Annotated in this window: 49 protein-coding genes and 1 tRNA gene (2 of these 50 cut by a window edge); 30 read left to right on the top strand and 20 right to left on the bottom strand. The window is 67.5% G+C overall.

Annotated elements, in window-relative coordinates:
• From BLT71_RS04910 to BLT71_RS04920, 3 genes are all read right to left on the bottom strand, one after another.
• Nucleotides 1–224: the 5' end (the start) of a DUF6707 family protein gene (locus BLT71_RS04910; protein WP_091718096.1), read on the bottom strand. It extends 838 nt beyond the left edge of the window; 224 of the gene's 1,062 nt are visible here — the first part of the coding sequence; the start codon lies at nt 222–224; its stop codon lies off the left edge, out of view.
• Nucleotides 225–311: 87 nt separating this feature from the next.
• Nucleotides 312–851: an NUDIX hydrolase family protein gene (locus tag BLT71_RS04915; RefSeq protein WP_015935952.1), complete on the bottom strand. Its 540-nt coding sequence runs from the start codon at nt 849–851 to the stop codon at nt 312–314.
• A gap of 9 nt (nt 852–860) precedes the next feature.
• Complete coding sequence (locus BLT71_RS04920; protein WP_091718098.1) at nt 861–1,595, bottom strand: VOC family protein; 735 nt, start codon at nt 1,593–1,595, stop codon at nt 861–863.
• Between the two features lie 151 nt (nt 1,596–1,746).
• Between BLT71_RS04920 and BLT71_RS04925 the strand changes: the two genes are divergently transcribed.
• Together BLT71_RS04925 and BLT71_RS04930 are read left to right on the top strand one after the other, a co-directional pair.
• Nucleotides 1,747–2,355, top strand: coding sequence for a YdeI/OmpD-associated family protein (locus tag BLT71_RS04925; protein ID WP_091718100.1), 609 nt, complete (start codon nt 1,747–1,749; stop codon nt 2,353–2,355).
• Nucleotides 2,356–2,535: 180 nt separating this feature from the next.
• Nucleotides 2,536–4,530 carry a glycoside hydrolase family 32 protein gene (locus BLT71_RS04930; protein ID WP_091718102.1) on the top strand — a complete coding sequence of 665 codons (1,995 nt, stop codon included), beginning with the start codon at nt 2,536–2,538 and terminating at the stop codon, nt 4,528–4,530.
• Here the strand turns inward: BLT71_RS04930 and BLT71_RS04935 are convergent.
• The 4 genes from BLT71_RS04935 to BLT71_RS04950 all read right to left on the bottom strand — a co-directional run bounded on the left by BLT71_RS04935 (nt 4,527) and on the right by BLT71_RS04950 (nt 9,760).
• Nucleotides 4,527–5,720: an ABC transporter ATP-binding protein gene (locus BLT71_RS04935; protein ID WP_172829905.1), complete on the bottom strand. Its 1,194-nt coding sequence runs from the start codon at nt 5,718–5,720 to the stop codon at nt 4,527–4,529. The two genes, BLT71_RS04930 and BLT71_RS04935, sit on opposite strands and share 4 nt — an antisense overlap.
• Nucleotides 5,717–7,309, bottom strand: a complete 1,593-nt coding sequence (locus BLT71_RS04940) for an ABC transporter permease (protein WP_172829906.1) — start codon at nt 7,307–7,309, stop codon at nt 5,717–5,719. The genes BLT71_RS04935 and BLT71_RS04940 overlap by 4 nt, the downstream gene beginning before the upstream one ends.
• Before the next feature lie 4 nt (nt 7,310–7,313).
• Nucleotides 7,314–8,372 carry an iron ABC transporter substrate-binding protein gene (locus BLT71_RS04945; RefSeq protein ID WP_091718108.1) on the bottom strand — a complete coding sequence of 353 codons (1,059 nt, stop codon included), beginning with the start codon at nt 8,370–8,372 and terminating at the stop codon, nt 7,314–7,316.
• 170 nt (nt 8,373–8,542) lie between these two features.
• Nucleotides 8,543–9,760: a glycoside hydrolase family 76 protein gene (locus BLT71_RS04950; protein WP_091718110.1), complete on the bottom strand. Its 1,218-nt coding sequence runs from the start codon at nt 9,758–9,760 to the stop codon at nt 8,543–8,545.
• A 151-nt stretch (nt 9,761–9,911) separates the two neighbouring features.
• On the opposite strand from BLT71_RS04950, the gene BLT71_RS04955 reads away from it, so the two are divergent.
• Entirely contained in the window at nt 9,912–10,715 is an 804-nt protein-coding gene (locus BLT71_RS04955) for an SDR family NAD(P)-dependent oxidoreductase (protein ID WP_091718112.1), read from the top strand.
• Nucleotides 10,712–11,944, top strand: a complete 1,233-nt coding sequence (locus BLT71_RS04960; protein ID WP_091718114.1) for an acyl-CoA dehydrogenase family protein — start codon at nt 10,712–10,714, stop codon at nt 11,942–11,944. Before BLT71_RS04955 ends, BLT71_RS04960 begins: the two co-directional genes overlap by 4 nt.
• Nucleotides 11,945–11,999: 55 nt before the next feature.
• Here BLT71_RS04960 and BLT71_RS04965 read toward each other — a convergent pair whose 3' ends face one another.
• Entirely contained in the window at nt 12,000–12,890 is an 891-nt protein-coding gene (locus BLT71_RS04965; RefSeq protein WP_091718116.1) for a DUF1684 domain-containing protein, read from the bottom strand.
• A 149-nt stretch (nt 12,891–13,039) separates the two neighbouring features.
• Here BLT71_RS04965 and BLT71_RS04970 point away from each other — a divergent pair, with 149 nt between their 5' ends.
• From BLT71_RS04970 to BLT71_RS04980, 3 genes are all read left to right on the top strand, one after another.
• Nucleotides 13,040–13,726 (top strand): NADPH-dependent F420 reductase, encoded by a 687-nt coding sequence (locus BLT71_RS04970; RefSeq protein ID WP_091718118.1) that lies wholly within the window; start codon nt 13,040–13,042, stop codon nt 13,724–13,726.
• Nucleotides 13,727–13,849: 123 nt separating this feature from the next.
• The gene (ppc, locus tag BLT71_RS04975; RefSeq protein WP_091718120.1) at nt 13,850–16,663 is read left to right on the top strand and encodes a phosphoenolpyruvate carboxylase; all 2,814 of its coding nucleotides are present in this window, start codon (nt 13,850–13,852) and stop codon (nt 16,661–16,663) included.
• A gap of 89 nt (nt 16,664–16,752) precedes the next feature.
• The gene (locus BLT71_RS04980; protein WP_091718122.1) at nt 16,753–17,058 is read left to right on the top strand and encodes a hypothetical protein; all 306 of its coding nucleotides are present in this window, start codon (nt 16,753–16,755) and stop codon (nt 17,056–17,058) included.
• Between the two features lie 22 nt (nt 17,059–17,080).
• Here the strand turns inward: BLT71_RS04980 and BLT71_RS04985 are convergent, their stop codons facing one another.
• Together BLT71_RS04985 and BLT71_RS04990 are read right to left on the bottom strand one after the other, a co-directional pair.
• Nucleotides 17,081–17,698 carry a DedA family protein gene (locus tag BLT71_RS04985; RefSeq protein ID WP_091718124.1) on the bottom strand — a complete coding sequence of 206 codons (618 nt, stop codon included), beginning with the start codon at nt 17,696–17,698 and terminating at the stop codon, nt 17,081–17,083.
• A 40-nt stretch (nt 17,699–17,738) separates the two neighbouring features.
• Nucleotides 17,739–18,758, bottom strand: coding sequence for an RluA family pseudouridine synthase (locus tag BLT71_RS04990; protein ID WP_091718126.1), 1,020 nt, complete (start codon nt 18,756–18,758; stop codon nt 17,739–17,741).
• 100 nt (nt 18,759–18,858) lie between these two features.
• Here BLT71_RS04990 and BLT71_RS04995 point away from each other — a divergent pair, with 100 nt between their 5' ends.
• Both BLT71_RS04995 and BLT71_RS05000 read left to right on the top strand, forming a co-directional pair.
• Nucleotides 18,859–19,491, top strand: a complete 633-nt coding sequence (locus BLT71_RS04995) for an ArsR/SmtB family transcription factor (protein ID WP_091718128.1) — start codon at nt 18,859–18,861, stop codon at nt 19,489–19,491.
• Nucleotides 19,484–20,176, top strand: a complete 693-nt coding sequence (locus tag BLT71_RS05000) for an SRPBCC family protein (RefSeq protein ID WP_091718130.1) — start codon at nt 19,484–19,486, stop codon at nt 20,174–20,176. The genes BLT71_RS04995 and BLT71_RS05000 overlap by 8 nt, the downstream gene beginning before the upstream one ends.
• 113 nt (nt 20,177–20,289) lie before the next feature.
• Here BLT71_RS05000 and yczR read toward each other — a convergent pair whose 3' ends face one another.
• Entirely contained in the window at nt 20,290–21,771 is a 1,482-nt protein-coding gene (yczR, locus tag BLT71_RS05005; protein ID WP_091718132.1) for a MocR-like transcription factor YczR, read from the bottom strand.
• Between the two features lie 60 nt (nt 21,772–21,831).
• Here yczR and yczE point away from each other — a divergent pair, with 60 nt between their 5' ends.
• Nucleotides 21,832–22,521, top strand: a complete 690-nt coding sequence (yczE, locus tag BLT71_RS05010) for a membrane protein YczE (RefSeq protein WP_091718133.1) — start codon at nt 21,832–21,834, stop codon at nt 22,519–22,521.
• Here yczE and BLT71_RS05015 read toward each other — a convergent pair.
• The 6 genes from BLT71_RS05015 to BLT71_RS05040 all read right to left on the bottom strand — a co-directional run bounded on the left by BLT71_RS05015 (nt 22,485) and on the right by BLT71_RS05040 (nt 31,977).
• Nucleotides 22,485–23,315 carry an Fpg/Nei family DNA glycosylase gene (locus BLT71_RS05015; protein ID WP_091718135.1) on the bottom strand — a complete coding sequence of 277 codons (831 nt, stop codon included), beginning with the start codon at nt 23,313–23,315 and terminating at the stop codon, nt 22,485–22,487. The genes yczE and BLT71_RS05015 overlap by 37 nt on opposite strands.
• Nucleotides 23,308–28,473, bottom strand: a complete 5,166-nt coding sequence (locus BLT71_RS05020) for an Lhr family ATP-dependent helicase (protein WP_172829907.1) — start codon at nt 28,471–28,473, stop codon at nt 23,308–23,310. The genes BLT71_RS05015 and BLT71_RS05020 overlap by 8 nt, the downstream gene beginning before the upstream one ends.
• Before the next feature lie 94 nt (nt 28,474–28,567).
• Nucleotides 28,568–29,209 (bottom strand): DUF4232 domain-containing protein, encoded by a 642-nt coding sequence (locus BLT71_RS20535; RefSeq protein ID WP_172829908.1) that lies wholly within the window; start codon nt 29,207–29,209, stop codon nt 28,568–28,570.
• Nucleotides 29,210–29,309: 100 nt separating this feature from the next.
• Nucleotides 29,310–30,047, bottom strand: coding sequence for a YcnI family copper-binding membrane protein (locus BLT71_RS05030; RefSeq protein ID WP_091718137.1), 738 nt, complete (start codon nt 30,045–30,047; stop codon nt 29,310–29,312).
• An 84-nt stretch (nt 30,048–30,131) separates the two neighbouring features.
• Nucleotides 30,132–30,758 carry a hypothetical protein gene (locus BLT71_RS05035; protein ID WP_091718139.1) on the bottom strand — a complete coding sequence of 209 codons (627 nt, stop codon included), beginning with the start codon at nt 30,756–30,758 and terminating at the stop codon, nt 30,132–30,134.
• A gap of 151 nt (nt 30,759–30,909) precedes the next feature.
• A complete protein-coding gene (locus tag BLT71_RS05040; RefSeq protein WP_091718141.1) occupies nt 30,910–31,977 on the bottom strand; it encodes an NAD(P)H-dependent flavin oxidoreductase in 1,068 nt (355 codons plus the stop codon).
• Between the two features lie 180 nt (nt 31,978–32,157).
• Here BLT71_RS05040 and BLT71_RS05045 point away from each other — a divergent pair, with 180 nt between their 5' ends.
• Together BLT71_RS05045 and BLT71_RS05050 are read left to right on the top strand one after the other, a co-directional pair.
• Complete coding sequence (locus BLT71_RS05045) at nt 32,158–32,505, top strand: hypothetical protein (RefSeq protein ID WP_091718143.1); 348 nt, start codon at nt 32,158–32,160, stop codon at nt 32,503–32,505.
• Between the two features lie 79 nt (nt 32,506–32,584).
• Entirely contained in the window at nt 32,585–32,917 is a 333-nt protein-coding gene (locus BLT71_RS05050) for a GYD domain-containing protein (protein ID WP_091718145.1), read from the top strand.
• Nucleotides 32,918–32,960: 43 nt separating this feature from the next.
• On the opposite strand, the gene BLT71_RS05055 is transcribed toward BLT71_RS05050, so the two are convergent.
• Nucleotides 32,961–33,554: a TetR family transcriptional regulator gene (locus BLT71_RS05055; RefSeq protein ID WP_091718148.1), complete on the bottom strand. Its 594-nt coding sequence runs from the start codon at nt 33,552–33,554 to the stop codon at nt 32,961–32,963.
• 89 nt (nt 33,555–33,643) lie between these two features.
• Here BLT71_RS05055 and BLT71_RS05060 point away from each other — a divergent pair, with 89 nt between their 5' ends.
• The 3 genes from BLT71_RS05060 (at nt 33,644) to BLT71_RS05070 (ending at nt 36,523) form a co-directional block, all read left to right on the top strand.
• The gene (locus tag BLT71_RS05060) at nt 33,644–34,423 is read left to right on the top strand and encodes an SDR family NAD(P)-dependent oxidoreductase (RefSeq protein WP_091718150.1); all 780 of its coding nucleotides are present in this window, start codon (nt 33,644–33,646) and stop codon (nt 34,421–34,423) included.
• 152 nt (nt 34,424–34,575) lie between these two features.
• Nucleotides 34,576–35,616 carry an LLM class flavin-dependent oxidoreductase gene (locus tag BLT71_RS05065; RefSeq protein ID WP_091718152.1) on the top strand — a complete coding sequence of 347 codons (1,041 nt, stop codon included), beginning with the start codon at nt 34,576–34,578 and terminating at the stop codon, nt 35,614–35,616.
• Nucleotides 35,617–35,641: 25 nt separating this feature from the next.
• A complete protein-coding gene (locus tag BLT71_RS05070; RefSeq protein ID WP_091718154.1) occupies nt 35,642–36,523 on the top strand; it encodes a phosphotransferase in 882 nt (293 codons plus the stop codon).
• 142 nt (nt 36,524–36,665) lie between these two features.
• Here the strand turns inward: BLT71_RS05070 and BLT71_RS05075 are convergent, their stop codons facing one another.
• Nucleotides 36,666–37,685, bottom strand: a complete 1,020-nt coding sequence (locus tag BLT71_RS05075; RefSeq protein ID WP_091718156.1) for a LacI family DNA-binding transcriptional regulator — start codon at nt 37,683–37,685, stop codon at nt 36,666–36,668.
• A 206-nt stretch (nt 37,686–37,891) separates the two neighbouring features.
• On the opposite strand from BLT71_RS05075, the gene BLT71_RS05080 reads away from it, so the two are divergent.
• From BLT71_RS05080 to BLT71_RS05145, 14 genes are all read left to right on the top strand, one after another.
• Entirely contained in the window at nt 37,892–38,734 is an 843-nt protein-coding gene (locus tag BLT71_RS05080; RefSeq protein ID WP_407681234.1) for a sugar phosphate isomerase/epimerase family protein, read from the top strand.
• The gene (locus BLT71_RS05085; RefSeq protein WP_091718160.1) at nt 38,731–39,741 is read left to right on the top strand and encodes a Gfo/Idh/MocA family protein; all 1,011 of its coding nucleotides are present in this window, start codon (nt 38,731–38,733) and stop codon (nt 39,739–39,741) included. The genes BLT71_RS05080 and BLT71_RS05085 overlap by 4 nt, the downstream gene beginning before the upstream one ends.
• 146 nt (nt 39,742–39,887) lie before the next feature.
• Nucleotides 39,888–41,420: an ABC transporter substrate-binding protein gene (locus BLT71_RS05090; RefSeq protein ID WP_091718162.1), complete on the top strand. Its 1,533-nt coding sequence runs from the start codon at nt 39,888–39,890 to the stop codon at nt 41,418–41,420.
• 84 nt (nt 41,421–41,504) lie between these two features.
• Nucleotides 41,505–42,446, top strand: coding sequence for an ABC transporter permease (locus BLT71_RS05095; protein ID WP_091718164.1), 942 nt, complete (start codon nt 41,505–41,507; stop codon nt 42,444–42,446).
• Nucleotides 42,443–44,281, top strand: coding sequence for a dipeptide/oligopeptide/nickel ABC transporter permease/ATP-binding protein (locus BLT71_RS05100; protein WP_091718166.1), 1,839 nt, complete (start codon nt 42,443–42,445; stop codon nt 44,279–44,281). The genes BLT71_RS05095 and BLT71_RS05100 overlap by 4 nt, the downstream gene beginning before the upstream one ends.
• Nucleotides 44,278–45,159, top strand: coding sequence for an ATP-binding cassette domain-containing protein (locus BLT71_RS05105; RefSeq protein ID WP_091718167.1), 882 nt, complete (start codon nt 44,278–44,280; stop codon nt 45,157–45,159). The genes BLT71_RS05100 and BLT71_RS05105 overlap by 4 nt, the downstream gene beginning before the upstream one ends.
• A 47-nt stretch (nt 45,160–45,206) precedes the next feature.
• Nucleotides 45,207–46,067 (top strand): sugar phosphate isomerase/epimerase family protein, encoded by an 861-nt coding sequence (locus BLT71_RS05110; RefSeq protein ID WP_231994448.1) that lies wholly within the window; start codon nt 45,207–45,209, stop codon nt 46,065–46,067.
• Nucleotides 46,068–46,097: 30 nt separating this feature from the next.
• Entirely contained in the window at nt 46,098–47,264 is a 1,167-nt protein-coding gene (locus tag BLT71_RS05115) for a Gfo/Idh/MocA family protein (RefSeq protein ID WP_091718171.1), read from the top strand.
• Nucleotides 47,265–47,347: 83 nt separating this feature from the next.
• Nucleotides 47,348–48,418 (top strand): LacI family DNA-binding transcriptional regulator, encoded by a 1,071-nt coding sequence (locus BLT71_RS05120; RefSeq protein WP_091718173.1) that lies wholly within the window; start codon nt 47,348–47,350, stop codon nt 48,416–48,418.
• Nucleotides 48,419–48,491: 73 nt separating this feature from the next.
• On the top strand, nt 48,492–49,916 hold the full coding sequence (gene uxaC, locus BLT71_RS05125) for a glucuronate isomerase (protein ID WP_091718175.1): 1,425 nt from the start codon (nt 48,492–48,494) through the stop codon (nt 49,914–49,916).
• Nucleotides 49,917–50,005: 89 nt separating this feature from the next.
• Nucleotides 50,006–51,385 carry a mannitol dehydrogenase family protein gene (locus tag BLT71_RS05130; RefSeq protein ID WP_091723820.1) on the top strand — a complete coding sequence of 460 codons (1,380 nt, stop codon included), beginning with the start codon at nt 50,006–50,008 and terminating at the stop codon, nt 51,383–51,385.
• 268 nt (nt 51,386–51,653) lie between these two features.
• On the top strand, nt 51,654–53,063 hold the full coding sequence (gene uidB, locus BLT71_RS05135) for a glucuronide transporter (RefSeq protein WP_091718177.1): 1,410 nt from the start codon (nt 51,654–51,656) through the stop codon (nt 53,061–53,063).
• A gap of 109 nt (nt 53,064–53,172) precedes the next feature.
• On the top strand, nt 53,173–54,402 hold the full coding sequence (gene manD / locus BLT71_RS05140; protein ID WP_056076642.1) for a D-mannonate dehydratase ManD: 1,230 nt from the start codon (nt 53,173–53,175) through the stop codon (nt 54,400–54,402).
• 29 nt (nt 54,403–54,431) lie between these two features.
• A complete protein-coding gene (locus BLT71_RS05145; protein ID WP_091718179.1) occupies nt 54,432–56,711 on the top strand; it encodes a gluconokinase, GntK/IdnK-type in 2,280 nt (759 codons plus the stop codon).
• Between the two features lie 184 nt (nt 56,712–56,895).
• Here the strand turns inward: BLT71_RS05145 and BLT71_RS05150 are convergent.
• A tRNA-Ser gene (locus BLT71_RS05150) sits at nt 56,896–56,985 on the bottom strand.
• Between the two features lie 128 nt (nt 56,986–57,113).
• Between BLT71_RS05150 and BLT71_RS05155 the strand changes: the two genes are divergently transcribed.
• Nucleotides 57,114–57,234: the 5' end (the start) of an HNH endonuclease signature motif containing protein gene (locus BLT71_RS05155; protein ID WP_231994449.1), read on the top strand. The gene runs 1,631 nt beyond the window's last position; 121 of the gene's 1,752 nt are visible here — the first part of the coding sequence; the start codon lies at nt 57,114–57,116; its stop codon lies off the right edge, out of view.

Below are 57,234 nucleotides of genomic sequence, written 5' to 3' on the forward strand. Positions count from 1 at the left end.
TGCGCTGCGTCAACGAGGGTGACCGTGCTGCCGGCGGCGATGCGGAGGGTTCCCCCGCCGGTCAGGCTGGCGAGGACCAGGGCGGGCACGCCAAAGTCATCCCGCTGCAGCTCCAGCTGGTGGATTTCCGCTGTCCGTTCACCGCCGGGCAGGAGGATGTGGCTGCCGGTGGTCAGTGATCCAGCCTGCTGCTCGCGATATTGCCGGGCCGGTGTTTCGGTCATGGGAGTCCTTAAGTTCTCTTGCGGTCCGCCCTACAGTCTACAAAGGCCGGTGCCTGAAACCGGGGACCCCCACGTCCCGGCGGGATGTCAGAAGCCGACGCCCGCGAAAGCCAGTGCCTGGCGGATGAGGCCGCCGCGGCCGCCGCTGAACTCGAGCTGGACGCCCGGGCTGAGGACTTCGTCAGGGGTCATCCAGGTCAGCTCCAGGGCGTCCTGGCGCGGTTCGCATTCGCCGGTGACCGGGATGACGTAGGCCAGGGACACGGCGTGTTGCCGCTCATCGGTGAAACCGGTCTGGGACGGTGCCGGGAAGTATTCGGCCACGGTGAAAGGCACCGGGCTGATGGGCAGCTGCGGGAACGCCAGGGGGCCCAGGTCCTTTTCCATGTGCCGCAGCAGTGCGGCGCGGATGGTTTCGCGGTAGATCACCCGGCCGGACACCAGGGACCGGACCATGGTGCCGTCGTCGTCGGCCTGCAGCAGCGTGCCCACTTCGTTGACGTAGCCCAGCGGGTCCAGCCTGACCGGGACCGCTTCCACATAGACCATGGGCAGCCGGCCCCGCGCCTCAAAGAGGTCTTCTTCGGAGAGCCAGCCGGGATTCGGGTCAGGGGTGCGCACGTTCATGGTTAAGTTCTACCCCATGGGGCGGCGCTCGGAGATCCACACCGTGGCGGGCACGCTGGCGGCGAACACGGTGGCGTCCGGGTTGGCCACGTGCAGGGTGCTGCCGAACGCTTCCTCCGTGACGCTCACCTGGAACCCTGCGGAGGCGAGCCGATCCCGCACCGGTTCCAGTCCGCCGTCGTACTCGAAACCCAGCCCTGAACGGGACGGCCCGGAGGCCGGGCGGACCATCAGGACTCCGCCGTTCTTGGCGGTGAAGTCGGCGGTTTCGTCGTCGTCCGGCACGGGCCGCGGGCGGGCGCCCACGTGGCGCAGCGTCCGGGCGGCGCCGTCGGCGTCCTGGGTGAACCAGACCGCGACGACGGCCAGCGCCTGATCGGCGTCGGCGCACTGGGCGCCGTGCCCGGCAGGGTCCGCGAGGAAGCTGAAACCGTCCGGCCCGGTAATCCGGCAGGCGTCACCGTGGTCCGCGGTGACCAGTTCTGCGGGGGCGCTGCCGTCCTCCGCCGCGGACTCATTCGTGCGCCGGGCGAATTCAGCGAGGTCGCCCACTTCCACCGCAAAGGTGGTGGTGCCGTCCATTGGATCTCCCTCGGGGACGCTGTGCAGGGCCAGCCGCCCGGACGCGGAGTCGAACACGCGGAAGCCGCCGTCCCCTTCGGTCAGGACCAGCCCCAACGCAGTGAGGAACCGTTCCCAGTGGTCGATGCGTGAGGTGAAATGCAGGGGGCGGACGCGAAGCATTTGGGGGTCCTTAAGCTCGGAATCGGGGCTATACGCCCATGATGGCACAGGGCCGCCGGGGCCGCGCCGGCGGACGTGGCTGCTGGGCTGGTGCGTTCGCGGGTGTTGTTGCCGGCCTTGTGATGTCGGAGGGCGGGGGCACAATAGGGCCATGGCTGTTGAACTCGACGAACTGCTGGTGCCTGATGCCGCTGCCTGGCGCGCCTGGCTGGAGGAGAACCACCGGAGCAGCCCGGGGGTGTGGCTGGTGCTGCATAAGAAGGGCGGCGCGGTGACGGAACTCGATTATGCCGCGGCGCTGGACGAGGCTCTGTGCTTTGGCTGGATCGACGGACAGGGCAGGAGGCGTGACGACGAAACGTCCTTCCAGCGCATGACCCGGCGGGGTCCACGGAGCCCCTGGTCCGCACGGAATGTTGGCCACATTGCCCGGCTGGAGGAAGCGGGCAGGATGACCGAGGCCGGCAGGGAGGCCGTGGAGTCTGCGAAAGCGGATGGCCGCTGGGACAAGGCCTACGGCGGTCAGGCCACGGCTGAAGTTCCCGAGGACCTGGCCGCCGCCATTGCCGCGGTTCCGGCAGCGCAGGCGATGTTCGATGTCCTGACCAGGACCAACCGTTTTGCCTTGATCTACCGGACCAACTCGGTGAAGCAGGCGGCCACTCGGGAGCGGAAGATCGCGGGATTCGTTGAGATGCTGGCCCGCGGCGAGGCACCGTATCCACAGAAGAAGCGTCCCGGGGACGCTCCGCAGCCCTAAGCGGGCCACTGACCCATGTCCCTGGAACCGGTGGTGCCAAAACGTTACACCACTGACGTGCGGCGATGGCTGCGCAGTTGGGTTCCGGGCAGCGGACAGGTAAATTTGATGGCTTACTTGCGCTGGTGCCGTTCCCCTAACCGGGGACGGCACTTGCGCGTTCAGCGACGGATTGAAACCATGCCCCGAACATCACCCCGTACTGTCCTCCCTGCGCTCGCCACGGCTGTGAAGCGCCGCCCCGTCCTCTGGGCCGCGGTGGCGGTGGCGGCCGTCGTCGTGCTGGTCCTCTCCCTGGTCCTGGCCGGGCGGGCGCGCACCGGCCCGGAAGCCACGGCCGGGCGGGTGCTGGACGGGGTGGCGGCCGCACAGGAGACGTCGAAGGACCGGTCCGGCGGTTACGCCTCGCTGTGGCTCAAGGGCAAGGACCGGACGCTGTTCGAGCGCGGGGAAGAAGTCCCGGCGGACGGCGCAGAGGATGTCCGGAGCATCGAGTGCGGAGCGGGCTGGCTGGCCGGGGCGCGGGTGGAGGGCAGGGCCTACCTGCGGAGCAGTGTGTCGGACACGGTGTCCGCGGATGCCGGCAGTGTCCGGTTGCCGGATTGCATCAGCGCGGAGGCCCGCGACGCCCTCCTTACGGACTTGGGCAACAGCAGGACTTTCCCCGCTCCCGACGCCGCCGCGCTCGCGGCCCCGGCGAAGGATCCCGGCTACCGGCCCGCCTACCACCTCACCCCGGACCAGCGCTGGATGAATGACCCCCAGCGGCCGTTCCTCAAGGACGGGCTCTGGCACTACTACTACCTCTACAACGCCGACTACCCGGAAGGGAACGGCACCGAGTGGTTCCACGCCACCAGCACAGACCTGGTGCACTGGAAAAACGAGGGCGTGGCCATCGAAAAGTTCCGCAACGGACTGGGCGACATTGAGACAGGCTCCGCGGTGGTGGACACGGAGGGGACTGCAGGGTTCGGCAAGGGCGCCGTGATCGCCGTCCTCACGCAACAGGATGCCGGCGTGCAGCGCCAGTCGCTGTTCTACTCCACGGACAACGGCTACAGCTTCAAGGGCTACGACGGCAATCCCGTCATGGACAACCCCGGCGCCGAGCACTGGCGCGACCCCCGGATCGTGTGGGACGACGCGAACAACCGTTGGCTCATGCTGCTCGCCGAGGGCCACAAGATCGGCTTCTACACCTCGCCGGACCTGAAGAAGTGGACGTACGTTTCCGCGTTCGAGCAGGACGGAATGGGCGTCCTGGAATGCCCGGACTTCTTCCAGATGGACGTGGACGGCGACCCCGCCAAGCGCACCTGGGTCCTCGCTGCAGGCGCCAACGGGGCAGGGGAAGGCCGCACTACCGGCCTGGCGTACTGGACCGGCAGCTTTGACGGGGAGGCCTTCACGCCGGAGGGCGGCCACCAGTGGCTCGACGACGGCGCGGACTTCTACGCCGCCGTCACCTGGGACGATCCCCGCCTGACGGACGGCCAGCGCAAGGCATCACGGCATGCCATCGGCTGGATGAACAACTGGGCCTATGCCCGGGACCTGCCCACGGACGGCTGGTTCGGTACGGCGTCCGTGGTGCGGGACATCCGTTTGGAGTCCGACGGCGGCCAGCCGGCTTTGGTCTCGGCACCCACCCCCGCGCTGCAGTCGCTGGAGGGGGAGGCCAGCGAGGTGCCGGCAGGGAGCCTGGGCGCCGGGAAAGCACTGCCTCTACCGGAAAGCGACGCGTTCAAAGTGGACGTTGAGCTCGAAAAGCCCGCCAACGGAGCGGGGGAAGCCCGGGTCCTCCTGCAAAATGCCGGGAAGACCTACGCCACCGTGGGCTACGACTTCAGGGCAGGCAGGGCGTTCGTGGCCCGCGACGGGGATGCTGTCGCCACCGCCGATTCCAAGGTGGACGCGGCCTACAGCCAGGTCCGGACCGGAGCCGGCGGTTCAGCGGAGGCTGCGCCGGCAGCGGCGGCCGGCAGTGACACGGTGCGCCTGACCGTGTACGTGGACCGGTCCTCGGTAGAGGTTTTCGCGGACGGGGGCCGGCAGACGCTGACGTCCCTGGTGTTCCCGCCGGCCGGTGCAAAAGAGGTCCGGCTTGCGGCGGACGGCGGTGACGTGACGGTGCGGAAGGGCACCGTCACGCCGCTGGCCTCGATCCGCTAGGACTTCCCGGGGGCAGCGCCGCCTGCCGCCGGGCCCTGATCGGCGGGAAACGCCACGCCCTCGCCCACGACGCGGAGGCAAAGTTCCATGCCCGGCCGGGCGATGGAGGCGTTCCAGTGGCGGATGGTGATGATTTCCCCGCCGCCGGGATAGCGGTGGTCGGAGCGCCCGGCCAGTTCGGGCGGGACCGCCAGCTTCAGCCGGACGGTGGTTTCCGGGCCGAAGTAGTCCGTGTCCACCACTACGCCGCGGATGTCGCCGTCCTCGGCGATCCGGATCTGCTCTGGCCGGAGCATGAGCTGGACCGGGCCCTGGGCCGGCGGCCGCCGGACGGGGATGCCGCCCAGCGAGCAGGTGGCAAGCGATCCCTCCATCCAGGCGTCCAGGATGACGGCGTCCCCCAGGAACTCCGCGGTGGCCCGGTCTGCGGGGCGGGTGTACACCACGAACGGGTTGCCGATCTGGGCCAGCTTTCCGCCGCGCATGACGGCCACCTGATCCGCGAAGGACAGTGCTTCGGCCTGGTCGTGCGTGACCAGGATGGTGGTGACCCCGGCCTCGGCGAGGACCTTTGCCACGGCCCGGCGGGTGGCGACGCGAAGCCCGGCGTCGAGCGCGGAAAACGGTTCGTCGAGGAGCATGAGTTCCGGTTCGCGGGCCAGCGCCCGGGCCAGTGCGACGCGCTGCTGCTGGCCGCCGGAGAGCTGGTGGGGCCGGCGCTTGGCCATCGCCGGGTCCAGCGACACCATTTCCAGGAGGTCGCTGACGCGGCCCGCCACGGCACGGCGGCCGCCGGACAGTTTTGCGGTGTCCAGTCCAAAAGCGATGTTCTGCCCCACCGTGAGGTGCGGGAAGAGGGCACCGTCCTGGGCCACGTAGCCGATGTGGCGCTTGTGGGCGGGAACCCAGACGCCGTCGCCGGCCACAGTGGTGCCGTTCAGGGCGATGCGGCCGGCCAGCGGGTGTTCGAACCCGGCGATGAGCCGCAGCAGCGTGGTCTTGCCGGAACCGGAGGGGCCCACAATGGCGGTGGTGCCGCCCTTGGACACGGCCAGGTTGACGCCCTTCAGGACCTCCTGCGGGCCGAAGTTCTTGGTGACATCGGTGATCTGCAGGTGCGGGTTGGTGCTGGCCGCCACCGACGGGGAGACCCGGGGCTCCGGCAACCTCGATGTGGATGGTGCTGTCACTGTCCGGCTACTTTCTTGGACTGTTGGAAGAGGAGGTAGGTCATCGGTGCCGAGAGCAGGATCATCAGCAGCGCGTAGGGGGCGGCGCCGGCGTAGTCGATCTCGCTGCTCTTGCTCCAAAATTCGGTGGCGAGGGTGCGGGTGCCGTTGGGGGACAGCAGCAGCGTGGCCGTCAGCTCATTGGCGATGGCCAGGAACACCAGGGCGGCGCCGCCGGCCGCCGCCGGTGCGGTGAGCCGGAGGGTCACCCGGATGAACGACGCCAGCGGCGGCTTGCCCAGGGACTGCGCGGCCTCGTCCAGTTCCTTGGGCGCCTGGGCGAGCCCGGCGCGGAGGCTGACCAGGGCACGCGGCAGGAACAGCAGCACGTAGGCTGCCACCAGCACGCCGGCGGTCTGGTACACGCCCGGAACCAGCCGGATGCTGACCGTGACGAAGGCCAGGCCCACCACGATGCCCGGCAACGAGCTGGTGATGTAGTTGGACAGTTCCAGGGACTTGCTGAACCAGCCGGGATGCCGGACCGCTAGGTAAGCCATGGGGAAGGCCACCACGATAGTGGCCGCCGCGCCGGCAAGGCCGTAGCCCAGGGTAGCCAGGAGGGCGGGGAGGAACTCGTCGGCTGCCCACGCCGGGGCCCCGCCGAGCGCGGTCCAGCGCAGGACGAAGAACAGCGGGAGTCCCAAAGCCAGTGCCGTCAGTGCCAGCAGGAACAGCTGGGACGGCAGCTGGTAAACGTGCAGGGGCAGCCGCAGCGCCCGGCCCTGGGCGCCCGGCCCGATCCGGGCGTACCGGGCGGTGCCGCGGCTCCGGACTTCGGCCACCAGCAGGAGCAGGCAGAAGAACACCAGGACGCTGGCCAGCATGTTCCCGGCGGCGCCGTTGAAGGTGGACTGGTACTGCACCATGATCGCGGTGGTGAACGTGTCGAACCGGATCATCGCGAAGGCGCCGTATTCGGCCAGCAGGTGCAGCGAAACCAGCAGCGCGCCGCCGGTCATCGCGATGCGGAGTTGGGGGAGCACCACCCGGAAGAACGTGGCCCAGTTGCCCAGGCCCAGGGCGGCGGCGGACTGTTCGATGGCCGGGTCCAGCCGGCTCAGGGACGCCGCTGCCGGGATGTAGACCAGGGGGAAATAGGAGAGCGTGGCGATCAGGACACCGGACCACAGCCCGCCCATCGAGGGCACCGCCGAGACCCAGGCGTAGCTGTTGACGAACGCCGGGATGGCCAGCGGGGCGGCCAGGAGGACCGCCCAGATCCGGTGGCCGCGGAGGCTGGTGCGCTCCACCAGCCACGCACCCGCCACCCCCAGCAGCAGGCAAAGCGGCACCGTGATGATGGTCAGCAGCAGCGTGTTCAGCAGCAGCTCCATCACGCGCGGCCGGAAGATCAGGGCGACGGCGGTGTCCCAGCCGGTTGCCACCGTCATGTAGGCCACGTACCCCAGGGGAACGAGGGAGAACAAGGCGATCAGCACCGCCACGATGGACACTGCGGAAACGCCGAAAGGCGGGCGGGGGCGCTTGCCCCGGCCCGCCGTCGTCGTGCTCCCGCCCGAAGGGGGAGCCGATAGATCGGTGGTCACGGAATTAGAGGAGTCCTGCCTTGGTCATCAGGTCGGTGACCTTCTCGGAGTTGAGCTTCGCGGCGTCCACCGTGGGGGCCTGCAGGTCCTTGATGGGGACAAGCTTGTCGTTGGCGGGAACGTCGGAGGCGATGGCGTACTCGAAGGACGTGCCGGTCTTCAGGACCTCCTGGCCCTTCTTTCCGGTGACGAACTTCAGGAATTCCTGCGCGGCCGCAGCGTTCTTGGAGGACTTCAGCACGCCGCCGCCGGAGACGGACAGGAACGCGCCCGGGTCCTGGTTCTTGAAGTAGTACGGCGTGACGTTCTTGGAGTTCTCGCCGGTCTTCGCCTGGTCGCCGTAGTAGTAGTAGTGGTAGATCAGGGCGGCATCCACTTCACCGGCGTTGACGGCCTTCATGGCGGTGCTGTTGCCCTTGTAGGCCTTGAAGTTCTCCTTCATGCCCTGCAGCCATTCCTCGGTGGCGTCTTCGCCCTTGAGTTCCAGCAATGCCGAGACGATGGCCTGGAAGTCCGCGCCGGTGGGGGAAGCGGCCCACTTGCCCTTCCATTCCGGCTTGGCCAGGTCAAGCATCGACTTGGGGAGCTGGTCCTCGGAGATCTTGGTCTTGTCGTAGACCAGGACGGTGGAGCGGGCAGCGATGCCGGTCCACTTGCCCGTGGAGGGCTGGAATTCCGTGGGGACCTGCTCCAGGGTGGCCTTGTCCACATCGGCGAACAGGTCGGCGTTTTCCACCTGGGTCATTGCCGGGGAGTTTTCCGTGAGGAAGACATCGGCGGGGGAGGCCTGTCCTTCCTGGATGATCTGGTTGGACAGCTCGGTGTCCGACCCCTGGCGCATGGTCACCTTGATGCCGGTCTCGGCGGTGAAGGCGTCAACCCATTCCTTGGTGAGGCTTTCGTGCTGGGCGTTGTACACGGTGATTTCGCCGGATGCCCCGGCGGCGCTGCCGGATGCGGAGGACGTAGCTGCGGGCGTGGTGCTGCCGCCACAGGCGGTCAGGCCGAGGACAGCGGACGCGGCAAGGGAGATGCCGGCCAGGGCGCGGTTGCGGATCTTCATTGAGGAGCTGCTTTCTGGGAAATGTCAGGGGGACCGGTGGTGCCGGTCCGTGTGGGCCGTGGGGAAGGGCCCTCGCAAAACTGTAGGGTAGGCAACCCTAAGCAGCCACAGGGAAAGCGCTTAAGGTGACCAGCATCACAATAATTACGGAAGTATGGCGTGACTTAATTCTAGGGCGCAGTGAGCAGCGCGGCGGCTTCGATCGTCATCCAGGCCTGCAGCTGGGTGGAAAGTTCGACGGCGGCGCCCGCCGGGTAGGTGCGTGCGGCGGGTGTGTTGGCGTGCAGGGAGAAGACGCTGGCGTCCGGCATCGCCCGGGCTGATTCGCCGGGCTCCACGGTGCGGCGGCCGTCCCAGAATGCCTCTGCCGTGTCGGTGACCAGGCGGGCCGCGGTGCGGCGTGTCCCTTCGGGGAGCCGGGCGTCCCTCGCGGCCAGCGCCAGGTATCGGCACAGGATGCCGGTGAAGAGGCCGCCGTCGCCCGTTCCTTCGCAGCGGAGCACGCTGCCCTGTCCCGGTGTGGGGGTGGCGACGGTCAGCAGCCGCTCCACCCCGTCCACCACCGAGGCCGCCCTGGCCAGGTTGGCGTCTCCGCCCAATTCGAGCAGCGCGCCCAGCGCCGGCCCCTGGTTGTAGGTGTAAACGGTGCGCTCCACCAGCACTTCCCCTGCCGTGCCGGCGCGCGCCCCATCGAGGTACAGGTGCTGATCCGCGTCGAACAGCGTGGCGTCCAGCCAGTCGATCAGCGCCTGGGCCTTGGCCGTCTCGCCGGTACGGGCGTAGTACAGCGCCACGGGGCCGTTGGCCGGGGTGTTCTTGAAGTCCCGCTTCTTGCTCCAGAACACGCCGCCGCCCAGGTCATCGGTTCCGGCGGCATCGAACTGCAGGGTCAGGGAACGGCGGACCCGCGCGTTGCGGCCTCGTCCCGGCCGCCGGGTTTCCTCGGCGAGCCGGTCAAGGCGGTGGGTGGCAAGGGCCAGCCAGGCCATGTCGTCGTAGTAGTTGTTGACCACTGTGAAGGCGTTGCGCAGCCGGATGCCCGTCACCAGGCGGGACGCCAGGTGGCCGGCGCTGGGATTGGCGGGGCCGTTAAACCGCGCCGCCGGAGTGGCGCCGCTTCCCAACTCCCGCCGGCCGGTGTCCACCAGGCAGTCGACGTAGTGTGCCTGCCACCAGTAGTGCCAGGGGTTGAGCAGCGCCGTGCCTTCGGCGAGAGTGCGCAGCTTCCCGCGCCAGCCATGCGTCCGCCCGCCGCCCTGCCAGGTCACCGCCGCCAGGTGCGTATTCGGCAGGAACAGCAGCTTGCGGCCGAACAGCGCGGTGACGGACCGTGCTGCATGATTGGCACGCTGCTGCCAGTCGGGAGGGGAGGCATCACTGGACGTCATGGGCCCAGCCTAGCCATGCTGCCGGTCCCGATGCTGCCTGTCCGGACCCGGGGCGTCCGGAGCGTGCAGTGCGGCGGCATTTCAGTTAACATTGACTAACTGATACGTCGCGGTCCGCCTGCGCTTTCGGGGGCCACATCAAGGAGGATGCATGGATGTCAGAGGCAGTGCAGCACTGATCACCGGGGGTGCATCGGGCCTGGGGGCTGCCACGGCCCGGGCGCTGTTCCAGGCCGGAGCGTCGGTGGTGCTGGTGGACCTCCCGTCCTCGGCCGGCGCGGAGCTGGCACAGGAACTGAACGCGTCCGTGGAAACGCACGCATCCGGCCAGTCCGCAGTCTTCGCCCCCGCGGACGTGACCAGCGAGGCTGAGGTGCGGGCCGCCGTCGCCACCGCCTCCGGGCTGGGGCCGCTGCGGATCGTGGTGAACTGCGCGGGCATCGCCACCCCCGGCAAGGTTTTGGGCCGCGACGGCGTGCTGCCGCTCGAAGCGTTCAACCGCGTGGTCCAGGTGAACCTCATCGGGACGTTCAATGTGCTGCGCCTGGCCGCCGAGGCGATGGTGGCCACGGAGCCGGCCAGCACGGAGCTCGGCGGTCCCGAGCGGGGCGTCATCATCAACACCGCCTCCGTGGCCGCCTTCGAAGGGCAGATCGGGCAACCCGCCTATGCCGCCTCCAAGGGTGCGGTGGCGGCCATGACCCTGCCCATCGCCCGTGAACTGGCGCGCTCGTTGGTCCGGGTGGTCACCATCGCGCCCGGCATCTTCGAAACGCCCATGATGGCGGGCCTGCCGCAGGAAGCCCAGGACTCGCTCGGAGCCCAGGTACCGCACCCGTCCAGGCTGGGCAGGCCCGGCGAGTACGCCAACCTTGTCCTGCACATCGTGGACAACGCCATGCTGAACGGCGAGACCATCCGCCTTGACGGCGCCATCCGGATGGGGCCCAAATGAGCGACGCCGGGCGTTCGGCCGCCGCTGGGCTGCCGGACGCAGACTTCTTCGCCGTCGAATCCCAGCTAAGCCAGGCGGAACGGAACAAGCTCGCCGAGCTCCGGGACTTCCTCGCCGCGGAGATCGCCCCTTACGCCGGGGACTGGTGGAACAGTGCCGAGTTCCCTGCCCACATCCTGCCCAAGCTCGCCGCCCTGGAGCTGAGCACCCCCTCCCAGCGCGGCTACAGCCACCTGTTCGCAGGGCTGGTTATCGCCGAAATGACCCGGGTGGACACCTCGATCGCCACGTTCTTCCTGGTGCACCATGACCTGTTCGTCCAGTCCCTGCACGCCTTCGGATCCGAGGGCCAGAAGGAACGGCTCCTCGCCGACGCCTCGGACCTCCGCATCACCGGAGCATTCGCGCTTACGGAGCCCCTGCACGGCTCCGACGTGGCCGGCGGCATGGAAACCACGGCGCGGCGGATCTCCTCCGTCACAGGCGAGGACGACGACGGCGGCGACACCTGGGTGCTCAACGGTGCCAAGCGGTGGATCGGCAACGGGACGTTCTGCGACTACATGCTCGTGTGGGCACGCGACGAAACGGCCGGGCCGGACAGCCCGGCCGGGGCGGTGCGGGGATTCATCGTGGACGCCACGCTGCCGGGCATCACCCGCAGCCGGATCGAGAACAAGATCGCCCTTCGCACGGTGCAGAACGCGGACATCGTCCTCAAGGACGTCAGGGTGGCCGAAGCCGACCGGTTCACGCAGGTCAGCAGCTTTGACGACACCAAGGAGCTCCTGCGCAGTTCACGGATCATGGTGGCCTGGCAGGCCGTGGGGCAGCAGCTTGCGGCATTCGACGTTGCCCGGCAGTACGCCGTGGAGCGGCAGCAGTTCGGCCGGCCGCTGGCCCACTTCCAGCTGATCCAGCAGCAGCTGGTGACCATGCTGGGCAACGCCGTGGCCAGCATGGGGATGCTGGTCCAGCTGGCCAGGCTGCAGGAGGAAGGCTCGGCTGACATGGCCCAGGTGGCGCTGGCCAAGTCTTACGCCAGCGCCAGGATGCGGGAAACCGTGGCGCTGGGCCGCTCCATCCTGGGCGGGAACGGCATCGTCACCGATTACCGGATGGCCAAGATCTTCGCCGACGCCGAGGCCATTTACACCTATGAGGGGTCCTACGAGATCAATACCCTGATTGTGGGGCGGGCCATCACCGGGATTTCGGCGATCGCCTGAGCCCGGCCCCGGGTGGTTGCCCGGGGCTGGGCGCCTGTGGTTGCGCCGGCCGAGACTACGCCGGGTACGGCTGCTTCTCGCCCGCCTCCACCCGGGTATCCAGGCTGTTGTTCCGGACCGGCATGGGGCAGGTTCCGTAGGGCGTGAAGGCGCTGGGATAGTTGATGGCCCGGTTGAAATCGAGGACCACCGTGAAGCTGCCGTCCGGATTCGGCCGCGGCCGGGGCGCCGAGACCTTCCGCCAGTCATCTGTTGTATCGCCGTTCGTCTCGTCATGGAACGTGACTGTCAATGCCCCGAGCTTCTCCTCCTCGGCCTGCAACCGGAACTCGTGGGGACTGCCGGGAAGCCTGAACACCACCTCGCCCACGGTCCGGTGGACGCCGTCCACCAAAGGGTTGGCGGTGCTGATCGGGACATCAACCGGTGCTGGGTACGGCTCAAAGCGGGCCGTCACTTCCCACTCCGGGTTGTAGGGGTAGGTGGGCACGCCGTCGAATTCGGTGAACACCGGCGACTCAGCGTCCCGGGTGCGGATCGCGTACCGGCCTCCGCGCATGGCCAGTTCCACCACCGTCCGGTCGCCGGCGGGGCCGCCGAACTGCACCCACATCAGGGATTCCTCATCGGCGAGGACCGCGGTGATGGTCCCGTCCACCGTTTCGCCCGTCTCCACCAGCGTGAGGCCGTCGGAAGGCACTGCGGTGAGTACCGCCGTCGTGCGTTCCCGTGTGCCGGCGCCTTCCGCGGACCCGTTGCCCTGGGCGGACCACAAACCGGGGACGAGCTCGACGGCGGCAGGGGAGTCCTCCAGCCACTGGAAGGAGGTGAGCGTGAGCCAGCCGTGCCCGGCGGCCAGGGCCTTGTCCCGGTTGGCGCGGAAACGCTGCCAGCGCTCGAGTTTGGCGGTTGGCGCGGTGGTCCCTGCGGGTGTGGTGGTGCTCATGATTCCTTCCCATCTCGTCTGCCCGCTACAACCGGTGCCGGCCCCGGTTCATTCCGGGGCGTCCGCCGCGGATCCTGCCCCTTGCGGCGCCGGCCAGCGAAGGTACGCTCGTGATGCAAGAGGCAGGGATCCGGCGAGCAGGAGAAATCATGAAGATCGCAGTCTTTGGAACCGGCACCGTGGGCCGGACGCTCGCCGCGGCGTTCAGCTCCCTGGGACATGAAGTGGTGTTAGGAACCAGGGATCCTGCGGAGACTGCCCGCCGTACGGAGCCTGGCCCCATGGGCGGGCAGCCATTCAACGAGTGGCAGGCGGCGCACCAAAGCATCCGGCTGGAGACGTTCGCCGCAGCCGCGGAAGAAGGCGACATGGTGGTCAACGCCACCAACGGTGCTGCGTCGCTAGCGGCCCTTGCTGCCGCCGGGGGTGCCAATCTGGCCGGGAAGGTCCTGCTGGACGTGTCCAACCCGCTCGACTTCTCGCAGGGAATGCCGCCGGTCCTGAACCCGGTCAACACCGAAAGTCTGGGGGAGCGGATCCAGCGGTCCTTCCCGGACGCGAGGGTGGTCAAGACCCTCAACACCATGAACGCGGGACTCATGGTTGACCCGGGAAAGCTGGCGGACGGTGACCATTCCGTGTTCGTCTCAGGCGACAACAGCGAGGCCAAAGCCCAAGTCACCGAGCTGCTGCAGGCGCTGGGCCACCGGGACATCATCGACCTTGGCGATATCACGTCCGCCCGCGGGGCGGAGATGGTGCTTCCGCTGTGGCTGCGCCTCTTCGGGGCCCTGGGCACCCCGGATTTCAACTTCAAGGTGGTGCGGGGAGGGTGACACAGTCTGAGACACATTCTGCCTTCGCCGTGCCAAAGGGGTAGCATCTTCTGCTAGTAACGTGGCTCACAGTATCCAGCGCAGTGTACGAGCCAAGTCCGAAACCCTCGAAAGATTGCTTCCATGGCTCACACTGCAGCACACCCCGAATCCGATCTTGCCTCCGAACTCAGGGCAGACGTCCGCCGGGTCTCCACCCTGCTGGGCGAATCCCTGGTCCGCCAGCACGGGCCCGAACTCCTTGACCTCGTGGAGCAGGTCCGCCTCCTCACCAAGGAATCCAAGGAGGCTGCCCGCGGCGGCGCCGACGCCACTGGCCCGTGGAGCGCCCACGACGTCGTCGCCCAGGTCCGCGAACTCCTGGGCTCCCTGCCGATTGAGCAGGCAACGGACCTGGTGCGCGCCTTCGCGTTCTATTTCCACCTGGCCAACGCCGCCGAACAGGTCCACCGCGTCCGTGGCCTGCGCACCCGTGCGGAGAAGGACGGCTGGCTGGCCAAGACGGTAGCCGAGATCGCCGGCCAGGCCGGACCCGAGGTCCTGCAGGAAGTGGTCAACGGACTGGACGTCCGCCCCATCTTCACGGCCCACCCCACCGAGGCCTCCCGCCGCTCCGTGCTGGACAAGATCCGCAAGCTCTCCGACGTCCTGGCCCAGCCCACCATCGAGGGCACCACTGCCCGCCGCCGCCAGGACCGGCAGCTTGCCGAAATCATCGACCAGATGTGGCAGACCGACGAACTCCGCCAGGTCCGGCCCACCCCGGTGGACGAGGCCCGGAACGCCATCTACTACCTGGGCGGCATCCTCACCGACGCCATGCCGGAAATGCTGTCCGAGCTGTCCGAACTCCTCGGCGAACACGGCGTCACCCTGGCCGCGCAGGATGCCCCGGTGAAGTTCGGCTCCTGGATCGGCGGTGACCGCGACGGCAATCCCAACGTGACGGCAGCGGTCACCCGCGAGATCCTCCAGATCCAGAACCAGAACGCCATCCGCATCAGCATCGGCATGATTGACGAACTGATCTCCATCCTCTCCAACTCCACGGCGCTCGCCGGCGCGGACCAGGTGCTGCTGGACTCCATCGAAGCCGACCTGCAGAAGTTGCCCGGCCTGGACAAGCGTGTCCTGGAACTGAATGCCCAGGAGCCCTACCGGCTGAAACTGACCTGCATCAAGGCCAAGCTGATCAACACCGGCAAGCGCGTCGTGGCGAACTCGAACCACGAGCACGGGCGTGACTACAGCAGCACGGACGAACTCCTCGCAGACCTCGATCTGCTGGAGCTGTCGCTCCGCAACCACTCGGCGTCGCTGGCTGCCGACGGTGCCCTCGCCCGGGTCCGCCGCGCCATCGCGTCCTTCGGCCTGCATCTGGCCACCCTCGACATCCGCGAGCACGCCGATCACCACCACGACGCCGTCGGGCAGCTCATGGACCGCATCGGCGGCCCCGGGCTGCACTACGCCGAACTGAGCCGTAAGGAACGCTTTGAGGTACTGGGTTCCGAGCTCGCCTCCCGCCGCCCGCTGTCCGGCCACCCGATCAAGCTCGACGGCGCTGCTGACGGCACGTACGACGTCTTCAGGGAGATCCGCCGGGCCCTGCGCATGTACGGCCCGGACGTCATCGAGACCTACATCATCTCCATGACCCGCGGCGCGGACGACGTCCTGGCTGCCGCCGTGATCGCCCGCGAGGCCGGCCTGGTCAACCTCTTCGGCGAGAAGCCCTACGCCAAGCTGGGGTTCGCGCCGCTGCTGGAAACCGTGGAGGAACTCCGCGCCTCCGCCGAAATCATCGACCAGCTCCTCTCCGACCCCTCCTACCGCGAACTGGTGCGGCTGCGCGGGGACGTCCAGGAAGTCATGCTGGGCTACTCGGACTCCAACAAGGAATCCGGCGTGATGACCAGCCAGTGGGAAATCCACAAGACCCAGCGCAAGCTGCGTGACATCGCCGCAAAGCACGGCGTCCGCGTCCGCCTGTTCCACGGCCGCGGCGGATCCGTGGGCCGCGGCGGCGGACCCACCTACGACGCCATCCTGGCCCAGCCCAACGGCGTCCTGGAAGGCGAAATCAAGTTCACCGAGCAGGGCGAAGTCATCTCTGACAAGTACTCGCTGCCTGAGCTTGCCCGTGAAAACCTGGAGCTCTCGCTGGCCGCCGTGCTCCAGGGCTCCGCGCTGCACCGCGACCCGCGGACCTCCGACGACCAGCGCGAACGCTACGCGCACGTCATGGAAACCATCTCGGACGCCGCCTTCGATCGGTACCGCAGCCTGATCGACCACCCGGACCTGCCGGCGTACTTCATGGCCTCCACCCCGGTGGAGCAGCTCGGGTCGCTGAACATCGGCTCCCGCCCGTCCAAACGCCCCGACTCGGGTGCGGGCCTTGGCGGGCTGCGCGCCATCCCGTGGGTGTTCGGCTGGACCCAGTCCCGGCAGATCGTCCCCGGCTGGTTCGGCGTGGGGTCAGGCCTCAAAGCCGCCCGCGAGGCCGGCAACTCGGAGCAGCTGGTGGAGATGATCGGGCACTGGCACTTCTTCCGCTCCGTGCTCTCCAACGTGGAGATGACGCTTGCCAAGACGGACCTGGACATTGCCGGCTACTACGTGGACACCCTGGTCCCCAAGGAGCTGCACCACATCTTCCGCGCCATCCGTGACGAATACGAACTCACGGTGACCGAGGTGCAGAACCTCACCGGCGAGCACGTGCTCCTGGACGCCCAGCCCACGCTCAAGCGCTCCCTCGAGGTCCGCGATCAGTACCTGGACCCCATCAGCTACCTCCAGGTGGAATTGCTTCGCCGGGTCCGCGCGGAAGCCGGCGAGGGCATGAGCAACGGCGAGATCGACGAACGCCTCCAGCGGGCCATGCTCATCACCGTCAACGGTGTGGCAGCCGGCCTCCGCAACACCGGCTAAACCGCAGTTGCCCTTCCACTTAGGGTCCCTAAAACGCCCGGGTGGGGACCCTAAGTGATGGCGCAACGGGGTTGGGTAGGGTTGAAAGCATGCCTTCGTTCCAGACCCGCCTGAAGATCACCGGGCTCCGGCCGGGCAACGCCCCCGAATCCGTGATGGACGCCGCCGTCGAGGCGTTGGGAACCCGCCACCATGTTGAGTCGCACCAGCTGCAGATTTCCGGCGGCGTGCCCCTGCTCAACCTGCGCTTCCTCGTGGACGCAACCGAATACAGCGGCGAGAACCGGCAGGCGGTGGATTCGGCAGCCATGATGCGCGACGCCGTCGAACGCGTTGCGCTGACAGGTTCCCTGAGCGTGCTGCGGCGCAGCCGGGGCAAGTGGCTGCCCGTCTGACCTTCCCAGGTGGGCGGCGGCCTCAGCCGAGCGGGCCGGGCTCCTCCACGGGGGAGCGGTTGCCGCGGCGGCGGGTCACGATGATTCCGACGACGGCGCCCACCACCAGGCCGAGCACCACACCGATGAGCGAACTCGCCCAGAACGGCAGCTTCGTTGCCGAGCCCGTGAAGTAGCCCAGTCCTACCAGCCAGCAGGCCCACAGCACCGCCCCAAGGCCCGCGCACAGGCTGAAGCCCCGGACCGAAACGTTGGCAATGCCGGCGGCGGCGGAGGTGGCAAGCCGGCCGCCCGGAATGAACCTTGCGCCGATGATGCCCCCGTAGGTGGAGGACCTGCCGGCCTTCGCGAGGGCGACGTGGATGCCCTGATGCACCCGACGGCCCCATTTCCAGCGGTCCAGCACATGGCTCAGGCGGCGGCGGAACAGCTGGAACACCACGATGTCGCCCGTCCACGATGCAAGAGCGGCGAGGGCGAGCACCAGGAGGATATTCGCCCTGCCGTCGGCTGACAGCGCGCCGCCGGTGATGACCACCATTTCTGACGGAATGGGCGGAAAGATGGCGTCGCCAAGGACCACGGGGATGATCCAGAAATAGATGGCCTCCCCCCAGCTGTCTGCGCTGCCAAAGTCCATTGCCACAAGGTACCGCACTTTCGCGGCCGGGCTGCCGGGGTCAGGCCGCAGGATTCCCGAAGTTTTCCGGTGCCGTCCGCGAGCGGGGGCGGACCGTTTCGCTGAGCTCGAGGCCGCTCCGGTACTCCACCGGGCTGCCCGAGATCGGATCCACGAACCGGATGCCGCGGGCCAGCAGCTGCAGGGGTTTGCCGTAGTTATCCGGGGCCTTGTCCAGCAGCTCGGGATAAAAGGCATCGTTGACGATCCCGAGTCCCAGTGAGGCCATGTGGACGCGCAGCTGGTGGGTCTTGCCCGTGTGCGGTTCCAGGCGGTACCTGGCGAGGCGGGTGGGACTGCCCGGCGCCGCGGGCATGCTGCCGTCGGCACCCGGGTAGGTGCCGCCGTCGAGCATTTCCAGCTGCTCAATCCGCGTCTCCGCGTTCGGCTCGCCCTCCACCACCTCGGCCAGCAGGTAGCTGCGGGACTTGGTCATCCGGTTGCGGACCACCACGGGGAAGTCGACGGCGGGATGTCCCGGCGCGGGGTCGGCGGCCGAAACGCACTCGTACTCCTTCTGCACCTGCCGCTTCTCGAACAGCACCTGGTACTTGCCGCGCGTCTGCGGATTGGTGGAGAACAGCAGGACGCCGGCGGTCATGCGGTCCAGCCGGTGCATGGGGATGAGGTCCGGCAGGTCCAGCTGGTTCCGCATCCGCACCAGGGCCGATTCCTGGATGTAGGTGCCGCCGGGGGTGGTGGGGAGGAAGTGTGGCTTGTCGACCACCAGCAGGTGTTCGTCCTGGTGCAGGATGCTGAGGTCCACGGGGATCCGGGTTTCCGGCGGAAGCGTGCGGTAGTACCAGATGAAGGTGTGGTCTTCGAGCCTGGTGTGCCGGCTCAGGGGCACGCCGCCCTCGCCCACGATCTCGCCGGCGTCGAACCTGTCCTCGATGCCCTGCGGATCGATGTGGCCCCAGCGGTGCATCATGTAGTCCATGGCGGTGTTCCACGGGCCCTCTTCAGGGAGGCGGAGGCGGGTCGCGTTCACGCCGTCGCGCACGGGAAGGGGGGATTGCATCACCGGTCCATTCTACCGGCGCGCCCTGGACTGGCCGCCTGCGGTACCGACGACAAAAAAGTTCTTGACAAGAAAAATTGTCGGTTGGCACACTTAACCCATGTTGGACATCGCAGTGATCGAGGACCCCGCGGCGGCCGAAGCCTCGCTGGACCCCATCCGCTCCACCATCCTCCGTGAACTGGCTGAACCTGCCTCCGCCACGCAGCTGGCGGTCCGGGTAGGGCTGCCGCGGCAGAAGGTGAACTACCACCTCAAATCGCTGGAGCGGCACGGCCTGGTGGAACTCGTGGAGGAGCGGCGCAAGGGCAACGTTACCGAGCGTGTCCTCCAGGCCACGGCGGCCTCCTACCTGATCTCACCCACGGCCCTGGCTTCCGTGTCGCCGGATCCGCGGCGCTTTGCCGACAGGTTCTCGGCGTTCTGGCTCCTGGCGCTCGCGGGCCGGATGGTCCAGGAGGTGGGGAAGCTGATCGCCGGAGCTGCGACGGCCCGGCAAAAGCTCGCCACCTTCGCCATCGACGGCGAGATCACCTTCCGCACAGCGGCTGAGCGTGCCGCCTTCGCCGAAGAGCTGGGCGTCGCCGTCACGCAGCTGGTGGATAAGTACCACGACGCCGGCGCCTCATCCCGCGGGCGGCGCCACCGACTGGTGGTGGCTCTGCATCCCGTCCTCAAACCGTCCCCCGAAACCTCACACGAACCCGCAACCAAGGAGCAAGGCCATGACTGACAACCGCAACTTCGAAATCGTCTACGATACCGAACTTCCCGGTACGCCGGAGCGGGTCTGGGAGGCTGTCACGGCAGGGACTCCCGGATGGATGTTCCCCACGGACCAGTGGCCCGCCGTGAAAACCGCTGAGGAGTACCCCGCCCACCTCGTTTCCCGGATGGACGGTCCGGACGGCTGGTTCAACCAGCTGGAGCACGTCCTGGAGCCGCTGGACGGCGGCCGGGCGCGCCTGCACTATGTCCACAGCGGGATCTTCGCGGACAACTGGGACGAGCAGTACGACGGCGCCAGCCGCCACACCGAGTTCTACCTGCACACCCTGGGCCAGTACCTCCAGCACTTCGACGGAAAGCCGGTGGTGTTCACGGACATCCAGGGGCCCGCCGGCTCCCAGGTGCCGGACGGCTTTGCGCGGCTCCGCCGGGCGCTGGGCGTTGAGTCGGCGGTGCAGGGCAGCCCGGTGGAGGTAGAGCTCGACGGCGTGGGCCGGCTTGCGGGCGAGGTGGACTTCTCCAACGAGCACTTCCTCGGCCTGCGCACGGCGGATGCCCTCTACCGGTTCTTCGGCCGCAACGTGTGGGGCGCCCCCGTGGGCATGACGGTGCACGATTTCAGCGGCGCCGGCGATTCGGAGACCACGGCCAAGGCCTGGACCGGATTCCTGGAGCGCGTCTACTCCTAGCCCGGTTGGGCCGTGCCCGCCGCTTCAGAGGCCGAGATCGCTGGAACGCTGTGGGGATGCTGTTCCGCCGCTACGGCGATTTGGCACTGTTCCGGCGATTTCGGCGGTTGCCATCAGGCGATGGCGACGGCGGGGGCCTGGGTCAAAGAGCGCCGCAGCTGGGGTGCGGCGTCGAGCCTGTCCTGGGCGGCCCGCAGGGCCAGTACGGCGGCTTCGAGTTTGCCCGGCGGGAGAGTGAAGGGGAGCCGAAGGTACCGCTCGAAGGCGCCGCCGATCCCAAACCGCGGCCCGGCGGCCAGCCGTATCCCGTGCTCAGGGCCGATCACAGTCAGCGCCGTACTTATGGGGGCAGGCAACCTGCACCATACAGAAAGGCCGCCGGAAGGTGACGCTGTTTGCCAGGCCGGCAGATGCTCCCGCAGCAGTTCCAGCAGCGCGGCGCGGTTGCCCCTGAGGGTGTCCATCAGGGCCGGCAATGGCTCGTCCAGTGCCCGCACCAGGTGGGCTGCGGCCAGCTGCTCCATGACCGGTCCGCCCAGGTCCAGGACACTCCGGGCCGCAGTGAACCGCTGGATCATCGCCTCGGAGGCGCGGATCCAGCCCGTGCGCAGGCCGCCCCAGTGGGATTTGCTGAGCGACCCCACGGAAACCACCGCACTGCTGAAGCTGGCCAGGGGAGTGGACTGGACGCCGTCGAGGTTCAACTCCCGCAGTGTCTCGTCGGCGATCAGTATGGTTCCCGCTGCGGCAGCAGCCGCTACCAGCCGGCGGCGCTGGGCATCGGGCATCATCATGCCTGTGGGGTTGTGGAAGTCGGGAACGAGGTAGGCGATCTTGGGCCGCTGCTGCGCCAGCGCTGCTTCCAGTGCCGGCAGGTCCCAGCCGGACTCGGCGAAACCGACAGGCACGGGTCGGCAGCGCGCGGCACGGATGGCGTCCAGCGCGTTGGGGTAGCTGGGGTGTTCCACCAGGACCTTGTCCTGGCGGTCGGCCAGCGTGCGGATGATGATGGTCAGCGCGTGCTGCGCCCCGGACGTGACCATGATCTGCCCGGGGCCGGTGGGAACGCCGGCCGCCGTATACCTGTCGGCAATGGCTTGGCGAAGCGGCAGGAGCCCCACGGCGTCGTACCCGAATCCCGGCAGCAGCGCCGGCAGTTCCGTCATCGCCGCAGCGAAGGCCCGGTGCACCACCTCGCCGCTGGCCGGCAGCGCCGAATAGGCGAGGTCGATCAGCCCCTCGGGCGCGGCCAGGCCGGGAGCCGTCAGGGCGGGAGAGGCCGATGTTTGCGGGCTGTAGAGCGCCGGGCCGAAGGCGGTCCGCTCCGGGATGCGCGTCCTGCCCCGGCTGCCCTGCCCGCTACTGAGGAAACCCTGCTCACGCAGGGTGGAGTAGGCCGCCGTGACGGTGGTGCGGCTGACACCCAGCGCGCTGCACAGGGCGCGCTCGCTGGGGAGCGCTGTATCGAGCGCTACGCGGCCGTCCAGGATCAGGAGCCGAAGTACGTCCGCCAGTTCCCGGTAGGCGGGGGCGCCGCCGTGGTGCCAGGTGCCGAGCATGCGGCCGAGTGCTGCCGCGCCAAGGGAAGGAGCCATGTAGCCAGTATCTCAAACTGGCTATGTAAATCAATGCCAGTTGGATGGGAGGGTTGACCAATGATGTTCCGCAGACTCGTTCAGCTTTTCACCGGCCTTGCCATGTACGGCATTTCCCTGGCTCTGTTCATTCGCGCCGGGCTGGGCCTGGACCCTTGGGACGTGTTCCACCAGGGCGTAGCCAACCGGGCCGGGCTGAGTATCGGCGTCGTGGTCATCATTGTCAGTTTCCTGGTGCTCCTGCTGTGGATTCCGCTGCGCCAGCGGCCCGGCTTCGGCACCCTCTGCAACGCCATCCTGGTGGGTGTCTTCGCCGACGTCGGCTTGGCGCTGATTCCGTCCCTGTCGAACCTTGCCGGACAGGTGGGCCTGCTGGCCGGCGCCATCCTCCTGAACGGCATCGCATCGGCGTGCTACATCGGTGCCAGGTTCGGCCCGGGGGCCCGTGACGGACTGATGACCGGACTCGCGCGCCGCACAGGGTGGTCAGTCCGGTTGTCACGAACCCTCATCGAGGTAGTGGTCCTCGGGGCAGGCTGGCTGCTGGGCGGCTCAGTTGGCGTGGGAACGGTGCTCTATGCGCTGGCGATCGGCCCGCTGGTCCAGCTGCTGCTGCCCTGGTTCATGGTTCCGGCCGGCACTCCGAAAGTGGCCCGGGGGACGCCTTCGGACGTGAAACCGGATGGCGGCCCGGAAGCCGCCGGTGAAACCAGCTATTCCGGGACGGGCTGGCACTTGGGGCAAAAGTAGATGTCGCGTTCCTCTTCGCCGTTCAGTTTCCCCAGCAGTCCGCGCCGCACCGGCGTACCGCACTTGAGGCACGGGTGCTGGTCCCGGCGGTACACCCAGTAGCCGGGCCTCCCGGCCATCCTGCCCACCGGCATGCCGCGGGCGTTGAGGATGGTGACGCGGCGGCCCGGGCCCAGGTTTGCTTCCAGGAGCTGCTTGGCGTCGGTCATCAGGGTGCGCAGGTCCGCCACCCCGGACACGGGTGTGGCCGGATGTATGCCGGAGAGGAAGCAGGCCTCGCAGCGGTAGATGTTCCCGATGCCGGCGAGGTTGCTCTGGTCCAGGATGGCCACGCCGATGGGAACCTCCGGCCGTGCCAGGAGCCGGCGTTCGGCTTCGTCCAGGTCCCAGTCCGGGCCCAGGAGGTCCGGACCAAGGAACCCGACGATGGAGTCCTCGTTCGCTGTCGCCACCACGTCCAGGATGCCCAGGGAGAAGCCGACGGCGTCCGCGGCGGCAGTGCGCAGCACGCACCGCGCGGTGAAGCCGGGTTTCCGCCACCTGCCACCGGGCGGGTAGACCTGCCATGTGCCTTCCATCTTCAGATGGGAGTGAATGGTGAGGGCTTTCTCCCCTGGCCCCTTCACCCGCATGAGCAGGTGCTTGCCCCGCGGCACAACCTCAGTCACCGTCCATCCGGTGAGGTTCAGTGTGGCGAAGCGCGGTACCCGGAAGTCCGAGGCGGTCAGTGTCTGGCCCGCCAGCGCCTCGTGCAGTTGCCGGGCGGCCCGCCAGACGGAATCTCCCTCAGGCACGGATCCTCAGACCTTTAGGGGTGGAGTAGGCGCCGGCAGCGCTGAGGGCAGCGGCAATGGGAGTGTCCAGAATCCCCTGGCCGTTCACTTTTTCCATAATCAGTTTGTCCACGGCTCCGCGGGTGACTACTCCCACCAGTGCTGCGCCGGCAGCATCAAGGACGGCGGGGTCGTCGGAGAACGCCAGCAGTGTCTTGCCTCCCCGCTCCACGTACAGAATCAGGGCGCCGTCCACCAGCACCACCAGGGCTCCGGCTTTGCGGCCCGGCCGGTGTCCGGTGCCGGCATCGTCCCGCAGGGCCGGCCAGGGGAGGGCAGCGCCGTAGGGATTCGCGGGATCCGTGGCGGCCAGGGCAAGGGCCACGGGTTCAGGTTTGGCGATCTGGCTATCCTCCGCGTACGAGCGCAGCCGGTCCACCGTGGCGGGCACAGCGAACTGCGCCGCACCGAGGTGTTCGATGAAGTACCCGCGGCGGCACCGGCCGGCTTCCTCGAGCCTTGCCAGGACCTTGTACATCAGGCCGAAGCCGCCCAGGATCTGCTCCGCCATGACCGAACCGCGGGTCACCACCCCATACCTGTCCAGCAGGAGCTCGGCCGTAGCCCGGGCATGGATGGTGGCATCCAGTTCCGGCTGCGGAAGGGCGGACCAGCGCCCGGCAGCCATTGGGGGAGTGGCGGCTGCACCCTGGGAACCGTACCGCCCGCCGGCCAGGCCCGCCGAGCCCATCAGCCCGGTGCCGTGGGAGCGGCCCAGCCTGTTCAGCCGTGGAGCCCTGGACCGGGGAGCCTTCGCCACCTGCCGGTGTGCCGTATGGCCGCCCGCGATCAGCGACCGGACGGGCGCGAAGGTGTCACCGGTGATCCGGCCCGCCCAGGCGAGATCCCAGAGGGCGGACACCACTTCCTGGTCGCTGAGCACCGAGTCCATGCCCCCTGCCACCTCCGTGAGCTGGCGGAAGAAGTACCCGCCGCCGTTGTTCCGGAGATGGTCGAGGAGCCGCAGGCCGGCATCGCCCGGTTCGTAGTCCGGTGCAGGGTTCAGCGTCAGTTCCGCTGAGTCGGCCAGGTGCAGGCTGATCCAGCCGTCATTTCCGGGCAGGGCACCGGCTCCGGACCAGAGGACTTCGCCGGCCGCCATAAGCTCGTCCAGCATGGCGGGCTGGTAGTTGGACACCCTGCCGGCCAGGATCAGGGGTTCCCAGGCCGACGCCGGGATGGGGACGCCGGACAGCTGGTCGATTGCCGTGACGATGCCGTCCAGCCCCCGGAGTGCCGGCTGCCCCCGCCCGCCGCCGGGGATCCGGACGTTTTGCCAGGCAGGGAGGAATCGCCCGTAAGCGGCGGCGTCCACGGGCTCCACTTCGGCGCGCAGTGCGGCCAGGGACCGCCGCCGGAGCTTCCGCAGCACCTCGGCGTCACACCATTCGCTGACGGCCGCGTGCACGGTTTCGCGCAGGATCTCTCCCTGCCGTCCGTCCCCGTCCGGCAGCCCGTCGTCGTCCGTGCCGGTTGGCGCGGACTCCGGCCCGGCTGCGGCGGGTGTTGCGTGCGGCCGGAATTCGCCTTCCACCACGCGGCCGTCGTCGGCAAGGCGTTTCAGGGCGGTGACCACCACAGCGACGCCCAGTCCCAGCCGGGCGGCGGCTTCAGCAGCGGTGAAAGGCCCGTGGGTGCGGGCGTAGCGGGACACGAGGTCGCCCAGCGGGTCCGCCACAGGCTCGATGAACGCCAACGGCACCCCCATGGGCAACGGAACACCGATGGCATCACGAAGGCGGGCCGCGTCCTCCACGGCAGCGAACCGTTCGGCGCCGCCCACGTTGACCTTGATGGCGCGGTTGGCCCGTTGCAGCGCCACGAGGTGGGCGGTGGCTTCCTCGACAGTGGCGGAGGCGATGTGGATCGGCGTGGTTTCAGCAGGCTCAGGCACAGGGCCGTCGGCAAAATCGGCGTCGGCCTGGGCTGCAGGGGTCCCGGCGGCCCCAGCTACCGGGGTATCGCCGGGCTCCCCGCCCGTTGCAGGCTCAGCCCCTGCTGCCGGCTCCAACCGGGCGGCGGCCTCATCCGGGTCCAGCGGGCCAAGGAGCCGCAGGAGGTCGGCCACGCCCTCAAGTCCCCGCACCCGGCGGTCCGGCACCAGCCGCTGCAGTTCAAGTTCGGTGGCGTCGATGACCTTGGCGTCCAGGAGCTCGCGCAGCTCCACCCGGCCCAAAAGCTCGTTCAGGAGTGTGGAGTCCAAAGCCAGCGCGGCGGCGCGCCGCTCCGCCAGAGGGGAATCGCCCTCGTACAGGAACTGGGCGACGTAGCCGAAGAGCAGGGACTTGGCGAACGGCGACGGCTGCTGCGTGGTGGTCTGCACCACCCGCAGTTCGCGGCGTTCAACGGCGGCAGCAATGTCCTTCAGCGCCGGCAGGTCGTAGACGTCCTGAAGGCATTCCCGGACCGTCTCCAGGACGATGGGGAACGTGGGGTATTTCCGTGCCACATCCAGCAGCTGGGCGGACCGCTGCCGCTGCTGCCACAGCGGCTGCCGCTTGCCGGGGGTCTGTCGCGGCAGCAACAAAGCACGGGCCGCGCACTCGCGGAACCGTGACGCAAACAGGGCACTGCCGCCCACCTCGGCCGTGACGATTTGCTCCAGTTCCTCCGGGTCGAAAAGGAACAGCTCGGCGCCCGGGGGCTCGTCCTCCATCATCGGCACCCGCAGCACAATGCCGTCATCGGCCGCCATGGCAGAGCCATCCAGGCCGTACCGCTGGTGGAGCCGCTGGCCCACGGCCAGGGCCCACGGCGCATGGACCGGCATGCCGAAGGGGCTGTGCAGGATCACGCGCCAGTCGCCCAGTTCGTCGTGGAACCGTTCCACCACCAGGGTGGTGTCACTGGGGACCACCTCCGTGGCCTGCTTCTGTTCGGAGAGGTACTGGATGAGGTTGTTGGCGGCGAAGGCGTCCAGCCCGCTGGCCTGGCAGCGTTCGGCGGCTGGTCCGGCGTCGGAGGCTGACAGCTCGCGCACGAAGGCGCCGAGGGCGCGGCCCAGGTCCACCGGCCGGCCCAGTGAATCACCCTTCCAGAAGGGCAGCTTGCCGGGCTGGCCAAAGGCAGGGGAGACCAGCACTCGGTCGTGCGTGATGTCCTCGATCTTCCAGCTGGTGGCACCGAGCGCGAAGACGTCACCCACGCGGGATTCGTACACCATCTCCTCGTCCAGCTCGCCCACGCGCCGGCCACCCTTGGGGGCCGGAGCCGGTTTGCCGTCCTCCGACGGGGAAGCCGAGCCCTCCATTTCCGTGCCGATGATGTAGACGCCGAACAGGCCGCGGTCCGGGATGGTTCCGCCGGAGGTGACGGCGAGCCGCTGGGCGCCGGGCCTGCCTTCGATGGTCCCTTCGTTGCGGTCCCAGATGATCCGTGGCCGGAGTTCGGCGAATTCGTCTGAAGGGTAGCGGCCCGCCAGAAGGTCCAGGGTGGCCTCGAACGCGGAGCGGGGGAGCGAAGCGAAAGGGGCCGACCGGCGGACCGTTGCGAACCATTCCTCGACGTCGATGCTGCCCAGGGCAGTGGCGGCCACCGTCTGCTGCGCCAGGATGTCCAGCGGGTTGGCTGGGATGCTGAGGCGTTCGATTTTTCCGTCCAGCATGCGTTCCACGGTGATGGCCGTGTGCACCAGGTCCGCCCGGTGCTTGGGGAACAGGACGCCCTGCGAAATTTCGCCTACCTGGTGCCCGGCACGCCCCACACGCTGGAGGCCGCTGGCCACCGATGGCGGCGACTCCACCTGGACCACCAGGTCAACCGCGCCCATGTCGATGCCGAGTTCCAGGGATGACGTGGCCACCACGCACCGCAGCCGCCCGGATTTGAGGTCGTCCTCAATGAGCGCGCGCTGGTCCTTGGACACCGAGCCATGGTGAGCGCGGGCCAGCACCGGATCGGCCCCTGCGGAGCTTCCGGCCTGCGCCATCATGTGGGCGGGAGTGGCAGTAGAGGCAGGAACGCCCGACGCCGGCGCGGAGCCACCGCCCGGTGCGCCGAACACCCCCGCGCCTTCCTCCAGGGGGCCGTCCCAGCCGCCGCCGGCGGCCATGAGCTGGCGTTCGGCATAGATTTCGTTGAGGCGGGCTGTCAGCCGTTCCGACAGCCTGCGGGAGTTGGCGAAGACGATGGTGGACTGGTTGGCCAGCACCAGGTCGACGATCTTTTCCTCCACATGCGGCCAGATGGACGCCTGCGGCTGCAGCCCGGAGGCCGGGCCGGAGTCGAACGCGCCGGCTGCGCCCTGGAGATCGGACATGTCCTCCACCGGTACCGAGACCGTAAGGTCCCAGTTCTTCTTCGACGGCGGGGCCACGATTTCGACCGGAGCTGTCCCGGCAAGGAATTGGGCCACAAGTTCCTTGGGCTCCACAGTGGCGGAAAGTCCGATCCGCTGTGCGGGTTTGGGCAGCAGCGCGTCCAGGCGCTCAAGCGAAACGGCCAGATGGGCCCCGCGTTTCGTACCGGCAACCGCGTGGACTTCATCGATGATGATGGTGTCCACCTCGGTGAGAGTCTCCCTGGCCCGGGACGTGAGCATGAGGAACAGGGACTCGGGCGTGGTGATGAGGATGTCCGGCGGGTTGCTCAGCAGCGCCCGGCGGTCCGCCGTGGTGGTGTCTCCGGACCGGACGCCCACGGTGATCAGCGGGGCGGGCAGACCCAGCCGCTTTGCCGTCTGCGTGATGCCGATCAGCGGGGAACGCAGGTTCCGTTCGACGTCCACGCCGAGGGCCTTAAGCGGCGAAATGTACAGCACCTTGGTTTTCCGCTTGGGCGCCCGGGGCCGGCGGGCTTTTGCCGGGGCCTTGGTTCCTTTTGCGCCGGCCACGGCGGCGGGTAGGGCTGCTTCCGCCGGGGCTTCAGTGTCTGCGGCGGGCGCAGCGGAGAGGAGCCGGTCCAGTGCCCACAGGAATGCGGCGAGGGTTTTACCGGATCCGGTGGGTGCCACCACCAGGGCATGCGAGCCCGACGAAATGGCGTTCCAGGCGCCGTCCTGGGCGGGGGTGGGTTCGGTGAAAGCGCCCATGAACCAGTCGCGGGTGGGCCGGGTGAACTGGCCCATTGGCGCTGTGGCCACGGCGCCCCGGCCGTCCGTGGAGGGCTCTTCCTGGTTCATGCCTCCATCATGCCCCACCCCACCGACACAGCGGACGGAGCCCGGTCCGGCAGATGCCGGGCCGCCTGCTTTTTGGTGTCCTGCGGGCCCGGCGTCAGGCGGGCTGGAAAGCGCCGATGGTCAGCAGTTTGATGTCTGCGTTGCTGCAGGCGGTGGTGGGCTGGGCCAGGAAAAGGGACTCGGTGTCTTCCGGCGGGTAGATCCGGTAGCCAGCCGCGTCAACAGGTGAGCAGTCAGTGTAATTGCCCGCTTGCGTGTACCGCAGCTGGGCCCAGCCCGTCTGGCCGGGTGCCAGCAGGACGTCCGTAACAGGCACGGATTCGTCCCGGGTGGCCGCCGCGCCAATGGGGCCGCCTGCCGCGTCAGCCGCGAGGGACACTCCGGGGAAGCCCTTGAGGATGCAGGGCTCGCTGCCGGTGTTGGTGAGGTTGAGCTTCATGTAAACGCTCCCCGCGGCGCCGCCGCCGGACGCGTCGGTCGCGGCGGACAGCCCTGCCGCCTTGCACAGTCCGGGCCCTGCCGGCGCGGTGGTGGCAGGGGCTGCGGACGACGGCGGCGCGGCCGTTGTGGCCGGGGGTGCGGACTGCGAGGGGCTGGCGGAGCCCGTCCCCGGCCCGGCCGGGGTGGTGGTCGTTTGGCTTTGCGGCTGGCCGAGACCGCACGATGCAAGCAGCAGGACGGCCGCCACGCCAGCCGTCGACAAGGTTATCCCCTGGAGTGTTTTCTGAGACCTCATGCCACCACCTTCGCGGCAGTCCGGGGCGGCGTCAACGATGCCACGTGGTCCCACGGCAATTTGATGCCCGGATCGTGATGATCCGGGCATCAAGCCGGGACTACTTGGTGCTGTCGGCTGCCTTCCGGCGCGCACCGTTCCGGAGCAGTGCGAGCCCGCCGAGTACCAGTCCGGCCACGCCGGCGCCGAGGCCGGCCCAGCTGCGGGCATCGGCGCCGCTGTCCGTCACGGACGCTGCCTGTTCCGTGTGGGTTGCCGCAGCTGCGGTGGTGCCGTGCCCGTCCGACGATGCGGCCTCGGTGATGGTGATGGAGGGGGCCGGCGCCTTCAGTGAGTGCGGGTCCTGGCCGTCCTTGGCGATTTCCGACCAGTCCGTCTGGCCAACCTCGCATGTCTGCATCGTGGGGAAGTTCAGCGTGGTTCCTGCGGCATCGGGAAGCTTGACGGACAGGACCAGCGTGTCACGGAGTTCGTGCGCCAGGGGCGTTTTGGCCGTGTAGACGATCTGGCTGGTCCGCTTGGTGATGGAGCTGCCGTCGGCGAGTTTTTTCGGCTCTGCGAGCTGTTCGGTCACCTTTTCCGCGGTCCAGTTGGGGTTCACGGTGGGCTGGGCGTCGTTGAGCTCCGTTGGCAGGGTGATGGCCACTTTGGTGGTGGCGGATTCCTCGCAGCCGTGGGGGATGGCGAAAGTCAGCAGCGCGTAGGAATTGGCTGAGGTCTTGTCCGGGGTCACGCCCACATGGGCGGACGCGGCGCCGGCGCCGGCCAGGATCAGCGCGGCGGTGCCTCCGGCTGCAGCGGCTGTGGTCAGGGTACGGCGAAGGGTCAGGGAATTCATGGGGTTGCCTTTCTGGCGCACGCCGTTCGCGGCGTGCAAAGTTTTTTGGGAAGGCCCGGGCCGGCGTGCAGTGCGGGGGGCGGGTCAGAAGGAAAGCGCGACGGCGGAAGGCGGGCCGCGTCGGCTGTCCTGCCGCAGGTTCCGCCAGGGGCGGAGGGGCGCGGCGGCCGGGGGAAGGGCTGCGGGCATGGGCGCAGCGTCGTTGAATGCCAGGGGTGCGGGAATGCCGGCGAGGGGCCGCAGCCAGCCTGCCAGCGCCCAGAGCGCTGCTTCGCCCTTGGCCAGAAGCAGTGCACATCCAAGGGTTGCCAGCGCGTGCGCGGCCAGCATGAGGGAACCCGATGACGGGTCAGCTGGTCCCATGTGCCCGGACAAATCCAGCAGGTCCGGCGGGAGCGACGGCACGCCGTGCTGGTGGCCCGCATAGGCTGCCACGGGAACTGGCGGCTGTGAGGGCACGCTGAACGTGGCGAACAGTTCGTGCAGCGCCAGCTGCCCGCCGCCCATCAGCCCGGCCATGGCCGGGAAGGAGAGCTTGAGCCTGGTGGCAGCGGTGCTGGCGAGACCCGTGAGAGCCAGGATGGCCAGGAGGATCCCGGGAACGGGCAGTTGCCCGCCGCCGGCCACGTGGGCGCCCGCCGCCAGGGTCAGGATGCCAGTTGCAAGTGCCGAGGCGCGCAGGAGGTGGAAAGGTGTGCGGTGTGCCGGCACTGACTCTCCCCTCCCGGTGCGGTGGCGCGTACTGCGGCAGGAAAAACTAGCTGCTCCTGCCCGCCCGATTCTACCGGGGAACCGGGGACGTTACGGTGCCGGCCTGACGGTATGTGGGAACCCGCAGCGGTCAGCTGGAGGGGGAAGCGTGTCAGGCCCCGGCCAGCAGCTCCGCCAGGACGTCCGCAGCGCTCTGGTGCCGGATGAGCCGCGCAGACTGCCCTGCCCACAGGGACATGAGGTCCGTATTTCCGGCAGCGGCGGCCGTTGGGCGGAACCGGCCGGTCAGCCAGTTCTGGACGGGGAACGGGGCGATGGCCGGCGGCGCCAGCTCCGAGGTGACCCGGTTGGGGATTCCGCGTGCCAGCCGGCCGCTCAGCGCGCGGGTCAGGACCGTAGTGCCCGCGGCCGGGCTGTGCAGCAACTCCCGGTAGGCCGGCGCGGCGGCCGATTCACTGGTGGCCAGGAAGGCCGTGCCAACCTGGACACCATCAGCGCCCAGGGCCAGGGCGGCGGAAAACCCGCGGCGGTCAGCAATGCCGCCCGCCGCGATGACGGGGATGCTGACCGCATCGGCCACCTGGGGGACCAGGGAGAACGTGCCCACCAGGGATTCCTCGGCGGGGCGCAGGAAGGACACACGGTGGCCGCCGGACTCCATGCCACTGGCCACCACGGCATCCACGCCGCCCGCCTCAAGGGCCAGGGCCTCCTCCACGGTGGTGGCGGTGCCGGCCACTTTGATGCCGCGCCGGTGCGCTTCTTCCACGATTTCCGGTGCGGGGACGCCAAAGACGAAGCTGACGACGGCGGGGGCAGCCTCCAGGGTTGCCTCCACCTGCTCGCCGTAATCGGCCATGAAGCGCGCCGGCATGTCCGGCAGTTCGAGGCCAAGCTCCTCGAAATAGGGCTGGAGGGCGCGGACATAGCTGTCGAACTCGGTCCGGGGCAGCTCAGTGGTTTCGCTGCCGGTGGGCACCCACAGATTAAGGGCGAACGGCTTGGCCGTGGCGGCACGAAGCTCCGCCGCCGTCTGAAGGATCGCGGCGCCGTCGTACCCGTACAGGCCGTACGAACCCAGCCCGCCGCCGTCGGACACCGCTGCCGCGAGCGCCACGGAAGACACACCGCCGAAGGGGCCAAGCACCACCGGTACCTCAATGCCGAGTACGTCCGTGAGCCTGTTGCGGCGTGAAGCGGCGTGGTCCTGCTGGGGCATGGCATTCTCCTGACGGATCCGGTGGTTTGCTGCTGCTGCGACCAGTCTTGCAGGGCCGGGCTGTGCTCCCAAGTCCCGGCCCGCTCCCGCTGCGTTCGCGTGGAGGGAAGGGCCGGTCACACCCGCGCCGCCCGGCGATAGACTGCCTTTCATCAGCGCAGGCGATCTAAGGAGAAGTTCATGGACTACACCGGAAGCCAGTCAGAAAAGGTTGTTCCGGCTGGTGAACTTGGCCGCAGCCACATCGGCCAGACCATCACCTTCCAGCCCAACGAGTTCACCGTGGTGTTTGGAAAGCTTGCCGGGATCGCGCGGACGGAAGCCATGGTTTACCTGTCACTGCAGGGCGTCGGAAACGGCACGCACCTGAAGGACGAGTACGACCTCCCGGCCACGCATGACGTGTATGTGCCGGTGGATGTCATCAGCAACGCGGAATCCACCATCAAGGACCTCTTCGGCAAAGTCCAGGAGAACCTTCGCGGCGGCGGCCACAGGGGCGGCGAGGACCGCACCGACAAGCTGTAGCCGTACTTACGGACGGTGGCTCTATCCAGCTGGAGCCACCGTCCGGCCACTGTTCAGCAGCGGGCGATAGGAGCGGGCAATGCCCCTTTATCTCTCAAAATTCAGTTACACCCCCGAGACGTGGTCACGGCTGACGCGGAATCCGGAAGACCGGCGGAAAGCAGCCCAGGCCTATATCGAATCCGTGGGCGGCAAGCTCCATGGTTTTTGGTACGGCTTCGGCGCCCATGACGGCTACAACCTGTGGGAGGCCCCGGACAACGTTTCCATGGCCGCGGTGGCACTGGCCATCAGCGGAGGAGGTGCGCTGAGCTCCTTCGAAACCACAGTGCTGCTCACGGTGGAGGAAACCATGGAAGCCCTCAAAGTGGCCGCGGAGATTTCCTACCGGCCGCCTGGTAACCCGACCTGACGCCACGCTGGCCCGCGGTCCCGGAGTTTTGCCGTTCACGGCCTTACGCCTGCGGAAGAAGGACCACTCCAGTGGCGGCCTGAAGGTACGGGGCCGGATCGGGGTCGTCACCGGCGGCCCACTCGAGCCATGCCTGGAACGTGGCACCGATAAAGGCCGCGCACGCATACCGTGCCGTAGCGGCAGGAACCCCAGCCGCCTCGAGGTGCGCGAGGGTTCGCCCGCGCTGGGAGCCGAGGGCTTCGTAGCTTCGGTTGAGCAGTTCCCGGTGCGCACCGATCAGGCGGAGGCGCGCCCGGGTGACCGCCAGGTCGGGCAGGGCGGCGGCGCCGGCAATCACCGCCCGGCGCAGTCCGTCCAACGGATCGTCACCTGCCGACGGCAGGGGGCCTGCTCCCAGCGCCAGCATCGACGCTTCGATGGCGGGTTCGGTGCCGCCCCACACCAGGTCCGCTTTGGTGGCGAAGTAGCGGTACAGGCTTTTCCGGCCTATGCCGGCAGCCCGGGCGATGTCCTCCATGGAGGTTTCCTCGTACCCGTTCCGGGCGAAGAGTTCCACGGCCACCCGTGCCACGGCCTCGGGATCGATGGTGGCAGGGCGTCCCGTGGACTTGGTTGCTGGCTCTACCGTCGGCATGCCAACAGTATTCACCCTGGACACCCTTCCATAATGACACTCTGTGTCATAAGCTGGCGGCAACAGCCTGATCAATCGAAAGGAACACCATGGGCAACGACGCCGCATGGCAGGAAAATGCCACTCCCGGCCGCTTCTCCAGCAGGACCGTGATCGTCACCGGGGCCGGTTCAGGCATCGGCCAGGCCACCGCACTGCGGATTGCCAGGGAGGGCGGACGGGTCATTGCCGCGGACATCAGCAAGCAGCGGCTGGACGACCTTGTGGCAGAGAACGCCGGCCTGGACTTGGTCCCGGTTGCCGGGGACATTTCCACCGAAGAGACAGTGGCCGCCGTCATTGCCGCTGCCGGCGGACGGGTGGACGCACTGGCCAACATCGCGGGGATCATGGACAACTTCGCCCCCATCCACGAGGTGGACGACGAACTCTGGGACCGGGTGTTCCGCATCAACGTCACCGCGCTGATGCGCCTCACCCGGGCAGTGGTTCCGCTGATGCTGGAGTCAGGCGCGGGATCTGTGGTCAACGTCGCCTCCGAGGCCGGCCTGCGTGGATCCGCGGCCGGCGCCGCCTACACAGCCTCGAAGCATGCCGTGGTGGGCCTGACCAAGAACTCCGCCGTCATGTACGGCCCCCGCGGGCTCCGCTTCAACGCGGTTGCACCGGGCGCCACCATCACCAACATCGAAGCCAACTGGGGCTCGGAACTGGCAGCAGGCCGGCTGGGCCCGCTGATGCAGGCCAACATCCCCGCACCCGCCACCGCTGCGCAGCTGGCCGCATCCATCACGTTCCTGCTGAGCGAGGACGGCACCAATGTCAACGGCGCCATCCTCGCGTCCGACGGCGGCTGGTCGGCGCTGTAAGGCAGCACTGTAAGGCGGCGCGGACCCAGGTGCCCGGGCACCAAAGGGGAAGCGTACGACGGCGGGGAGTCCCGTCGTCGTACTTCCTCTTTTGTAGGTGAGTTGGCCGCCCCTCGCGGAATAGAACCCAGAACTTGAATGTTCAACTAAGTATGGACTTCGGCATCTTTACCTTCGGTGAGCTCTCGCGCAATGACACAACCGGACAGGTGCTATCGCCACAGCAACGGCTGGCGGAAATCATCCAGCTGGCCAAGCTGGCGGACCAGGCAGGCCTCAGCTTCCTGGGCCTGGGCGAACATCACCGCCATGACTTCGCCCTGTCGGCGCCCGAGATGGTGCTGGCCGCCATTGCCCGGGAAACCACCAACCTTCGGCTGGGCACCGCCGTTACCGTCCTCTCGACGCAGGATCCCGTGCGGCTCTTCGAGCAGTTCGCCACCCTGGACCTGCTGTCCGGGGGCCGCGCGGAGATCATCGCCGGGCGCGGCGCGTTCATCGAGTCCTACCCGCTGTTCGGCTACGACACCGCCGACTATGACGCGCTCTTCGATGAGAAGCTGCGGATGCTCCTCGAACTGCGGGACAACGCCAGCCTCACCTGGCGGGGCACGCTGACCCAGACCATCCCCGGCATGGATATTGCGCCGCGGCCCCTGCAGGAGAAACTGCCGGTCTGGGTGGGGGTCGGCGGAACACCGGCGAGCTTCGCCCGCGCCGGCCGGCTGGGCCTGCCGCTGTTCGTTGCCCTGCTGTCAGGCCCCGAACGGTTCCGCCGCCTGGTGGAGCTTTACCGGCACACGGCGGCGGAATCCGGACATGACGCCGCCGCGCTTCCGGTGGGCGCTGGCGGGCACTTCTACGTGGCTCCCACTTCGCAGCAGGCCCGCGACACTTTCTATCCCTATTACCGCGCCTACTTCGAACAGAACATGCCGCGTCCCGTGGACCACTTTCCCCGGTCCACCTTCGATGACTGGTCCGAGCCGGGCGGCGGGCTGCTGGTGGGAAGCACGCAGCAGGTGGTCGAAAAGATCCTCGCCATCCACGAGGCCCTGGGCACCAGCCGCTACATGGCACAGATCGGGCTCGGCGGCCTGCCCTTTGCCGAGACGGCCCGGTCCATCGAGCTCCTCGCCACTGAAATCATGCCCGCGGTCAATCGGGAGCTCGGGCCCTCAGCTGCTGCTTAACGCCAAGGATTGCTAGGCTCCCCGGATGGGTCAAGGGCTGCGGGCAGGGCAAGTTGACGGTCGCTGGGACGGCGGGCTGCTGCGCGCCGAACAGTCCGCCCTCGTTGCATCGTGGCTGCGTTCCCCGAAGCTCCTTGCAGATTTTTCCTGGGCGCTCGCGGACACGAAGGTCCTCCGCGTCCAGGGGCCCGACGGGCAGTTCATCGTTAAGGCCGGGGGACCGGATAACCACCACCTCGGCCGCGAGCTGGCGGCCCATCGGGCCTACACGGGCCCGCTGGTGGAGTGCGGGCGGGCAGGCCGCCTGCTCCTCGCGGATTCCGGCGCCAACCTGCTGGTCATGGAGTACCTTGAGGGCCACCTGGTTGAGGGCACGCAAGCCGAGCAGGAACCAGGCACCTACGCCCAGGCCGGTGAGCTGCTGAGGCTGTTCCATAACCAGGGGCGCCGCATCGATGGCCGCTATGAACTCCAGGCCACAGCGAAGTCACTGGCGTGGCTGGACCGTGCGCACCGGATTGATCCCGCCGTCGAGCGGGAAGCCCGGGGGCGCCTGGCGGAATACCGGCCGGAACCCGTCACGGTGGTTCCCACCCACGGGGACTGGCAGCCGCGGAACTGGCTCATCCATTCCGGCGAAGTCCGGGTCATCGACTTTGGCCGGTTCGAGTTCCGACCGGCTGCTACGGACCTGTGCAGGCTGGCGGTGCAGCAGTGGCGGCAACAGCCTGCCTTGGAACAAGCCTTCCTGGAGGGCTACGGTACGGATCCCCGATCGGACGTCGTGTGGCGCATCGACCTGCTCCGGGAAGCCGTCGGAACCGCGGTGTGGGCTTTCCAGGTGGGGGACGAAGAGTTCGAACACCAGGGCCACCGGATGCTCACGGAGGCGCTGGCGCGGTGGTGAGCGGCGGCAGCAGCCCGGCCTCATTTCCGACACGCTTTGGAGATTCCGACTCGCATATTCGATGTCGCACCGGAGATACGGGGTGCGCCATCGAGTATGCGCAGCGAAACCGGGTATGCGCAGTGAAACAAGGACGCTGCCGTCACTGTGCCGGCGCCGCAGCGGTGGAGGCGCGCACTGTCAGGTGTGTGGGCATCACCGAGCGGGTGCGCGTGCCGCCGCCGCGAAGGGGATCCAGCTGTGCCAGCAGCATGGTCACCGCCACCCTGCCAGCCTGCTCGATGGGGGAGGACATGGTGGTCAGGGGCGGATTGCAGAAATCGGCACCGAAGATGTCATCGCAGCCCACGATGCTCATGTCCTCAGGTACCCGGACGCCCCGTTCGCGCAGCCGCTGCAGCATGCCGATGGCGATCAGGTCATTGAACACGATGCAGGCCGTCGCACCGCTGTGGACTGCCGTGTCCGCTGCCGCGGCGCCGGACTGGGTCTTCGGGGCGAACGGCCCCAGCCTGACCACGTCGATGCCGCGCTCCTTGCCAGCTTCGGCCAGGGCATCCCACCGGCGGGCGTTCGACTGGGACGAGACAGGGCCGGAGATGTACGCCACCCGGGTGTGGCCGAGTGAGATCAGATGGTCCAGGGCCTGGCCGGTGGCTGCGGGGGTGTCGATGATAACCGCGGGAACGCCGGGCACATCCCGGTTGATGGCCACCAGCGGCATGGCTGCGGAGGCTGCCAGCAGGGCCTCGTCCGTCAAGCGGGAAGCACCCACAATCAGGCCATCGGCACTCTTGCGGAGCTGCTGGATGGCGCTGGCCTCCACCTCATCAGATTCTTCCGTATCAACCAGGAGCTGCGTGTACCCGGCAGCTTTGAGCTGGAGCTGGGTTCCGCGGATGAGGTCGAAGTAGAAGGGGTTGGTGATGTCCGGGACCAGGACGCCCACGGCGCCGGTCTTTCCCGAGCTCAGGGCCTTGGCCTGCGAGTTCGGCGTGTAGTTGAGCTCGACGGCGGCGGCCTGGATCCGCTCGCGCGTCCGGATATTGACCCGCTCCGGCGTGGACAGTGCCCGCGACACCGTGGACGGGGCTACGCCGCACACGGCAGCGATGTCGTGGATGGTCGCGGGGCGGCCCACGGAAACTGGCGGCAGTGCCATGGCGTTCCTCTCTGAACGGACTGGCGTGAGCGCGGTTGTGACCGGAGACACTGCGCTGAAAGCCCTAGGATGTCACGGATCGCACATTGTGGCAACCGGTTGTCAGTGAATTGCAACGCGGCTAATGTTGCAGGGGAGATGTGACACCAGCCACGGCATGCCCCCGGCCAATGACGTCGCCGGCATGCCAGCACCAAGGAGAAACCGTGAGCGAAACTGCAACCTGGCCCCTGTCCGGATTCGGCGACGAAATCGATCCCGATCCGCACGTGCAGGCCGCCGTGCTGCTGGCACTGGGTGCCAGCCACATCGAGGTCCGGAGCGCGTGGGGGACGAACGTCTCCGAACTCACGGCCGAGCAGGTGCGGGAGCTGAAGGGCATTCTCGACGGGCGTGGACTGAAGGTTTCGGCCGTCGCCAGCCCCATCGGCAAAGTGGACGTCAGCCTTCCCGTGGAGCATGAGGTGGAGCGCCTGCGCCAGATCATTTCCGTCGCCAAGGGCCTGGACACCCGCTACGTCCGGATTTTCTCCTTCTACCGCGCCGAGGCCCAAAGCGCCGAGGACATCCGCGACGACGTCCTGGTCCGCATGGCCGCACTGGCAGCGGAAGCCGAGGCGGCCGGCGTCGTGCTCCTGCATGAGAACGAAAAGGACATCTACGGCGACACCCCCGAGCGCGTCCTGGACATCATGGAAACCGTTGCCTCCCCCGCGCTCCGCGTCGCGTGGGACAACGCCAACTTCGTGCAGGTGGGCGTCAGGCCGTACACCGCGGGCTACGCCATGCTCCGCCCCTACCTCGAATACTTCCAGGTCAAGGACGCGCTGTTCAGCACCGGCGAGGTGGTCCCCTCCGGCCACGGCGACGGCGAACTGGACGCCACGGTAGCCGCCCTCAAGGCGGACGGTTTCAGCGGTTTCGCCTCCCTTGAGCCACACCTCGCCAGTGCCCACGAACTGGGCGGCTTTTCCGGCCCGGTGGCGTTCGGCATCGCTGCCCGCGCCTTCGCCGCGCTCGCCGATAAGCACGGGGTTTCGTTCTCGTGACGGCCAGGGCGGCCGTCATCGGGTGCGGCGACGTTTCCTCCGTCCACTTCGAGGCCATTGCCAAGCTCGACGACGCCGTGCTGGCCGGGGTATGCGACCCCGACCCCCAGCGGCTCGCCGCAGCCGTGGAGACTTTCGGCGTCCCGGGCTTCAGTGACCACCTCAGCCTGATCGAGCAGATCCGGCCTGACGTGGTGCACATCTGCACGCCGCACAATCAGCATGCCTCCATTGCGGCGGACTGCCTGGAAAGAGGCGTGAACGTCATCGTGGAGAAGCCGCTGGCCCACACGCTGGCAGAGGGCCGGCGTCTGGTGGCAGCAGCCGAAGCGAACCACGCAAAAATCGCTGTCTGTTTCCAGAACCGGTACAACGCCACGTCCCAGGCAATGCACCAGCTTCTGGCAACCGGTGACCTTGGGGCTGTGGTGGGTGCCTCAGCCACAGTCATGTGGCAGCGCACGGCGGACTACTACCGCAACCGGCCCTGGCGCGGAACCTGGGAAGGCGGCGGCGGCGGCCTCCTCATGAATCAGGCCATCCACACCCTGGACTTGCTGCAATGGCTGGCGGGGGATATCACGGCCGTCAGCGGAAACGCATCCACCCGCTTCCTGGGCGGCGACATCGAGGTGGAGGACACTGCGGAATTCGTGGCGGAGCATGCCAGCGGTGCCCGCAGCGCCTTCTACGCCACCCTGGCGAACCCGTACAACGCCCCGGTGACCCTGGACGTCGTCACCGAAAAGGCTGTCCTGAACCTGCGGGGCGACCTGACGGTGACGTATGCCGACGGGCGCGTGGACGTGGTGCCCGAACGCAGGAGCGCCTCCGGCGGGCGCGACTACTGGGGTGTGTCGCACGAGCTGCTGATCGCCGATTTCTACGCCCGCCTCGGTGAGGCAGAACCGTTCTGGATCAGCCCTGCCGAAGCGGAGAAATCGCTGCGGATCATTAAGGACATCTACCGCCAGAGCTACCCCGACAGGGTTGAAAGCGTTTCCTGACGACCCGCTACAAAACGATAGTGCAACTTTTCTGACAACCGGTTGCCAAAGATGGCAACGATGCGTACTGTGGGTTTCACAAGCGGTGTGGCGCACGCCACACGCCTTCACCAAGAGCACTACTCCACTCATCCAAGGAGCCAACGATGAAGTTCGGTCCCAAGGCGGCAGGCGCCGCTATTTTCCTCAGCGCAGCACTCGCGCTGACCGGTTGCGGTGGCGGCGGTTCCGCCACCGGCTCCGGGAACGGTGGCGCAGCCACCACGTCGCTCACCATCGCCGAACTCGGAGACCTGCCGTCATTCGACCCGGTAGACGCCCACATCGGCCACACCATGCCGTACTACCAGGCCGTATACGACACACTGCTGATCCGCGAAGCGGACGGCACCATCAGCCCCATGCTGGCTGCCGAGAAGTCCTGGAACGCGGACAACACCGTCCTGACGCTGAAGCTTCGCACCGACGCCAAGTTTACGGACGGAACGCCCGTGGACGCCGCCGCCGTCAAGGCCAACCTGGACCACTTCCAGCAGGCCAAGGGCCGCGACGTATACCAGGTGGCCTCCATGGCATCGGTTGCCGTGGTTGACCCCAGCACGGTTGCCATCACGCTCAGCACCCCGGACCCGGCCTTCGAGTACTACCTCACGCAGGCCGCAGGCTTCGTCGCCAGCCCCAAGGCCATCGGCACCCCCGGCATCAAGACCGACCCCGTGGGCAGCGGCCCCTACAAGCTGGACACTGCCAGCAGCGTCAAGGGCTCGCAGTACGTCTACACCAAGAACCCGGACTACTGGAACAAGGACCTGCAGAAGTTCGAAAAGGTCACCATCAAGTCACTCCCGGACATCACCGCCCGGACCAACGCCCTGGTCTCCGGCCAGATCGACGGCGCCCTCCTGGACCCGAAGACGGGCAAGCAGGCCGAGGGTGCAGGCCTGGTGCTTACCAAGAGTGAAGTGGACTGGCACGGCATCCTGCTTTACGACCGTGACGGCAAGATCAACCCGGAAATGGCCAACGTGAAGGTCCGCCAGGCCATCAACTACGCCTTTGACCGCAAGACCATCCTGGACCAGCAGTTCCTGGGCCAGGGCACCCCCACCAGCCAGGTCTTCGGCCCGGACAGCGGTGCGTTCGTGGCGGACCTGGACAACAGGTACTCCTACGATCCTGCCAAGGCCAAGCAGCTCCTGGCGGAAGCAGGCTACCCCGATGGCTTCACCCTGAAGATCCCCACCATGGCAGGCTTTGAGGCACTGAACGCCGTGTACTCCCAGCAGCTGTCCGATATCGGCATCAAGGTCCAGCTCGAGTCGGTCCCGCAGGCCAACTACGTGGGCGACATGGCTGCCGGCAAGTTCGCCGCCGCCACCTTCCAGCTCTACCAGGGCGAGCCGTGGGTGGCCATCAACCAGATGATCTCCACCTCGGCCCTGTACAACCCGTTCAAGTCCACCAACCCGGAGATCGCCGCTTTGGTGGAAGAGGTTCACGTGGGTGGTGAAAACAGCTCCGAACTGGCCAAGAAGGTGAACACCTACGTCACCGAGAACGCCTGGTTCGCGCCGCTGTTCCGGCTGAACCAGATGTACTACACCAGCAAGAAGATCACCGTGGAACCGCAGCTGCAGCAGGCTGTCCCGTCCATCTACAACTACGCTCCGGCGAAGTAGCAATCCGGTGTGGGGCCGGTCCGCCGGCCCCACACCGCCCTAAGACTTAATCACCACAACGGCCAACGCCCAACGGAGCGCATTATGGTTCAGTTCATCATCCGGAAGATTGCTGCGGGGCTTGTCGTCCTGTGTGCGATTTCCTTCCTGACCTACTTCCTGCTGTATTTCTCCAGCAGCAACATTGCCCGCAACATCCTGGGGGAGTACGCAAGCCAGGAGCAGGTGGCTCAGAAGGAAACGGAGCTGGGCCTGGACCAGCCGCTGCCCGTACGGTTCCTGGACTGGGCCGGACACTCCATCACCGGCGACTTCGGCCGCTCATGGTTCACCGGCGAACCCGTGGCCACCGCCATCGCCACCCGGCTTCCGATCACCCTTACCCTGGTGATCGCCGCCATCCTGCTCATCGCCGTCCTCGCCACAGTGCTGGGCATGGCCGCAGCCGTCAAGCGCGGCTGGATCGACAGGGTGGTCCAGACCGGTGCCATCGTCGGCGACGCCATTCCCGGGTTCGTCCTGGCCATCATCCTGGTCACGCTGTTCGCCATCCAGCTCAAGCTCTTTCCGGCCACGTCCAGCATCGCTCCGGACGCCGGAGCTTCAGCATGGGCCGCTTCCCTGACGCTTCCCGCCATCGCGCTGGTCATCAACGGCGTCACCGGCGGCGCCCAGCAGGTCCGTAGCGCCGTCATCAAGCAGCTCGAGCGGGACTACGTCCGCACGTTGCGCAGCCGTGGCATCCCGGAACGCGAAATCCTGTTCAAGCACGTCCTCCGGAGCGCCGCGCCCACCGGGCTGACAGTCCTCAGCCTGCAGTTCATCGGCATGCTGGGCGGCGTGGTGATCATCGAGCAGATCTTCGCCCTGCCCGGCATCGGCAACCTCGCCGTCCTGTCCACCACCATGGGCGACATCCCCCTGGTCATGGGCGTCGTCCTCTATACCGTCGTCATCGTCATCATCGTCAACCTGCTGGTGGACCTCATCAACGGCTGGCTGAACCCCAAGGTGCGTGTCTCATGAGCCAGCTTGTCGAGCTCACCGGCCAGACCGGCGTCGTTGTCCGGTCCCACGTCATCCACAAAGTCCTCCGCAACCCCATGGGCCTGATTGCGCTGGCCATCCTGGGGGTCCTCGTCACCATGGCTGTCCTCGCCGACGTCCTGGCACCCTTCGACGAAAACTTCGCGGATATCGCCTCCACCCTCGCCGCCCCGGACGCCAACCACCTGCTGGGCACTGACAGCGTCGGCCGCGACGTCTGGAGCCGCCTCGCCTTCGGCGCCCGCACCACGCTGCTCTCGGCACTGCTTTGCGCCGCCGTCGCCATCGGCATCGGCCTCCCCGCAGGCCTGGTGGCCGGCTACTACGGTGGAAAATTCGACGGCATCGCCGGCTGGTTCGTCAACATCCTCATGAGCCTGCCCGGCATCATCGTCCTGCTCACGGTGCGGGCCGCCTTCGGCCCCTCCGTGTGGATCTCGATGATTGCCTTCGGCATCCTCCTCAGCCCCGGCTATTTCCGGCTCACCCGGACTTCTGTCCAGTCGGTGCGCAACGAGCTGTACGTCGACGCCGCCCGCGTTGCCGGCCTCAGCGACCGCAGCATCATCAGCCGCCACATATTCTCCGTGGTCCGCGCGCCCATCATCATCCAGACCGCCATGGTCTGCGGCGTTGCCATCAGCGTCCAGTCCGGCCTCGAATTCCTCGGCCTCGGCGACCCCACCGTTGCCACCTGGGGCGTCATGCTCAGCGAGGGCTTCAAGAACGTCTACCTGACCCCCACGCTCCTGCTCTGGCCGGCGGTGGCCATCGGCCTCGCGGTCGGTGCCCTGGTCCTGCTGGGCAACGCGGTCCGCGACGCGCTGGAGGACGGCGAGAAGATCAAGCAGCGGAAGCGCAAGGCCGCAGCTTCGGCTTCTGCCACGGAACGCACGACGCCGGCACCCGCCAAGGTGCGCCAGGCACGCGGCGCCGTGGCCGCCGTCGAAAGCGGCACCGAACATCACCTGGTGAAGGTCACCAACCTCGGCGTGGGCTACCCGCAGGCGGACGGTTCCATCAAGAAAGTGGTGGACGACGTCTCCTTCCACGTGGACCGCGGCGAGATCCTCGGCATCGTAGGCGAATCCGGTTCCGGCAAGTCCCAGACCGCCTTTTCCATCCTGGGACTGCTGCCCGGCACCGCCCGGATCGTGGCAGGCTCCATCCAGTTCGACGGCAATTACACCGTTGCCCCGGGCGAGGAAAAGGTCAGCCAGGAGCGGCTCACCAAACTGCGCGGCAAGCGGATTTCCTACATTCCGCAGGAGCCCATGTCCAACCTGGATCCCGCCTTCACCATCGGCTACCAGCTGGTGACGCCCATGGTGCGCGTGCTCGGCATCTCCAAGGCCGAGGCCACCAAGCGCGCCATGAAACTGCTCTCCGACGTCGGCATCGCCAACCCGGAGCGGACCTTCCAGGCCTACCCGCACGAAGTCTCCGGCGGCATGGCCCAGCGCGTGCTGATCGCCGGGGCCATCAGCTGCGAACCGGACCTGATCATCGCCGACGAACCCACCACCGCCCTCGACGTGACCGTCCAGGCAGACGTCCTGGACCTCATCCGGGACCTGCAGCGCCGCCTTAACGTGGGCGTCATCCTGGTAACGCACAACTTCGGCGTCGTCTCGGACCTCTGCGACCGCGTGGTGGTCATGCAAAACGGCCGCCTCGTGGAGGAAGGTCCCGTCCGGACCATCCTGCGCGAACCGAAAGACCCGTACACGCAGATGCTGCTGTCCTCCATGCTCGAAGGCAAGGAACCCATGACCATGCTCGTCTCCGCGCCCGCCAAGGAGGCCGTCAAATGACCAGCACCGATGCCGCGTTCAAGGATTTGCTCCGGGTGGAAAAACTCGCTGTGGAGTACCCCGGGAAGGGGTTCCGCGCCAAGCCGTTCCGTGCCCTGTCGGACATCAACATCAGCATCGGCCAGGGTGAGACCCTTGGCCTGGTGGGGGAGTCCGGCTCGGGCAAGACCACGCTGGGCCGTGCAGTCCTCGGCCTGGCGCCGGTCACAGGGGGGAAGGTCATCTTCGAGGGCAACGACATCAGCCAGGCCACCCGCAAGGAGCGGCGGAAACTCAGCCGGGACCTGCAGGTGGTCTTCCAGGACCCCTACACGTCCCTGAACCCCGCCCTGGAAATCGGCGACATCCTGGCCGAACCGCTCAGCGTGCAGGGCAAGTCACCGGCGGAGGCCAAGAAACGGGTCCGCGAACTCCTGGACCAGGTGGGGCTCCCCGCCGACGCCATCAGCCGCCTGCCCCGCGAGTTCAGCGGCGGCCAGCGCCAGCGCGTGGCCATCGCCCGCGCACTCGCCCTCTCACCCAAGCTGATCGTCTGCGACGAACCGGTCAGCGCCCTGGACCTGTCCACCCAGGCGGTGGTGCTGGACCTGTTCCTGCAGATCCAACGTGATACCGGTGTGTCCTACCTTTTCGTCTCGCATGACCTGGACGTGGTCCGGCACATCAGCCACCGCGTAGCCGTGATGTACCGCGGCGGGATCGTGGAGCAGGGCCCCGCCGACGTCGTGACCCGGAACCCCGAGCACCCCTACACCCAGCGGCTGCTGCTCGCGTCCCCGGTCCCGGACCCGGACCGCCAGGAACAGCGCCGAGCCGACAGGCACCGCCTGCTCGAACAGCAGCGGCAGCAGAACGAACAGGCAGCCGTCCTCGCCTGAGCGGGGATTCGGTTGCAGGCTAACGAGAAGAACAACGGAGGAATGACGTGGCCAAAATAGGCGTACAAGCCATGATGCTCAAGGACAGCTTCGCGGACATCGGAGCGTTCGAGACACTGCGCAAGGTCAGCGCAATCGGCTACAACGCGGTGGAGATCTCACAGATCCCCATGACGCCGGAGAACGTGGCCGAACTGGACCGGTCCCGCAGCGAACTCGGCATGGACATCGCGGCGCTGTCCGTCAATGTCGAAGGCCGGAAGGGCATGCCCGTGGAGTCGCTGGCGGAGAACTTCGACAAGATCGTGGACGACGCCAAGCGCCTGGACACCTCGCTGCTGCGGATCGGCATGTTGCCCTTTCCCGCCATGAAGTCCATCGAGGCTGTGGTGGACTTTGCCAGGCAAGCGAACGGGTATGCGGAACGGCTCCAAGAGCACGGCATCAGCCTGTACTACCACAACCACCACATCGAGTTCGCGAAGTTTGACGGCAAGTACATGCTGGACATCATCGCGGACAACTCCCCGGCCATGGGCATGGAAATCGACGTCCACTGGGTGCAGCGCGGCGGCCTTGACCCGGTCCGCACGCTGGAAAAGTACGCCGGCCGCACGGCCATGGTGCACTTGAAGGACTACCGGATCGGACAGATGCCGGAATCATCGTTCGGGCTGCTGGAAAAGGGTGATTTCCCCGGCTTCATGGCCGAATTCAAGAATGTGGTGCAGTTCGCCGAGGTGGGCGAGGGCAACCTGGACTTCCCCTCCATCGTTCCCGCCGCCGTCGACGCCGGTGCCCAGTACCTGCTGGTGGAACAGGACGAGCTGTACGGCCGCACCGTATGGGATGCCCTTCAGACCTCCTATGACAACCTGGCCGCCATGGGCCACGCGGACCTCTTCTAATTTTCGAACGAACAAACGGAGTACAACCACATGAGCAAGAAAGTACGCCTCGGCATCATCGGCCTGGGCCAGCAGGGCGGCGCCTACGCCAAGTTCATCGCGGACGGCCTGGTCCCCAACATTGAAATCGGCGCGATCTGCGACACTGATCCCGCCAAGAAGGATCTCGCCGCGTCAACCTACCCGGACGTCCCCTTCCACGACGACTACATCGCCATGCTCGACAGCGGCGACGTGGACGCCGTCGTCACCTGCGTCCCGCACTACCTCCACCCCGAAATGGGCATCGCGGCGCTGCAGCGCAACATCCACGCCCTGGTGGAAAAACCTGCCGGCGTCTACACCAAGCAGGTCAAGGAACTGAACGAGTTCGCGGCGTCAAAGCCGGAACTCTCCTTCGCCATCATGTTCAACCAGCGCAACAACCCGCTGTACCGCAAGATCAAGGAAATTGTGGACAACGGAGAGATCGGCGCCATCCGCCGGACCAACTGGATCATCACCACCTGGTGGCGTCCGCAGGGCTATTACAACTCCAGCGCCTGGCGGGCCACCTGGGGCGGCGAGGGCGGCGGCGTCCTGGTCAACCAGGCCCCGCACCAGCTGGACCTGTGGCAGTGGATCTGCGGTGTGCCCAAGTCCGTCTACGCCAAGGTGGCCTACGGCTTCCGCCGGGACATCGCCGTCGAGGATGAGGTCACAGCGGTGGTCGACTATGGCGACGGCGCCACCGGCGTCTTTGTCACCGCCACGCACGACCTCACCGGCACCGACCGCTTCGAGATCCTGGGCGACCAGGGCAAGATCGTGGTCGAAGGCTCCAAGACCGCCACCGTCACGCGCCTGAACAAGCCCGAGCGGGAACTCAGCGACGGCATGGGCATGGAAGATGTCCGCAAGCTCTTCATGGGCCAGCTGAAGCCCGAGGAGTACTACACCACCGAGGTCATCGAGTTCGAGTCCGTCTGGGGCGGCCAGCACGCCGGCGTCCTGGAGAACTTCGCCGCCAACATCCTGGACGGCACGCCACTGCTGGCCCCGGGCTCCGACGGCATCAACGGCGTCCGCCTGGCCAACGCCATCCACCTCTCCAGCTGGACCGGCACCGAAGTGGGCCTGGACTTCGATGAGGACGTGTTCCTGGCCGAGCTGAACAAGCGGATCGCCGCCGAAGGCCAGTTCCCCGAGCGGAGCTGACCTGCCTCGATGGCCAGTGGTTACCCTGCAACAAGAGGGCAACCGCTGGCCATTTCCGGTCCTTCCCTCGCTAGGATGGGGCAGTGAGCGAATCCAGGACGCAGGACCTATCCGATTCATCCGCCGAAGCCCGGAAACCGGTCCGCAGCGGCAAATCGAGCGCCACCATCTACGACATTGCCAAGCTGGCCGGCGTGAACCCCTCCACAGTTTCCCGCGCGCTCAGCAAGCCTGGCCGCGTCAGCGCAAAGACCCAAAAGCTGATCGAGGACGCCGCCGCCCAGCTCGAGTACCGGGTCAACCCGTTCGCCCGCGCCCTGCCCACCGGCCGCACCAATACCCTGGCCCTGATCGTCGCTGACATCACCAACCCCACGTTCTTCGGCATCATCCGCGGGGCCGAGTCCACGGCCACAGCCCGCGACTACACCCTGATGCTCGCAGAGTCCGCCGAATCCGCAGACACCGAACTGACGGCCGCGCGCCGCATGCTGACCACGGTGGACGGCCTCATCCTGGCCAGCCCCCGCATGGACGATGCCCGTATCCGCGAACTCGCCCAGGAGAAGCCCGTGGTGGTCATCAACCGCCAGGTGGACGGCGTCCCTTCGGTGGTGCCGGATGTAAACAAGGGCATCGGCGAGGCCGTGCGGAACCTCGCCGCCAACGGCCACCGGAAGGTCGCCTACGTTGCCGGGCCGCTGCAGTCCTGGATGACCACCCGCCGCTGGGAAGGCGTCAAGGCTGCCTGCGAGTGGTCCCACCTGGAGTGCGTCCAGCTCCCGTCGCACAAGCCAACGGTCGACGGCGGCAGGCAGGTTGCGCGCGACGTCGTCGCCAGCGGCGCAACGGCAGTGATGACATACAACGACCTCCTCGCCATCGGCCTAATGCAGGAGCTGCAGGCCGCGGGCGTGCAGGTTCCGGACCGGATCAGCATTGTGGGCTTCGACGATATTTTCGGCGCGGACTTCACCACCCCGGCGCTGACCACCATCAGGTCGCCGATGACGGCCTGCGGTACCGAGGCGGCAACCCTGCTGCTGGAGGTGCTGCACGGCGCGGAGGAAGTGTCCCCGGCCCTGCAGGTGGAAACCGAACTGGTCCTGCGCGGTTCCAGCGGCCGGCTCCTGGCGGCGGACCACCCCGCCTGACACCCTGCGCCATCGAATGGCAATTTTTGGCAACCGGTTGACAAAAGCCCGTTGCCAAAACGATCATTGATCTATGTCACAGTCCATTGCTTCCCACCCCGACCGGCTCCTGCCCGCTGACCCCGGAACGCGGAGCATTGCCCGCGGCCTGCTGGAACGCGTCCAGGACCTGCCCATCATTTCCCCCCACGGCCACGTTGACGCCGCCGTCATCGAGCACAACACCGCCTTCCCTGACCCGGCAGCGCTGCTGGTCAGCCCTGACCACTACGTCACGCGCCTGATCCACGCCAGCGGTGTAGACCAGGACCTGTTGCGGCCCCAGACGGGCGCCCACGGCGACCCCAACGCGGTGCCGGATGCCCGCACCGTATGGCGCGAGTTCTGCAAGGCCTGGCCGCTGTTCGAGGGCACTGCCTCCGGTTATTGGCTGCGTACCCAGTTCCAGAGCGTGTTCGGACTCCAGGAAGAGCCGGACGCCGGGGACCCCGATTCCAGCTACGACGCCATCTCCGCGCGCCTCCAGGAGCCCGGCTTCCGGCCCCGCGAGCTCTTCAAGGACTTCAACATCGAGGTGCTCGCCACCACCGATGACCCGCTTGACACCCTGTCCAGCCACCAGGCCATCGCCGCGGATCCGTCCTTCCACGGCCGCGTCCTGCCCACGTTTCGGCCGGACCAGTACCTGAACATCGCGCACCCGCAGTGGCGGGACAACGTGGAACGCCTCATCGCGGCCGCGGGCGACGGCGGCACGGACTACGGCGCCTACATCACCGCCCTCGAGAACCGCCGCCGCTACTTCGTGGACAACGGCGCCGTCTCCGCGGACCACGGCGTCCGCACGCCGCGAACCCTCAAGCTCAGCGATTCCGACGCGTCCCGCCTGTTCGATGTTGCCCGCTCCGGCAAGGCCACGGCCCAGGACCGCGAGGACTTTGAAGCGCACATGATGTACCAGATGGCCCGGATGTCCGTTGAGGACGGGCTGGTGATGACCATTCACCCCGGCTCGTACCGTAACCACCACGAACCCACGTTCAATGCTTACGGCGCAGACAGCGGCCACGACATCCCCTTCGCCATCGACTACACCGAGGCGGTCCGGCCATTGCTGCAGGATTTCGGCACCGCCAAGGACTTCCACCTGGTGCTGTTCACCATGGACGAGACGGTCTTCTCCCGGGAACTGGCACCCCTGGCCGGGTTCTACCCGTCCGTGTTCCTCGGCGCACCGTGGTGGTTCCTCGATGCCCCGGACGCCATGCTCCGCTTCCGCTCCGCCGTCACCGAGACGGCCGGGTTCTCCCGCTCGTCCGGTTTCATCGATGACACGCGCGCCTTCTGCTCCATTCCCGCCCGGCATGACGCCTCGCGCCGGATCGAGGCCTCCTTCCTGGCCCGCCTGGTGGCCGAGCATCGGGTCACTGAGGAGCGCGCCCACGAGCTCATCGTCGACATCGTTGACGGCTCCCCACGAAGGGTCTTCAAGCTGTGACTATCGAAAAGACTGCCGCCGGACCGTCCGACGCCGGCGCTACCCATCGCGGGGCCGCGGCACCTGCCGTCCCGCAGCTCAGCCGGGCCTTGCGGCCCGCGCCCAAGGCACCTGTCCGGATCGTCCACCTGGGGCTTGGCGCCTTCCACCGTTCGCACCAGGCCTGGTACACGCAGCACGCCGGGGATGCCGCCGAGTGGGGGATCGCAGCGTTCACCGGACGCCGCCCGGACGCGGCGGAGGCCCTGTCACAGCAGGATGGCCTGTACACGGTGGTCGAGCGGGGGGACTCCGGTGACACCTTCGAGGTCGTTGGCAGCATCGTCGAAGCGGTGAACGGGGCCGACGCCGGCCGCCTCGCCGCGCTGATCGCCGCCGCCGGCACCGCCGTCGTCACGCTGACCATCACCGAGGCCGCCTATGGACTCGGTGCCGACGGCCAGCTGGACCGGAAAGCCCCGGGCGTCGCCGCAGACCTCCAGGAACTCGCAGCCGGGCCCGCCGGCCGGCCGGCCACTCCGGTGGGCCGCCTGGTCCGGGCACTCGCCGCCCGCAAGGCTGCCGGCGCCGGACCGCTCGCCGTCGTCTGCTGCGACAACCTCTCCAACAACGGCACCGTGGCCCGCACCGCGGTAGTGGGCATGGCGGAGGCCTGGGATCCGGAGCTGGCTGCCTGGATAGCTGAGAACACCAGCTTCGTCAGCACTTCAGTGGACCGCATCACGCCGCGGACCACGGATGCCGACGTCGAGTCCGTCAAGGCCGCATGCGGCTACTTCGATAACTCACCGGTGGTGGCCGAGCCGTTCCGCAACTGGGTGCTCAGCGGTGACTTTCCGGCCGGACGCCCGCGCTGGGAGGACGCCGGGGCCGTCTTCGTCGACGAGATCGAACCGTACGAGAACCGCAAGCTCTGGCTGCTCAATGGCGCCCACTCGCTGCTGGCCTACGCCGGCCAGCTCCGCGGGCACGCAACCGTTGCCGAAGCCCTGGCAGACCCGGTGTGCCTGGCCGCCGTCGAACGTTTCTGGAACGAAGCGGAGGCCAACCTCACGGGCGCGGCAGCCCACGGTGCAGATCTCCAAATTCCGGCCTACCGGGAGCAGCTCCTGGCGCGGTTTCGCAATGCGCGGATTGCGCATCACCTCACCCAGATCGCCATGGACGGCAGCACCAAGCTGCGGATGCGTGCCGTTCCCGTCCTGACGGCAGAGCGCGACGGCGGGAGGTCCGGTGAGGGCGCGGCCGCCATAATCGCGGCGTGGGTTGCGTTCTGCATCGACGCAACAGAAGGCGGCCGGACTGTCCAGGACCCGCTGTCAGATGACATTGCGGCTGCCTGCGCGCTGGCCGGAGCAGACCGGGTGCGTGCCCTGTTGGCCCTGCTGAGCGTCCCGCTCTCACGGGATGGCGCCGTAGTGGAACTGGTAGCCGGACTCGCAGGAAGCTTCGCCCGCCAAGGGGCATAGGTCGCCCTCGGCCTGCCCGTCGGTCCGACGGCCGCGCCCACCTGCCTTAGGGAACTGCCCGGACGCACCGCGCGTCCGGGCAGTTTTGCGTGCGCTGGCCCGCGTCATTTCCGCGATGCGAAATGGATCAGGAAACCCGTAGCGCGCAGCAAATTCTGCAGGGCAAAAACCAGATGGCAACCGCTTGCCATTTGCTTGCCAAGTGACTAGGATTACAACCAGACTTATTCAATGTGCTGCCTCGCGGCAGTGGGTAAAGGAGCCCCTCGTGAAGAAGCTGAACCGGCTCAGCATCGTCGGCTATGGCGCCGGCGATGCCGCCAACAACCTGGCATTCACCACTGCCACCATGTTCCTGCTGGTCTACTACACGGATGTTGCCGGGATTTCGGCGGCAGCCGCAGGAACGCTGCTGCTGGCCGTCAGGATCTTCGATGCCTTCGCGGACGTCTTCGCCGGACGGATCGTGGACAGGACCTTCAGCAAGCGGTTCGGCAAGTTCCGCCCGTTCATTATGTTCGGTTCCATCCCGCTGCTCCTGCTCAGCGTTGCCACGTTCTCCGTGCCGCAGATCGGCGAAACCGGCACCCTCCTCTACGCCTACGTCACCTACGCCGCCCTGGGCCTGGCCTACAGCCTGGTGAACATCCCCTACGGCTCGTTGGCCGGCGCCATGACGCAGGATCCGGGGGAGCGGGCCAAGCTCGGTTCCGCCCGCATGATCGGCGCGGCGCTGGTGGGCTCGTCCCTGGGTATCTTCGTCGCCCCGCTGATCAAGCCCGGCGCCAACCTGCAGGCAACTTTCACCGGCATCACCCTCGCTTTCGTGGTGATAGGTGCCGCGCTGTACTTCTTCACCGTCTTCACGGCCAAGGAGCGCGTCCACCGTTCGGTCCCCAACGTATCCCTCAAGCAGAGCGTGGACACCCTCAAAAGCAACAAACCGCTACTGATGCTGTGCCTGAGCTCCTTCCTGTTCCTCACCGGTTACCTGGCCCTGACCTCGGTCCAGCTGTACTACCTGCGCGACGTGCTGGGCCGGCTGGACCTGTACCCGGTCCTCTCCATCGTGCAGCTGGTCCTCACCTTCGTGCTGGCGGCCATCATGCCGCGGCTGGTCCGCACCATCGGCAAGAAGAACGTCTACATCTACGCCTCGGTTGTCACGATCGTTGGCGGCATCATCATCTTCCTCGCCCCGGCCAGCCAGACCTGGATCGGCTTCGGCGGCCTCGTTGTCAGCCTGGTAGGCGTCATGGCCGTCAACATCGTGGTGTGGGCCCTTGAAGCGGACACCGTGGAGTACGGCGAATGGAAGACCGGTGTCCGCACCGAGGGCATCACCTACGCGCTCTTCTCCTTCACCCGCAAGACCGGGCAGGCGGTGGGCGGCGCCCTCGCGGCCTACGCTTTGGCCCTGGGCGGCTATAAATCCGGGGCTGCCCAGACCGCCGAGGCCGCGTTCGGAATCCAGGTTGCAGCGGGCGCAATCCCGGCCGTCCTCACCCTCCTGGCCGTGCTGGTGATGTCCCGCTACAAGCTCACCGACGACATGCATGCAGGCATTCTTCGGGACATCAAGGCCCGCCGCGCGGAGCCAGAAGGCACATCGGATGCCGGCTCCGTCCAGCAGGCTGCAGCCCCCGCCGCAGCGGCGCCCGCAGCGCACAGAAGCTAGCCCCGCCGCACCGGCACCAGCCCCATCAGTACCAGTTCGCCAAACCCGGCCCACCAACCCAGGGCCACCAGACCAGCCCGCAGGCCAGCCCCGCTCGAAAGGACCAGCTGTGAAAATCATTGCCGCCGAAGTGTTCGTCACCAGCCCGTCGCGTAACTTCGTGACCCTCCGGATCACCACCGAGGACGGTGTGACAGGCATTGGTGACGCCACCCTGAACGGCCGTGAACTCGCCGTCGCCGCGTACCTGAAAGAGCACGTGGCCCAGTTGCTGATCGGCAAGGACCCGCACCGGATCGAAGACACCTGGCAGTTCCTGTACAGGTCCTCCTACTGGCGTCGGGGCCCCGTGACCATGGCGGCCATCGCCGCCGTGGACATGGCGCTGTGGGACATCAAGGGCAAGGTGGCCGGCATGCCGGTCTACCAGCTCCTGGGTGGTGCGTCGCGCAACGGGCTGCGTGCCTACGGCCACGCCTCTGGCGCGGACATTCCATCCCTGTTTGACTCCGTGCGCGAGCACCTGGAGTTGGGTTACAAGTCCATCCGGATCCAGACCGCCGTCCCGGGCATCAAGGCCGTGTACGGTGTCGCCGCCCAGGCGCAGGCCTCCGGCGAACGCTACGACTACGAGCCCGCCGGCCGCGGCGCGTTCCCCGTGGAGGAGGACTGGGACACCCGCGCGTACCTGCGCCACCTGCCCAGTGTGTTCGAGGCCGTCCGGAACGAGTTTGGCCCGGAAATCCCGCTGCTGCATGACGGCCACCACCGGATGACGCCCATCCAGGCCGCGAAGCTTGGTAAGGCCCTGGAACCGTACGATCTGTTCTGGCTCGAGGACTGCACCCCTGCCGAGAACCAGGAAGCCCTGCGCCTGGTTCGCCAGCACACCACCACGCCGCTGGCCATCGGTGAAATCTTCAACACCGTGTACGACTACCAGACCATCATCAAGGAACAGCTGATCGACTACGTCCGCGCAGCCTCCACCCACTTCGGCGGTATCTCCCCGCTGAAGAAGGTGATGGACTTCGCCGCCCAGTACCAGATCAAGTCCGGCTTCCACGGCCCCACCGATATCTCCCCGGTGGGCTTCGCCGCCCAGCTGCACGTGGGCCTGGCCATCCACAACTACGGCATCCAGGAGTACATGCAGCACTCGGACAAGACCAACGAGGTCTTCCACCAGTCCATGACCTTCAAGGACGGCTACCTGCACCCGGGCGACGAGCCGGGCATCGGCGTCGAGTTCAACGAGGAAGCCGCCGCGGCATTCCCCTACCAGCAGGCCTACCTGCCGTACAACCGCCTGGTTGACGGCACCGTGCATGACTGGTGAACGCGGGCATGACTGGTGAGGCAGCAGCAATGACTAAGCATCGCATTATCGTCATGGGTGTTTCCGGTTGCGGAAAGACCACCATCGGCGACCTCGTGGCCCGCGAGCTGGGCGTCCCGTTCCTCGACGGCGACTCGCTCCACCCCGTGGAGAACGTCGCCAAGATGGCCGCGGGAACCCCGCTCACGGACGACGACCGCTGGCCCTGGCTGGCCACGGTGGGTTCGGAGCTGGCCAAGGCCGGCGACGGGGGACTGGTCCTGGCCTGCTCCGCACTGCGCCGCAGCTACCGCGACGCCATCCGAGAGCAGGCGCCGGACACGGTGTTCCTGCACCTGCACGGCAGCAAGGATGTCCTCGCCCGCCGGCTCGAAGGCCGTTCCGGGCACTTCATGCCCACCACGCTGCTGGACTCCCAGCTCGCCACGCTGGAACCGCTGGAAGCGGACGAAGCCGGCTTCGTCGTCGACATCTCAGCACCCGTTGACGAAGTGGTGGCATCGGCACTCGCCAACATTGCCGCCGTCGTACGTCCTTCCTCCGGTAGCGCAGGCACGCGGCCGCGGCAGTTCGACGTCGACCTGGCGGCCGCGCCGTTCAATCTCGACGGCGACGCGGTGGCCTGGGTGGAAGAAACCATCAGCTCGATGACGCTCGAGGAAAAGATCGGGCAGCTTTTCATCAATCACAACAACGGCTACGCGCCCGAGTACCTCGACGGTGTGCTGGAGAACTACCACGTGGGCGGCATGCGATACCGCCCGGGGCCATCCGCCGCCGTGCAGGAGCACATCCGGTACGCGCAGTCGAAGTCCCGCGTGCCGCTGCTGATCGCCTCCAACCCGGAAATGGGCGGGGCAGGAAGTTGCGACGATGGCACGTTCGTTTCCACGCACCTCCAGGCTGGCTCCCACCCGGACAAGAACATTGCGCGCCAGATGGGCCAGGTGGCCGGCGTCGAGACTGCGGCCCTGGGCTGCAACTGGGCGTTCGCGCCGATCGTGGACATCCATTACAACTGGCGGAACACGGTCATCTCCACGCGCTCGTTCGGCAACACCCCGGAGATCGTGGTGGAGCGGGCGAAGGAGTACTTCGACGGGATCGGCGAATCGCCCACCGTCTGCGCCATGAAACACTTCCCGGGCGACGGCGTGGACGAACGCGACCAGCACGTGGTCACGTCCTACAACACGTTCTCCTACGAGGAGTGGGACCGGACATACGGGCACGTGTACCGCGAGATGATCGGGCACGGCGTGCAGTCCATCATGGTGGGCCACATTGGAGCGCCGGAGGTGTCGCGGCACTTCCGTCCGGGGCTGTCCGATGCCGAAATCCTGCCCGCGACGCTTGCGCCGGAACTGCTGCAGGACCTGTTGCGCGGCGAACTCGGCTTCAACGGGCTTGTCCTCACCGATGCCTCGCTGATGGTGGGCCTCACCCAGGCGCAGAAGCGCAAGGACCTGGTGCCGGCAACCATCGCGGCCGGCTGCGACATGTTCCTGTTCTTCCGGAACCCTGCGGAGGACTTCCAGTTCATGCTGGACGGCTACAAGTCCGGCGTGATCACGGAGCAGCGGCTGCAGGACGCGCTGCGGCGGATCCTTGGGCTGAAGGCCTCGCTGGGGCTGCACCGCAAATCCTTGGAGGAGCTGGTGCCGCCGGCTTCGGCACTCTCGGTCATAGGTTCTGACACGCACCGTGCCATCGCCGCCGAGGTGGCCGACAAGACCGTCACGCTGGTCAAGGACACCGCCGGGAACCTGCCCATCACGCCCGAAACGCATCCCCGGATCCGGCTCTACGGCATCTCCGGCGGGGCCGATTTCACCCGGGCCGATCCGCTGGCGTACCTGGAAACGGTCAAGGAGGAGCTGGTCGCCGCCGGCTTCGAGGTGGACCTGTTCCGGACTGCCGAGCAGCGCGAGGCCACGGGGGAGACCGGGGTGAACTTTATGTCCGTCCTGGCTGAAGAGGCCACCGCCGACTACGCGGACCGGTATGACGCTGCCTTCGTGTTCGCCAACGTCAAGGGCTTCGCGCAGGAGGCAGCTATCAGGATCAAATGGTCCTCACCGATGGCGGCCGAAATTCCGTGGTACGCCACGGAGGTCCCCACGGTGTTCGTCTCGTTGAACCAGCCGAACCACCTCATTGACGTGCCGATGGTGAAGACCGCCATCCATGCGCACGCCGGCTCGCGTGAGGCCATCAGGGCTGCCGTGGCGAAGATCCAGGGCAAATCCGAATTCCAAGGCACGTTCAACGACAACGTGTTCTGCGATTCCTTCGACACCCGGCTGTAACAGCCGCCGGGCTCAGAGCGCCGGGCGCGGGGAGACCCCCTGCGTCCGGTGCTTTGTTTTGTGTCCGCTGGGCAGCCAGGTGGGCCCCGCGGCGGGCTATGTTCAGGCCGACAAATTGGGGGCTGCGGTGAATCCAGAAACGCAGAAGGCCCCCGTTCCTCGAGAGGAACGGGGGCCTTCTAAGTGGCGGTGACGGTGGGATTTGAACCCACGTTGGCTTTTACACCAAACAACATTTCGAGTGTTGCACCTTCGGCCGCTCGGACACGTCACCAACCTCAATAGGGTACCGGAGCAAGGCTCACATCCCCAAAACGACGCCTTGGCGAACGCTCGGAGAAGGGCCGTCGACGGTCTAACGGGTTCACTGTGAATGTCAGACCCTCGCGCGATGATGCCTTTATGGGAAACGCAGTGGTTGGGGCAGCGGCGATGGAGGGTCTTCGGGCCACTGTCGCCGGCCTCGACGCGTTGTTTCTGGGTGAGTTCGAGCTGGACCGGGATGCCCCTGACACCGTGGCCC

Origin of the sequence: Pseudarthrobacter equi (assembly GCF_900105535.1) — a bacterium.
Classification (GTDB): domain Bacteria; phylum Actinomycetota; class Actinomycetes; order Actinomycetales; family Micrococcaceae; genus Arthrobacter; species Arthrobacter equi.

What these genes read in the sequence shown, in the direction of transcription:
- BLT71_RS04915 (WP_015935952.1), bottom strand. Translation starts at nt 851, where the DNA reads ATGAACGTGCGCACCCCTGACCCGAATCCCGGCTGGCTCTCCGAAGAA.
- BLT71_RS04920 (WP_091718098.1), bottom strand. Translation starts at nt 1,595, where the DNA reads ATGCTTCGCGTCCGCCCCCTGCATTTCACCTCACGCATCGACCACTGG.
- BLT71_RS04925 (WP_091718100.1), top strand. Translation starts at nt 1,747, where the DNA reads ATGGCTGTTGAACTCGACGAACTGCTGGTGCCTGATGCCGCTGCCTGG.
- BLT71_RS04930 (WP_091718102.1), top strand. Translation starts at nt 2,536, where the DNA reads ATGCCCCGAACATCACCCCGTACTGTCCTCCCTGCGCTCGCCACGGCT.
- BLT71_RS04945 (WP_091718108.1), bottom strand. Translation starts at nt 8,372, where the DNA reads ATGAAGATCCGCAACCGCGCCCTGGCCGGCATCTCCCTTGCCGCGTCC.
- BLT71_RS04950 (WP_091718110.1), bottom strand. Translation starts at nt 9,760, where the DNA reads ATGACGTCCAGTGATGCCTCCCCTCCCGACTGGCAGCAGCGTGCCAAT.
- BLT71_RS04955 (WP_091718112.1), top strand. Translation starts at nt 9,912, where the DNA reads ATGGATGTCAGAGGCAGTGCAGCACTGATCACCGGGGGTGCATCGGGC.
- BLT71_RS04960 (WP_091718114.1), top strand. Translation starts at nt 10,712, where the DNA reads ATGAGCGACGCCGGGCGTTCGGCCGCCGCTGGGCTGCCGGACGCAGAC.
- BLT71_RS04965 (WP_091718116.1), bottom strand. Translation starts at nt 12,890, where the DNA reads ATGAGCACCACCACACCCGCAGGGACCACCGCGCCAACCGCCAAACTC.
- BLT71_RS04970 (WP_091718118.1), top strand. Translation starts at nt 13,040, where the DNA reads ATGAAGATCGCAGTCTTTGGAACCGGCACCGTGGGCCGGACGCTCGCC.
- ppc (WP_091718120.1), top strand. Translation starts at nt 13,850, where the DNA reads ATGGCTCACACTGCAGCACACCCCGAATCCGATCTTGCCTCCGAACTC.
- BLT71_RS04980 (WP_091718122.1), top strand. Translation starts at nt 16,753, where the DNA reads ATGCCTTCGTTCCAGACCCGCCTGAAGATCACCGGGCTCCGGCCGGGC.
- BLT71_RS04985 (WP_091718124.1), bottom strand. Translation starts at nt 17,698, where the DNA reads ATGGACTTTGGCAGCGCAGACAGCTGGGGGGAGGCCATCTATTTCTGG.
- BLT71_RS04990 (WP_091718126.1), bottom strand. Translation starts at nt 18,758, where the DNA reads ATGCAATCCCCCCTTCCCGTGCGCGACGGCGTGAACGCGACCCGCCTC.
- BLT71_RS04995 (WP_091718128.1), top strand. Translation starts at nt 18,859, where the DNA reads ATGTTGGACATCGCAGTGATCGAGGACCCCGCGGCGGCCGAAGCCTCG.
- BLT71_RS05000 (WP_091718130.1), top strand. Translation starts at nt 19,484, where the DNA reads ATGACTGACAACCGCAACTTCGAAATCGTCTACGATACCGAACTTCCC.
- yczR (WP_091718132.1), bottom strand. Translation starts at nt 21,771, where the DNA reads ATGGCTCCTTCCCTTGGCGCGGCAGCACTCGGCCGCATGCTCGGCACC.
- yczE (WP_091718133.1), top strand. Translation starts at nt 21,832, where the DNA reads ATGATGTTCCGCAGACTCGTTCAGCTTTTCACCGGCCTTGCCATGTAC.
- BLT71_RS05020 (WP_172829907.1), bottom strand. Translation starts at nt 28,473, where the DNA reads ATGAACCAGGAAGAGCCCTCCACGGACGGCCGGGGCGCCGTGGCCACA.
- BLT71_RS20535 (WP_172829908.1), bottom strand. Translation starts at nt 29,209, where the DNA reads ATGAGGTCTCAGAAAACACTCCAGGGGATAACCTTGTCGACGGCTGGC.
- BLT71_RS05030 (WP_091718137.1), bottom strand. Translation starts at nt 30,047, where the DNA reads ATGAATTCCCTGACCCTTCGCCGTACCCTGACCACAGCCGCTGCAGCC.
- BLT71_RS05040 (WP_091718141.1), bottom strand. Translation starts at nt 31,977, where the DNA reads ATGCCCCAGCAGGACCACGCCGCTTCACGCCGCAACAGGCTCACGGAC.
- BLT71_RS05045 (WP_091718143.1), top strand. Translation starts at nt 32,158, where the DNA reads ATGGACTACACCGGAAGCCAGTCAGAAAAGGTTGTTCCGGCTGGTGAA.
- BLT71_RS05050 (WP_091718145.1), top strand. Translation starts at nt 32,585, where the DNA reads ATGCCCCTTTATCTCTCAAAATTCAGTTACACCCCCGAGACGTGGTCA.
- BLT71_RS05055 (WP_091718148.1), bottom strand. Translation starts at nt 33,554, where the DNA reads ATGCCGACGGTAGAGCCAGCAACCAAGTCCACGGGACGCCCTGCCACC.
- BLT71_RS05060 (WP_091718150.1), top strand. Translation starts at nt 33,644, where the DNA reads ATGGGCAACGACGCCGCATGGCAGGAAAATGCCACTCCCGGCCGCTTC.
- BLT71_RS05065 (WP_091718152.1), top strand. Translation starts at nt 34,576, where the DNA reads ATGGACTTCGGCATCTTTACCTTCGGTGAGCTCTCGCGCAATGACACA.
- BLT71_RS05070 (WP_091718154.1), top strand. Translation starts at nt 35,642, where the DNA reads ATGGGTCAAGGGCTGCGGGCAGGGCAAGTTGACGGTCGCTGGGACGGC.
- BLT71_RS05075 (WP_091718156.1), bottom strand. Translation starts at nt 37,685, where the DNA reads ATGGCACTGCCGCCAGTTTCCGTGGGCCGCCCCGCGACCATCCACGAC.
- BLT71_RS05090 (WP_091718162.1), top strand. Translation starts at nt 39,888, where the DNA reads ATGAAGTTCGGTCCCAAGGCGGCAGGCGCCGCTATTTTCCTCAGCGCA.
- BLT71_RS05095 (WP_091718164.1), top strand. Translation starts at nt 41,505, where the DNA reads ATGGTTCAGTTCATCATCCGGAAGATTGCTGCGGGGCTTGTCGTCCTG.
- BLT71_RS05100 (WP_091718166.1), top strand. Translation starts at nt 42,443, where the DNA reads ATGAGCCAGCTTGTCGAGCTCACCGGCCAGACCGGCGTCGTTGTCCGG.
- BLT71_RS05105 (WP_091718167.1), top strand. Translation starts at nt 44,278, where the DNA reads ATGACCAGCACCGATGCCGCGTTCAAGGATTTGCTCCGGGTGGAAAAA.
- BLT71_RS05115 (WP_091718171.1), top strand. Translation starts at nt 46,098, where the DNA reads ATGAGCAAGAAAGTACGCCTCGGCATCATCGGCCTGGGCCAGCAGGGC.
- uxaC (WP_091718175.1), top strand. Translation starts at nt 48,492, where the DNA reads ATGTCACAGTCCATTGCTTCCCACCCCGACCGGCTCCTGCCCGCTGAC.
- BLT71_RS05145 (WP_091718179.1), top strand. Translation starts at nt 54,432, where the DNA reads ATGACTAAGCATCGCATTATCGTCATGGGTGTTTCCGGTTGCGGAAAG.